This window comes from Flavisphingomonas formosensis (assembly GCF_009755815.1).
GTDB classification, from domain to species: domain Bacteria; phylum Pseudomonadota; class Alphaproteobacteria; order Sphingomonadales; family Sphingomonadaceae; genus Flavisphingomonas; species Flavisphingomonas formosensis.
The window spans coordinates 1-57,671 of record NZ_WRPK01000006.1 but is presented as its reverse complement, the minus strand read 5'-3'; the positions used below and the strand labels follow the sequence as shown (position 1 = coordinate 57,671).

The following is a 57,671-nucleotide window of genomic DNA, read 5'->3' as shown; positions in this document are numbered from 1 at the left end:
GCCGGACGATCGATCCCCCCGGCTCTCGCGACAGATCGATCAAAGTGTCGAACACCACCGGCTCGGTGATCGCGCGGCCCAGCATGCGGCCCACCTGGCGCTCGACCGTCGCTCGAGAAATCTTGATCATCCGCTGGCCGCAATCCTGCGACCAGATCGATCGCACCGGCTCGGTCGGCGACAGGATCGTCGCAAAGCCCGTCTGGTTGCGCACCGTCTTGCCGCAATGATCGAGATCCACCCATCCCGAGACGGGCAATTCCAACATGTAGAAGGTTTCGAAAAGGCCGGGATCGATTTCCACTTCGGCCCCATATTGCAAATAGTTGAGCGATATATTGCCCAGCGAGACGCGGTGATGCCGTGCATCTACCGCTCCGCCGCGTCCCCGCTTGAAAACGCGATGCGTGCAATAGGCCCCCGACAGATAGGAGCTGAAGTCGTCGAGCCGGATCGACTGATAGCTAACCCTGGTAGAGAGGGGTCGCACCAAAGGCACTGCGAACATCGATCTTTCTCCGCGGCCGGGAGCAACAAATCTGTCGCAAATGCGCGATTCCTTCAAGGCTAAACAATAGCCGAAATCCCTTATTCCAAGGCGTAAAATGGCTTGAGTTGCTGATAGGCAACAAGATAGCGCCGGGTGAGCCGATCATAGCGCGCACGCCGGGCGGGATCGGGCACGAAGGTCCGCTCGATCCGCACGAAGGCGCGCGATGCTTCAGCGATGCTCGGGAAAAGACCCGCACCGACCCCCGCCATGATTCCCGCGCCGACGGCGCCGGTATCGAGACAATCCACACGGTGCAGCGGGATGCCGAGCACGTCGGCCCGAATCTGCGCCCAGAGATCCGATCGGTTGCCCTTGCCGCCGAGATAGAGCGCGTCGGGCCTGTGTCCAACCGCCTGCGCGCATCCGGAAAAGATCAGCCCGGCGGAGAGCGCGACGCCTTCGAGCGCGGCGAGGGCGAGCGCGGCGGGCCCGTCCGACGAGCGCAGGCCGAGGAAGCTGCCCCGCGCCCGCGAATCCCAGAACGGCGCGCGCTCGCCCTCCAGATGCGGCAGGAAGAGTATCTCGTCTCCCGCCCCGCTACGATCCGCCGTTGCCGCCAGCGCCAGCACGTCCTGAAAGGGAAGCGACAGCAGCTCCGCCAGCCATCGCAGGGTATCGCCCCCGCTCTGGGTCGGTCCGGCCTGGACGTGCCAGTCGTCCACCGGGACGAAGCTGACAATCCCCGGCGCGCTGCCCGGCCGATCTCCGATCATCGCGATGATCTCGGAAGTGCCGCTGATATAGCTGCCTTCGCCCGGACCGCTCGCGCCGGATCCGAACAGGCAGCCGAGCGCATCCATCGTCCCGTTGACCACCATCGCCCTGCACCCGGGCAGGCGCGGATGGGAAACCCGGCCGATGACGCTGCGATAGGAAGCGAGCGGCGCCAGCCGTGCCGCCGCTCCCGGCACGAGGGCAAGCAGCTCCGGTATGTAGCGGCCCTGCATATCGACCAGATCGAAGGCCGCCGGCGCATCGGCGGTCCACTGGCCGGTCAGGTGCCGCAGCAGGAAATCCTTGGGCGACAGTACCTTGGCCGTGCGGTTCCAGATGCCGGGGTGCACCGCCGCCATCCACGCCATGCGCGGCAGCGTGTGGCTCGCGCTGATCGCCATTCCGGAGGGCCACCAGCGATGCCGCGCGGTATCGTCGACCAAGGCATCGAGGCGCGCGGCCTCACCTTCGCAGCGGCCGTCAAGCCAGGTGATCGCCGGAGCCAGCGCCCGCCCCTCGTCATCGACGAACACGTTGGTATTCACCTGGCTGCAGATGCCGAGCGCAATCAGGCCGGCCGGATCCCGCCCGTCCAGCAGCACATCGACAACTGTCCAGAACGCATCGAGCCAGTCGCCCGGATCCTGCTCGACACGGCCATCGGCATGGCGCGTCGTCGGATAGACGGTCGAGTGATCGGCAATCAGCCGGCCCTGCACATCGAACAGCGAGCCCTTGAGCGACGTGGTGCCGAGATCGACACCGAGCACGAGACCGGCCTCAGGCATCGAGCGCTGCCCGCACGTCACGCAGGAAGCCGCGGATGGCAGCACGTCCTGCCATCGCCTTGCGCATGCACATCGATCCGATCACCACGCCGTCCGCACCGCTGTCAATCGCCTCGCGCGCCTGCTCCGGCGTTCCGATACCGAAACCGGCGAGGATCGGGCGGGTGATGCCCGCTTGCCGCAATCCAGCAATCGCCGTGCCGAGGCCCGCGTCGAGGGCGAGACGCGGCCCCGTAGGCCCGGATGCAGCCTGCATCATCACATAGCCGTCATAGGCCGTGGCAGCACCGGCCTCCGCCGCGGAAAAGCCCAGCGGCACGAGGCCGCACTCGCGCACGTCGTGGACCTCGCACAAGGCCTCGATCATCGCCGCATCGCGGCGCGCCGCGCGACCGATCAACAGCAGGCCGTCCATCACGTCGAGCGTCGCCGGCGCGATCCGCATCATATCGAGATCCTGATAGGCCATGCATACGCCCGCCGGCCGGGCTGAATCGAGCGATAGCCATTCGGCCATCTCCGCCAGCCGCATATAGCTGTCGACCGGACTCGTCAGCGCGCGTGCCATGGCGCCGGCTATGTCCGGCCCATCGAGATGGGGGTGAGGCGTCGGCATGCCGAGTTCGACGATGTCCACGCCCTCGCCGGCATAAATGTCCCGCATATCCCCTTCGAATAGCGGATCGCCCATCGGGAAATAGCAGGCGAGCAGCGGCCGGCCGACCTGGGCTTTCCGATCCAATCGATTCTTGCCCAGGCACATGTGGGCGGCAACGCGCGTCATGTCGGCATCCGTCATGAGATACGGGAGGAAAGGGAATGGCGCGCGGATCAGAAGGACCGCTTCACCGTCAGGTTCCACTCGCGCGGCCGGCCATAGACGCCCTCGACATAACCAAAGCCGTTATATTCGTCGTTGCCGGTGAGCAGATAGGCCTTGTTGCCGATATTCTTCACGCCTACCGACACCTGCCACAGCTTGTCATGCGTATCGAGGATCACATTGGCGTTGAACAGGCTGAAGCCGGGCTGTGCGATACGCTCGCTGTTCGCCGCATCGTTATAGACCTTGGAGCGATAGGACCAGTCGCCGCGCAGGGTGATGTCGCCCAGCGAGCCAGCCGGGATCACATAGGAAATCGCGCCGGCCAGCGACCATTTGGGTGAATTCACGAAGCGGTTGTTCTTGGTGATCCCCTGTGTCGGATCGAAATTCGCGGCGAACTTCGTATAGGCAGTGTTGAGATAGCCCGCCGAAGCGTTGAGAGTCAGCGCCGGGATAGGCTTTGCGGTCAACTCCGCCTCGGCGCCATAGATCCGTCCGCGCGCGGCATTGCCAGTTCCCGGCGCGACGACGTCGATGATCTTGACCTGGATATCCTTGTACTGGGTGTAGAATGCATCGGCATCGAAACGGATCGTGCCGGGGTCGTTCGACCATTTCAGGCCCACTTCATAGACGTTGGCGGTTTCCGGATCGAACGAGCCCGGTTCGCTGCGCGGCGGAAACACGCGCTGGTTGAAACCTCCGGACTTGAAGCCTTGCGAGAAGGAGAAATAGGTCATGAACCGATTGGTCCACTGATAGTCGATCCCTGCCAGTGCCGAGACATTGTCGAACGTGCGGGTGGACTTCACTTCCGGCAGGATGCGCTGCCCGTCGGTGAAGCCCGCGCCACCGAAGAGCGATTGGGTATAATCATAGAAGATCACCTGCTGATCGGGCAGGAAAGTCTTCTTCTCGTTGGTGTAGCGCACGCCGCCGGTGATCCGCAGCTTGTCCGTGGCGTGATAGGTGAGATGCACGAAGCCAGCCGCACTGCGGGTCGACGCCGCGCCGCCGCTCTTGATGAGGATTACCGAGGTGTAGACGTCATTAAGATCGTTGCCGCTTTCCTTGAAATAATATCCGCCGAGCAGATAATCGAGCTTGCCGTCGAGCAGACTGCCATAGAGCTGAAGTTCCTGGCTGAACTGATGATGATGGATATCGTCATAGGTTTCGACGATCGTATAGGGTGAATTGTCCGAATCCCGGCCGAACTGGCTATCAAACTTCCGATAGGCGGTGATCGACTTGATCGTCAGCGCGTCGTCGAGCGCATATTGAATGGTGCCCGACACGCCGAACAGGTTGAGATTGGATATGGCATTGGGGTTGCGACCCTGGAAAGTCTGATAGGGCCCGCCCTCGGTGTAGCGGGAGTCGAACTGCGGATAGCCGAATGCGGGCGCGATCACGCCGTTGAACGGACCGAAGGTCGGCGCACCGGCATTCGGATTGAAATCGAGCAGCTTCATCGCCTGCGCCTGCTCGCGCCGCCGCGTATAATCGCCGTTGATGTCGATCTTAAGCCGATCGACCGGCTCCCAATGAAGCGCGGCGCGCGCCAGCTGAGCATTGGTATTGCCAAGCTTGGGGCCGCCGACATTGTGGACATAGCCGCCCTGGCTGAGCTCACCGCCAGAGACGCGCAGCGCCATATTGTCCGTGATGGGAACGTCAATCACGCCCTTTACGTCGATCCGGTTCCGGCTGCCGGTCGTCACCTGCAGCGATGCGTCCCATTTTCCGCTCGGGGGCGCAGAGGTGATGTTGATCGCGCCGCCGATCGCATTCTTTCCGAACAGCGTGCCCTGCGGGCCGCGCAGCACCTCGACGCGTTGCACGTCGACCAGATCGAGCACGCCGCCGACCGAGCGCGCGATATAGACGCCGTCGAGATAGAGGCCGACGCCCGGATCGGTCACCAGCGTGAAGTCGGTCTGGCCGATGCCGCGGATGAAGATGGAGGCGGCGGTGTTGCTGCCCGAAACGGGCGCGGAGGAATTGAACACCAGGTTCGGGGTCGATCCGGCAATCTGGGAGATATTGTCGACCTGCCGGGACGCGAGATCTTTGGCGGTGAAGGCGGTGATCGAGACGGGCACCTTCTGCAGCGTCTCCTCCCGGCGCCGCGCGGTGACCACGATGTCACCGACGCCGGCATCTGCGGGCCGAGCTTCGGACGGGCTCGCGGAGGGCGTTTCCGTCTGCGCCAGGGCAGGCGTGGCGCCCGCTGTCAAGGCAAGTGCGGCAACGCTCAGCAACAGATGCCGATCGGATGTGCGGACAAGTTTCGTCGTCATGTCTTCCCCCAACTCGGCCGTTATTGAGCCGCTTTCACCGGGAGGATAAGGACCGATAATCGCGTGCTGGTCTATCCGCTGGCGGTGCAGGATATCCAACTTCCGTGGCATAGCTGCCGGCTCCAATGGCTGCGGATACTTTCCCCGAAACCGGATGCCATGCCACAAGCGGGAACGGCGCCGTCATGGAGAGACCCGGCATGTCATTTGCGAAGGCACAGTTACTCCTGCAACTGGCGATGCTCGCAACCCGCAGCCGCGGCGTATCCCTTGCCGAGATCGAAGAGGTCTTCGCCTGTTCGCATCGGACCGCACAGCGGATGTCCGATGCGCTGCAGGCGAGCTTCCCCGCCACCGAGCAACGGTTCGACGAGGATCGCCGCGCCCGCTGGATCCTGCCGGCCCGCGTGATCGCCCCGCTATTGACGCCTTCGGCCGAGGAGCTGGCTGCGCTTTCAACGGCGATCGCTGCGCTCGACGCGCAGGGCATGGCGAGCGAGGCCGACACGGCACGCCAGCTCGAACGCAAGGTCAGGGCACTTATTCCGCCGGGCGCCGGCACGAGGCTTGCCGTGGATGAAGAGGCGCTGCTCGAAGCGCTCGGCCATGCGGTGCGGCCCGGCCCGCGGCCCGCCGCCATATCGACGGTGGACGCCGCGATCTCGGAAGCGCTGAAAGGTCCGCAGCTGCTACGGATCGTCTATCGCAATCGAGCCGAGGACGTGCCCAGCGAGCGGATCGTGGCACCGCACGGTCTTCTGCTCGGCGTCCGCAGATATCTGGTTGCACGCGACACCGCGAAGCCCAATTCGCGGCTGCGTCATTATCGCGTCGAGGAAATCTACGAAGCGGAGCTTATGGAGGAAGGCTTCGAGATCGATCCCGACTTCAGCATCCGCAAACATGCCGCGCTTGCCTTCGGCTCCTATGAGGATAGCCGCCAATATGGCGAGGTCGTCTGGAAGTTCACACGCGATGCGGCAGCGCATGCGAGGCGCTACATCTTTCATCCCACCCAGCAGCTCGAAGAGCTCGAAGACGGAGCATTAATCGTGCGGTTCCGCGCTTCCGGTTATCTCGAAATGTGCTGGCATCTCTATTCCTGGGGAACGGCGGTCGAGGTGCTCGCGCCGGAGGCGCTAAGGGCCATGGCCGAACATTATCGGCGGAGCGACTTTCCTGCCCTGCCCTGATGCGAAGCGGGAAGCGAGGCCAAAGATGTTTTTTGCGGGGCTCAATGCAGGGTGACAGCTTTTGACATGTCCTTAAGCCAATATCCATTCGACGCGATCAAGCGGAGGATGACGATGAAATTCGGATCTCAGAGCATTGGCATGGGCCGCTACGTAGTGGATGTGGACGGGCGCCTCTACACGACCGACAAGCGGACGCTGACGGCAAGCGACGTGATGGCACTCAGCGGATCGCATGCCGCGACCGCTTCGGTGGTCTGGGAAATCTATGGGGAAAGCGTTTTGCTGGGGTCGACCGACCGGGTGGACATGAGCGAAGACCGCGTGGCCTTCTTCCGCATCCGCGAGGGCGCTGGCTTTTTCCGCTCCCCGCACGACGGCGCACGCTTCACAGTGCGGGTGTCTGATTGTGTGTGGACTCTTCCAGGCCATATGCCGATCGCTGCCTGAAGCAGGCAATAGACCAAGCGTTCAGGCCGCGATTCGCAATCTCGCCAGATGACAAGGATAGCGAATCGCGGCGTTGCCCGTTCATCTCATCGGCCATTGGCCGGATGAATATAGCTGCTTCGAAATTGGCCGAGCTGATCAGACCGCCGTACTTGCGACCCTTGCGTGACTGCCCTCTTCGCTGGGCTCGATCTTTCCGCCGAAGAGCATCTTCAACTTGCCAGACAGTGATACATCCGCTTCCCACAGTTCCGCGCTGTCTATGTCGAAACGCAACAGAGCCAGGTTGGGATCGTCCTTGCCGCCCGGAAACCAGGCCTCTGTCTGCTTCGACCAGAGCTTGTCGATCATTGCTCGATTGGTGTCGAGCTGTGCGCGGCCGGCCAGGCAAGCAAAATAATCATGACCCTTCGACACAAACTGCGCCATGGCATCGCCGCCCTTGGCGAGTCGATTATCCCGACCGATGAAGAACCACAGCGTGTCGACCTGATCCTTGTCAAGTTGAACGGTAAGCGGCTCGCTATGCTGGCCGCCGCCGGTCAGCCCGATCATTACGAAGGGGCTTTGAGACATCTTCTTCCACAGGTCACGCTTCAGTTCGGCTTGGTCGGTCATGTCGATCTCCTCTCGCGCGCTCAACGCGGAGGGCTCCCAAAGTCTCCATTCTTTGAATCGCGAATTGTGCGGCCATCGGAGCTATTTTCCTTTTATATTGATGCAGATCAATGATTGCCTGTGAAACGTGCCCTGAATGAGCCGAACGGTGCCTGGAAAGGGCCTGCTCGCCATCATGCCTCATCATCAATTGGCCATTGTATCGCTGCGCCATAGGCGTAAACATCGTGTCAGGAGAGGACAGGCCTGCAATCGGACAGGAGCTGTCAATGCTGCAAAAGAACCGGTCGACCTTCGTCGCAGAACGCGTGGATGTGCGGGCAGCCTGCCGAAAAGTGGGGCATTTCATTGCCAAGGGCGGTTGCTTCGCACTTCGGGACGGCGGCGGGACCGATGCGTGGCTCGAGATCGAGCCAGTGCCTCTCCATCTTCTCGACGAGGAGGTGGAGATTGTCGGGCGCCTTTACGGAAAGGACCTGATCTGGGTGCAGTCGATCGCGCCAACAGGACGGCGTCGCTGACTCTGGGACATATTTCGCGCGATCCGCACCCTGAGCCGCTGATCTGCGACCGCTTACCTCATCAGAGAGGCATCGGCAGCTCGCCTGCACGATGTTTTAAATGGCTTGTCAATAAATTACAAGTTTACCTCATGATCCACTCTTCTGTTGACCTGAAGACACGGAATTTTGTGCATTTGTGAGGCTATCCCTCGGTTCTGTCTGTATGGATTTTTCCAACACTGCTTCAGAGGGAACGGCAATGTATTGGGAACACATCGCACAGGTCGATCAGCTGATCGGGCGCCAGGACGGCGCGTGGGACGGAATTCGCGCCGAGGCGGTGGCCCGCATGCGCCTGCAGAACCGCTTCCGCACGGGGCTCGACATCGCGCGATATACAGCCGCCATCATGCGCCGCGACATGGCCGCCTATGACTCCAACCCGGCCGCCTACACCCAATCGCTCGGTTGCTGGCATGGCTTCATCGGCCAGCAGAAGATGATTTCGATCAAGAAACATTTTGGCTCGACCGAGCGTCGCTACCTTTATCTGTCGGGCTGGATGGTCGCTGCCCTCCGTTCGGAATTCGGCCCGCTACCCGACCAATCGATGCATGAGAAGACGTCGGTGCCCGCGCTGATCGAGGAACTCTACACCTTCCTGCGCCAGGCGGACGCCCGCGAACTGGGCATGATGTTCCGCGAGATCGACGCGGCGCGCGAAGCTGGCGACACGCTGAAGGAAAAGCAGCTGCTCGCAGCGGTCGACAATCACCAGACCCATGTGGTGCCGATCATCGCCGACATCGATGCGGGATTCGGCAACGCCGAGGCGACCTACCTGCTTGCCAAGAAGATGATCGAGGCGGGTGCCTGTGCGCTGCAGATCGAGAATCAGGTTTCGGACGAAAAGCAGTGCGGCCATCAGGACGGCAAGGTCACCGTTCCGCACGAGGACTTCCTCGCGAAGATCCGCGCCTGCCGCTACGCCTTCCTCGAATTGGGCGTTGACGACGGCATCATCGTCGCGCGCACCGACTCGCTCGGCGCCGGCCTTACCAAGCAGATCGCGTTCAGCCGCGAGCCGGGCGATCTGGGAGATCAGTACAACGCCTTCCTCGACTGCGAGGAGATCACCGACCTTTCGACCGTCAACGGCGACGTGATCATCAATCGCAGCGGCAAGCTGATGCGCCCGAAGCGCCTGCCCTCGAACCTCTATCAGTTCCGCGAGGGCACCGGTGCGGATCGCTGCGTGCTGGATTGCATCACCTCGCTGCAGCATGGTGCCGACCTACTGTGGATCGAGACCGAGAAGCCGCATATCGAGCAGATCGCCGGCATGGTGGACCGCATCCGCGAAGTCGTTCCCAACGCCAAGCTGGTCTACAACAATTCGCCGTCGTTCAACTGGACGCTCAACTTCCGCCAGCAGGTCTATGACCGCTGGGCGGCGGAGGGGCGGGACCTCTCCGGCTACGACCGAGCCCGGCTGATGAGCGCGGACTATGACGCGACCGAGTTGGCCGGCGAGGCGGACGAGAAGATCCGGACCTTCCAGAAGGACGCCTCGGCGCGGGCCGGCATCTTCCATCACCTGATCACGCTGCCGACCTATCACACCGCCGCGCTGTCGACCGACAACCTTGCCAAAGACTATTTCGGCGAGGCCGGCATGCTGGGCTATGTGCTCAACGTGCAGCGTCAGGAAATCCGTCAAGGCATCGCCTGCGTGAAACACCAGAACATGTCCGGATCGGACATTGGCGACGACCATAAGGACTATTTCGCTGGCGAGGCCGCGCTAAAGGCCGGCGGCGTCCACAACACGATGAACCAGTTCGCCGCCTGAGGGCGAACGACAGAGCTGTTGCAAGGGGGCGGGGCGCAGCGATGTGCCCCGCTTCCGTTTTTGACTTCGGCGATGCGTAAGACGCCAGTGGATCCGGGCTTGATGTCTATCAACCGTCCGGCGAGCGGGCACTCCTCCGCGGCCGAGCAGCTACAATCTGAAATCCAAACGCAACATTGCCCCTCGAATAGTGGCACAGCCGCCGCCCCGACCCCTGTGGGACGACCGGTCAGGGTCGGCGCTAAGCCCCAAATGTCTCGCCGGCCCGCACCCCTCTTCCATCGCCCTCACCCCGGGCCATCCGCGATCCACGAGGTGGACAATGTGGCCAGCAGCGGCAATGCACGAGGGAGAATGCGCAGGAGGGATGGATGGCCTATTCGACGATCCGCTACGAAATCGATGACGGCATAGTCCGGCTGACATTGAATCGGCCCGAACGGATGAACGCGTTCACGGTCGAAATGTGCGACGAACTCGTCGATGCCTATGCACGGGCGAGCCAGGACGACGGCATCGGTGCGATCGTCGTGACCGGCGAAGGCAAGGCTTTCTGCGCCGGGATGGATCTGTCCGTGGACGGCAATGTCTTCGGCCTCGACGAGACACTCAGTCCGACGATCGAGGATATGCGTGACAAGCTCGACGATCCCGCCATCCATGCCGGTGTGCGCGATACCGGCGGCCGGGTGACGCTGGCCATGTATGATTGCCTGAAGCCCATCGTCGGCGCGGTCAATGGCGTGGCGGTGGGCATCGGATCGACCATGTTGCTGCCGATGGATTTCCGCCTGGCCTCGCACACGGCGCGGTTCGGATTCGTCTTCGGCAAGCTGGGAATCACGCTGGAAGCCTGCTCCTCCTGGTTCCTCCCCCGCATCGTCGGGCTCGAACAGGCGCTCGAGTGGGGATATCGCGCGGACATATTCGATGCCCGGGAGGCGCTGGAAAAGAAACTGGTCCGTTCGCTTCACGCCCCGGACACGCTGATGGAGGACGCCTGTGCCTTTGCCCGATCTCTCGTCAAGGACCGCTCCCCGCAGAGCATTGCGCTGATCCGTCAGATGCTCTGGCGCAACAGCGCCGAGCCGCGGCCGATCGAGGCGCATCGAATCGAATCCCTCGCCGTCTTCTATACGAGCATTGCGGACGGCAAGGAGGGCGTCCGCGCCTTCCGTGAGAAGCGCCCGCCTCGCTTTTCGGCCAAGGCATCCGAGATGCCCGCTTTCTATCCCTGGGACCGTCCCCCGGAGCGCGGCTGAACGGACGGCGCAAACCAGTTTGAAACCGCGCGCTTCGCCGCCTCTCAAAAGGCATTGCAGCCCGGGTAAAGCCCATGGCTGCGCGCGAAAAGACGGGTGAGGCCGGTCAGTAGGTCGAGATTGGGGGTCGCGATACCGAGGCACTCGGCAAGCTCCCGCGGCGCGGAAAGCAGTTGATCGATCTCGATTGGCCTGCCAGCCTCGACATCCTGCAGCATCGACGTCTTGAACGCGCCGAGCTGACGCGTCACCGCCATACGATCCCGCCCATGTTCGGCGATCGGACATCCGATCCGCGCCCCGATTTCCTGCGCCTCGGCCATGACCCCCAGGACGAAATCGGCAACCAGCGGATCATCGAGCAGCCGATCGCAGGTCGCGCCGGTGAATGCCGAGATCGGGTTCATCGTCATATCGCCCCAGAGTTTATACCATATGTCTTTGCGCACATGAGGGCTGCTTTCGATGTCGAAGCCGGCGGCGGTGAATGCGTCAGCCAGCGAGGCGAGGCGCGCAGACGGCGCGCCATCCGGCTCGCCGAGGATCAGCCTGTTGCCCGCCTTGTGCACTGCATGCGCCGGAGCGCAGATGGCCACGGACGCATGTACGACGCTGCCGATCACCGAATCGAAGGGAAGCGCTCGCTCGATCGAGCCATCCGGATCGACCGAATGGAGCGCCATTCCGGCGAGTTCGCCCCCGCCCCCCAGCATGAACCACCAGGGAACGCCGTTCATGGCGGGGCAGATGATCGTATCCGGGCCGATCATCGGCGCAAGCAGCGGCGCGACCGTGCCGAGAGCCGGCCCCTTGAGCGCGAGGACGAGAAGGTCCTGCCGCCCCAGATCCGTCGCCTGAGCGGCAGCCGCGACGGAAGCCACCACCGTTTCGCCGTCGATATCGAGCCGCCACGGTCCCGCGCGAAGCGCATCCAGTGTCGCGCCCCTCGCCAGCACGCTGACCGAGTGTCCGCTCCGGGCGAGCCGCACGCCCAGCCACGTGCCAATTGCACCGGCACCCACGATTCCGACCTTCATCGGCGCTCCTTCACGTGCAGCCACTATCATTAAAAATAGTGGGCAAAGGAGGCCCTTTTTTCTCCGGTCGGGTGCCGGCAACTGGCATCCGGATGCCGTGAAGGCAACATCTCGAACCTGTCGAAATTTTAATTTCCCGGCGTGACGCACCTCACATCGGCAAATCGCGGAGACGTGCAGAGTAACCATGTCGAAGGCGGCAAGGTCTCGCCTCGACATGACCAGAAAGGGCATATCATGATCCGCATCATTTCTGCTGCGGCCGTCGCTGCCGCATTTGTTTGCTCCGCAACCATCGCTCCCGCCATGGCTCAGGACGTTCCGACCCGGACCGTTTCCTTTGCCGACCTCGATCTTTCACAAGCGGGCGGACAGGCCGAGCTTCGTCACCGCATCCATCGCGCAGCGCTCGACATGTGCGGCAACCTCGACGTTCGCGATCTCACGATGACGAGGGAAGTGACGCGCTGCCGCACCGAGGCATCGCGCAGCGCCGATAGCCAGTTCGCCACCATCATCTCCAAGGCCAAGGCACTGGCTCAGGAGAAGCGCGACCGGACGATCGAGGTTGCCGGCCGCTGACACATGTCGGCGCGCCGGTCCTGCCTGTCGGCGGGATGATGCCGATGGACACAGGCCTCTCCCCCCTTCGGGTTGACCGTATCGAAGCCCGCTGTCTCCTTTTCCTGCGGCGATCCGCGCGCGTCGCGGATCGCTGCCGGTGCTTTTGTGAAAGGCGTCAGCGCTGGCGCCGATCGCTGTTGAGGACATGGTTCAGTGAGGGCGGGAACCCGTCGACGATTCAGATATTGCCGGTTTCACATTAGGCAGACTGCTCGTCCATTTCCTTCAGGGTCCGATATCGGTCCGCTGGCTTCTTGCTTCGCGGGATGCCGGCACGGCAAAGCCCAGCTTCGCCGCGATGCGATCGTTCCAACCATAAGGGTCCGCCCGCACCACCGGGGCGCCGGCATTATCGAAAACGACCGTGCGATAGAGGAGCCTCACCGGTATTTCGCGCGGCAATGATACGAAGCGCTGCTTATCGCCCGACCGGGCGGCCTGCCACTGCTCCGACACGCCCTCGTCCCGCGCGATCATGTCGGCAAAGCCGAGCGCATCCTCCACGCGAACGCAGCCATGGCTGCGCTGCCGCTCGCTCTCATGGAAAAGATGCTTGGCCGGTGTGTCGTGCAGATAGATGGCATAGGGGTTTTTCAGCCCGAACTTGACGAGACCGAGCGAGTTTTGCGGTCCGGAAAGCTGCACGATCCGTCCGTTCTTCCACTGCATGTTGTGGCGACGCAGATAGTCGTCGCCCTTTCCCGCCAACTCCCGGCGCTGGATGGATCGCGGGACGGTCCAGGTCGGATTGGCTACCAGCTGGAACAGGGGCGAGCCGAGTTGCGGGGTCTGCGTGTCGGAATCCCCGGTAATCACTCGCCGATTATCGGCCAACATGCCGTCACGCCAATATTCTAGCTCGGCCGTGGCGATGTTCACGTCAATGCGGGTGGCGGGCACGATGCGGTCGAGCCAACGCAGCCGCTCCATCTCCACAGCGATGGCGCGTGCCTTCGCACTGCCCGAAATTGCTGGCACGCGTGCATCGCTGTCGCCCGGGCCGATCGGCTTGCCGGTGACGGGAACGGCCGAACCCGGCGCAGCGGCGAGATAGGCGGCGGAGAGCTTGCGATAATCGTCGCTCTGTGGCGCCAGCCCGTCCAGCCAGACGTCGAGCCGCCCGGCGTCGAGGGCCTGGATGAGCCCGGCGCGCGCATCGATTGCCGGGCGCGGCAGCGTATATTCGGCGAACAGCCTGGCAGGATCGGCTGCACCCCGCGCCAGCGCGTTCGCATAGGCGAGAGCGACGCGAGTCAACGCGGCATCGCCCGCCGTCGTGCCGGCAGCGGCACTGGTATCGAAGGCAAGGCGATCCAGGCCATGGATGGCGCGACCGGCAATCGTCCGGCGAAGCTGGTCCGCCGTCTGCGCCGTCCAATGTGGTTCCTCCAGCTTGACCTCAACGGAGGGCTTGTCGGGACGGGGGTTTCCAAAATCGCAGCCGCTCAGCGGCAAGGCCAGAAGAAGCAATGATCCACCCAGCAACGCCCCGCGCATCCCGCTCTCCTGCTTGCGGAAGGACAACGCCGCGATTGCGACAATGCTCCACCTCGGAATGACAGCGATATTGCCGAAACCGGGGAGGAGCGCGAAGGTACCGACGCGCAGGTACCGTTAAAAAGCTGGCATGGTGCGAAAGGAGGCGGACGATCCGGATCTTACCGGCTTCAGGCTGCCACCCGATTCCGACCGAGCGCCTTCGCGCGATACAGTGACTCATCGGCGCGCCGGAGGCTGGCCTCGAGGCTGGTTTCGCCCGCAGCGATGGTCGCGATGCCGATGCTGATCGTCCAGCCGAGCCTGCTCGCTTGCGCATGCAGTACGATCTGAAGCTGATCCGCGAAGGCACGGGCCTGCTCACCGCTCGCGTGCGGCAGCATGGCGATGAACTCGTCGCCGCCGACCCGCGCAATCTCTCCGCCGAACCGTTCGGCAAGCCCGACCGCCAGCCGTGCGAGCGTGACCAGAGCATCGTCACCCGCCGCATGACCCCGCCGATCGTTGATGAGCTTGAAATGATCGATGTCGATCGCCACGACGGCGCCACCTCGCACGAGCAATCCATGGGCTGCGGCATCGAGACCGGCTCGGTTCCAGGTGCCGGTGAGAGGATCGCGCCGCGCAGCTTCACGCAGGCGGGCCTGCGCACGCTCGGCCGGAATGGCGAGCAGGCCGAGATTGAGCACGCCGAGGAGAAGCTGGTCCGACAGCATGGGAATCAGCGCGACGAGATTGACGGACGGTGAGAAGCCGATCTCGCCGGCAAAGGCGATTGCATATCCCGGCAGATATCCAAGCAGCGCCAGTGCGGTAATCCGCTGACCCGTCCAGCTGCGTCCGCCCGGCCCGAACAGAACGACGCAGCCTGTCATTGCCATGGCGATGGCAAGGCCGGCCGTTTCCCCTGCAGGGAGAACGCTTGCAGGCATGGCCGGGAAGAAGGAGAGGGCGATCACGGGCAGTGCGTGACCGCTCGCCGAAGTCAATATCGGCGCGAGCATCCAGCCTGCGAACGGCCGCCTGCCACTCAGCGCCCTGAGGCCCGAGACGACCAGGACGTTGGTGAGGCCGAACAATCCGTAGAGAAGGCTGAAAAGGGGGCTGTCGGCGGGGACGGCTTCGACGCGAAGCAGCTGGAAACTGATCAGCACCACGGCGTAGAGAAGCGAACTCGCCGACCAGTGCAACAGATAGCGGTCGGCACGGCGCGCGCGCCACAGCCCGGCAAACACAAGCCCGAAGGCTGTGCTGCTCAGCATGCTGCAAAGCAGAAGAGTGGTAAGATCGAGTGTTTGGAACATATCTGGCGCTGGAATGTAAACCTATCCAACGCCTTGTTAAGAAAGGATGAGCAGCGTGCGCCGTGGACGAGGGGCGACCGAGGGTCGCGCCGCGCTAGAAAGCGGCTGGGCGCAGCTCAGGGCTGATACATGCTCGACAGCATGACGAGCCCCATTCCAAACCCGATTGCCACCATGACATAGCGGTCGAACATAATGACGCTCCTGCATCGGCCTCGCATCGGCAGCGCCCTACCCGTGCTCCGGACACGTTCATCCGCAAGAGGAGGCTGGACGCGAGGCTTGGTCCACGATGCCAAAGCGCCGGGGATGGCGAATCGTTGCATGCGCCGGCAGGAAATGTCGCAAAAGATGCGGCGCCGACCGATCACATAACTGTTCGCGCGATCGCAAAGCTTTCCCCGATTGTCAGGACCGGCTGCGGCGGCGACTCAATCGAGCCAGGGAGAAAGAGGATCCGAGGCATGAACATTTCTTTGGAAGGCAAGGTCGCGCTCGTCACGGGCGCCGGTGCCGGCATCGGCCGGGCGATCGCAAAGGCCTATGCCGATCTCGGTGCGGAGATTGCCGTGGCGGAGATCGACCCCGGCAAATGCGCCGAGCTGCGAGCTGTGTTTCCGTCCGCCGAGATCGTCGAGGCCGACGTTCGCCATCGCGCGGCGGTCGAGCGGGTGCGCGATCGAATCGCGGAACGCTTCGGAAGGCTCAACATCCTCGTCAATAATGTCGGCCACCATCTCAACACCTTCAAGACGCTGGATGAGATGGAGGATGCCGAATGGGACGCGCAGCACGACATCAACCTGCGCCACATGTTCCTGGTCACCCGCGCCATGCTGCCGCTGATGCGCGCGGCGGGAAAGGGCGGCAGCATCATCAACCTCTCGTCGATCGAGGGCTTCCGCGGCTGCCCTTACAACGTCGCCTACACCACCTTCAAACATGCGGTGACGGGCTTCACCCGGGCAATGGCGCTGGAGCTCGCGAACGACGAGATCCGCGTCAACCTGATCGCGCCGGAAACCACCGACAGCGAGCAGGTGCCGCTCAAGCACATCATCAAGCCCGGGATGGAGGAGATCGCGAACCGCATGCTGCCCACCAACCGTTATGGCCGGCCGGAGGATCATGCCGGTGCCGCCGTCTATCTCGCCACCGAGCTCTCCTCCTGGGTAACCGGATCGGAGATGTTCGTCGACGGCGGCAGTCACAACCAGAATATCTTCAAGCGCACGCCGCAGGGTCGCTGGACGGTGATGGGCGTCGTCACCGACTCCGCCTCCGCCGCCGACTGACGCCGATCGCCTCGCGGCAAGGCCCCCGACGATGAAAATCCCGATCGACGTGGTGGAGGAGGAGCACCTTCTCCTGCCCGACGCAATGATGATGCGCGAGCGAGGCTGAGGCCGTCGGATCCCTGCAGCCGCTTCCCGCCTCCGCTATTCCCATTCCCGCTCATCATCGCTATGCGGCGGGGATGGAGTGGGGTTTCCCCAATCCATGGATCGCCCCGGTGTCCCGAACGGGACTTAATAGGGAACGCGGTGCGGGCATCTTCCCAAATCCGCGGCTGTCCCTGCAACTGTGAGCGGCGAGCGAGGCGCATGAGGCCCTGCCCCCGAGGGGCGGAGCCGGCCACTGAACGGGCTGCCCGGCAGGGCGCCCCTTTCGGGAAGGCCTTGTGCCGAGCCGTGACCCGCAAGCCAGGAGACCTGCCGGAGCACTGGTCGCTCTAGCCATGACCCAGGGACTGGTCGTGGCTCGGTCATCCCGTTTGGGCGACGATTCCGTGCGGCCGGGGCCGCATCGGCACGCTTGACGGGCGCTTGCACGCCGGCCCGTCGCTGTGCGCCGACCGGACTCGTGCCGGCACGCCCCTGCCAGACTGCGTCGGGCGTGGAGGGCGGGTGTTGAAGGCAGACGCATCACCGCAGGACGGGCCGCACGCGACGCATATCGTCCGCGGCGCCTGCCCGACGACCTGGCACCCGATGGAGGCGGGCGACGGCTGGCTGGTCCGCGTGCGTCCGCCGCAGGGGCGCCTGCGCGCAGCGCAGGCTGCGGCGCTGTGCGAAGCGGCGCAGCGCTTCGGCAACGGCCTGCTGGATCTCACCAACCGCGCCGCGCTCCAGATCCGCGGTGTCGCGGAGGCGAACTGTCCGGCCCTGCGGGATCGGCTGATCGCCGACGGCCTCGCCGAGGCCGATCCCGACCGGGAAGCGCGGCTGAACCTCGTCCTGACACCCGACTGGCACAGCGGCGACGATAGCGATCGGCTGGCGCACGAGCTGCGCCGGCGGATCGGCGAGCTGCCGCCGCTGCCCGCCAAGATCGGCTTCGCGATCGATGCCGGGCCGGCGCCGGCGCTGACAGACTGCCCGGCCGACTTCCGGATCGAGCGAAGCGAGGGGGATATGCTGATCGCCCGTCCGGATGGCCGTTCCCAGGGGCTTCCGGCACGGCCGGAAACCGCGATCGACACGCTGATCGTCCTGGCCCGCTGGTTCGTCAAGACCGGCGGCCGCGACGCCGGCCGGGTGGGCCGGCATACGGCCTCCCTTCCGGCGACCCTGGCCAGGATCGCGCCGCTACCGCCGCGCAGCCGCGCCGAGACGCTCCGCGACGCGCCAGGTCCTTTTGCGGGCGTGCCGTTCGGACGGATCGAGGCAGGTGCGCTCGCCGGGCTGCTCGAACGAAGCGGAGCGACGGCGCTGCGCCTCACGCCCTGGCGGGGCCTGATCGCCGAAGGCGCGACGGCGGACGGGCTCGCCGGCTGGATAGGCGATCCAGCCGATCCGCGGCTGCACGTCGACGCCTGCGCCGGCGCGCCGGCCTGTCCCCAGGCGAGCGTCGAGACGCGCGCGCTCGCGCTGCGGCTCGCGCCTCATGTCGAGGGAAGCCTGCACGTCTCGGGATGCGGCAAGGGCTGCGCGCGTCCCGGACCCGCCGACACGGTGCTGACCGGCCGCGAAGGGCACTTCGATCTCGCCCGGACGGCGCGTGCAGGGGCGCCGCCAGAACGCCGCGGCCTTGCGCCGGCGGACCTTCTGTCCCTCTTCGGAGCCGCCTGAATGCCCCACGCCTACGAAAAGGACGGCGCAGCCATCTATCGGCAGTCCTTTGCCATCATCCGCGCCGAGGCGGACCTCGGCCGCTTCGCCCCCGGCGCGGAAGAACGGGCCGCGGTACGTATGATCCACGCGGCCGGCATGGTCGCGCTCGCAGCGCATATCCGCTTCTCTGAAGATTTCGCCGCTGCGGCCGTCGCTGCGCTGCAGGCAGGCGCACCGATCCTGTGCGACGCGCGCATGGTATCCGAAGGCATCACCCGCGCGCGGCTGCCCGCCGCCAATCCGATCCTCTGCACGCTCGGCGCCGCCGAAGTACCGGCGCTCGCGACCGCGATGGAAACGACCCGCTCGGCCGCGGCGCTTGAGCTCTGGCGGCCCCATCTTTCCGGTGCGATCGTCGCCATCGGCAACGCCCCGACCGCCCTGTTCCACCTGCTGGCGATGCTGGAGGATCCGGCAACGCCCCGCCCTGCCGCGATCATCGGCTGCCCGGTCGGCTTCGTCGGCGCCGCCGAATCGAAGGCCGCGCTGTGGGACACACAGCCCGTACCGTGCTGCGTGGTCGAAGGCCGGCTCGGCGGCAGCGCGATCACCGTCGCCGCGGTCAACGCGCTCGCAAGCGAGGCGGAATGAGCGGGGGCACCATCTATGGCGTCGGGCTCGGTCCCGGCGCGCAGGATCTGATGAGCGTGCGGGCCGATCGCCTGATCCGCGGCGCCCGGCATATCGCCTATTTCCGCAAGGCGGGCCGGCCCGGCCATGCCCGTCGCATCGTCGAGGGCATGCTGCGCCCCGATGTCATCGAATTCGCCATGGAATATCCGGTGACGACGGAGATCGCCGTGGCCGATCCGCGCTACAATGGCTGCCTCGCTACATTCTATGCCGAGTGCACGCGCCATTTGCTGACGATCGCCGCGCAGCGCGAGGACATGGTCGTCCTGTGCGAGGGCGATCCCTTCTTCTACGGATCCTTCATGCATCTCCACAGCCGGCTGGTGCCCACCGCGCCGGTGCGCATCGTGCCGGGCATCTCCGGCATGTCGGGCGCGTGGACGGCGAGCGGCATCCCGATCAGCTGGGGCGACGACGTGCTGACCGTCGCGATGGCGACGCTGCCCGAGGAGGAGCTTGCCCGCCGCATCCGCGATACCGACGCGCTCGTCGTGATGAAGATCGGCCGCAACCTCGCCAAGCTGCGCCGCGCCGTTGCCGCGGCTGGACGGGAGGACAGCGCCTGGCTGGTCGAACATGCCACCATGGCCGAGCAGCGGATCACGCCGCTTCGCGAGGCGGCGAGCGTGACCGCCTATTTCTCCATCCTGCTCATCCATGGCCGGGGGCGGCGGCCATGAGCGGATGGGTGGCCGTGGCAGGGCTCGGCCCCGGCAGCGCCGCGCTGGTGACGCCGGAGGTCAGCGCGGCCCTCACCGAGGCGACGGACGTCGTAGGCTATGCCCCTTATGTCGCACGGGTGCCGGAGCGGCCGGGCCTCATGCTCCACGCCAGCGACAATCGCGAGGAGCTGGCGCGCGCCGCGCATGCGCTCGCCCTGGCGACCGACGGACGCCGCGTCGTCATCGTTTCCTCGGGCGATCCCGGCGTGTTCGCCATGGCGGCCGCGCTGTTCGAAGCGATCGAGACGGGGCCTGCCACGTGGCGCGATCTGGATATCCGCATACTGCCCGGCGTCACGGCGATGCTGGCGGCGGCGGCGCGGGCCGGCGCGCCGCTGGGCCATGATTTCTGCGCGATCAACCTGTCCGACAATCTCAAGCCCTGGGCCCTGATCGAGCGGCGGCTGCGCCTCGCCGCAGAGGCGGATTTCGCCATGGCTTTCTACAATCCCCGCTCACGGGCGCGGCCCGACGGATTCGCCCGTGTGCTCGGCGTGTTGCGCGAAGCGTGCGGCCCGGACCGGCTGCTGCTGTTCGCGCGCGCCATATCATGCCCGGACGAGAGGCTGAGCATCGTCCGGCTGGGCGACGCCGCCCCCGAAATGGCGGACATGCGCACGATCGTGATCGTCGGTTCCAGCGCGACCCGGCTGATCGAGCGGCGCGGCACGCCGATCCTCTATACGCCGCGCTCCTCGGCATGATCGAGCCATGCCAGCACCTGCGCCACGTCATGCGCCACGGCCACGTCCGGCTGGACGGGCCGGTCGATCATCCGCACCGGCAGGCTCAACCGGCGAGCGGCGGCGAGCTTTGCCGCGGCGCCCGATCCACCGGCATTCTTGCACAGCAGCATATCGATCGCGTGCTCCCGCATCAGGCGTGTGTCGCCATCGACCGTGAACGGCCCGCGATCGACGACCAGTGTGTGATGCGGCAGGGCCGGCGGCACCTCCGGCGGATCCACAAAGCGCAGCAGATAATGATGCTGGCCCTGCGCCGCGAAGCGTTCTGCATGCATGCGGCCGACCGCCAGCATGATCCGGCGCGGCGGCCCGGCGAGAGAGGCGATCGCCGCGTCGATATCGGGCACGTGCTCCCAGCGATCTCCCTTCCCGGCCGTCCAGGCCGGACGCGTCAACAGGATGTGGGCCACGCCGGTCTCTTTGGCGGCCGCTGCGGCATGCGCGCGCATCTGCGCCGCGAAGGGGTGGGTCGCATCGATGAGATGGGTAATCCCCTCGGCGCGCAGATAGGCGACGAGCCCCGAGATCCCGCCGAAGCCGCCGATCCGTGTCGGCACCGGCTGCGCCCGCGGCTGGCCGGTGCGGCCGGCATAGCTCAGCGTCGCGGCGAGGTCGCGTCCGGCCAGCGCACGGGCCAGCGCGCTGGCTTCGGTGGTGCCGCCGAGAAGGAGGATGTTCGCAGTGGCTGACACGACCGGCCTCCCCTGGCTCACCATCATCGGCATCGGCGAGGATGGCTGGGACGGCCTGTCCGCCGCGGCGCGGCGCGCGCTCGAAACAGCCGTCTTCGTCACCGGCGCGTCCCGCCATCTCGCCTTGCTGCCGGGCCTTAGGGCGGAATGCCGGCCGTGGCCAGTGCCGTTCGAGGACGGCATCGCGCCGCTGCTGGACCGACGTGGGCAGCCGACCGTGATGCTCGCCTCGGGCGACCCCTTCTGGTTCGGCGCGGGTGCCAACATCACGCGCCACCTGACCAACGGCGAATGGATGGCCTATCCGGGGCCATCCGCATTCGCCCTCGCCGCCGCGCGGCTCGGCTGGCCGCTCCATGAGATCGATTGCCACGGCCTCCATGCACGGCCCTTCGCGCAGCTGCGGCCGGGCATGATCCCCGGGCGGCGGGCGATCGCGCTGCTGCGGGACGGGGCGGCCGCGGCGGCACTGGCTGCGTGGCTCCGCGAAGACGGCTTCGGCGCCTCCGAACTCCATGTGCTGGAAGCGCTCGGCGGCCCCCGCGAGCGCATCCGCCAATGCCCGGCCGAAGGCTTTGCGCTGACCGATGTCGCGCACCCGGTGGCGATCGGCATCGCCTTCGCCGGTGAAGGCGCGACGCTGCCCTGCGCGCCGGGCCGGCCGGACGACTGGTTCGCGCATGACGGCCAGATCAGCAAGCATCCGATACGCGCGCTGACGCTCGGCGCGCTGGCGCCGCGTCCGGGCGAGACATTGTGGGACATCGGTACCGGATCTGGTTCGGTCGCCATCGAATGGTTGCTCTGCCATCCCGCTATGACGGCGCTCGCCTTCGAAGCCGATCCGGCCCGCGCCGCCCGGGCACGCACCAATGCGGCGCGGATCGGGGTGGATCGACTGGTCGTGATCGACGGAGCGGCGCCCGATTGCCTCGCGGGCCGCACGCGGCCGGACGCGATCTTCATCGGCGGCGGACTGAGCGCCGCCGTGCTCGAGACGATCTGGGCGCTGCCCGGCGGCAAAACGCGCCTCGTCGCCAATGCCGTGACCATCGAATCCGAGGCTCTGCTCGCCGACTGGCACAGGCGCAAGGGCGGCACGCTGCTGCGCTTCGAGCTGGCGCAGGCGATGCCGCTGGGCAGACGCACGGCCTGGCGACCGGCCTACCCGATCGTACAATGGAGCGTCACGCTGTGATCGTCGCGGGTTTCGGATTTCGCGTCGGCACGCGGATCGAATCGTTGCGTTCGGCCCTGCTCGCCGCATCGGCGGACGAGGCCGTCGATGCGCTCGCGACGCTGACCGACAAGGCTCCGGGCCTCGCCCCGCTCGCCGCCGCGCTGCGGCTGCCCCTCATCGCGATCGATCCTGCCGCGCTCGAAGGGATCATGACGCGCACCCGATCGCCGGCCAGCCTATCTGCCCGCGGCGTCGGCAGCGTTGCCGAGGCGGTCGCGCTCGCCGCCGCCGGGCCGGACGCCCGGCTGCTCGGTGCCCGCCATGTCTCGCCCGATCGCCGCGCCACCTGCGCCCTTGCCCGAGGAGCCTCCCAATGACCGTCCATTTCATCGGCGCCGGCCCCGGCGCGCCCGATCTGCTGACCCTGCGTGGCCGCGACCTGATCGCCCGATCGCCGGTCTGCCTCTATGCCGGCTCGCTCGTCCCCGCCGCGATCCTCGATCATTGCCCGCCGGGCGCGGCGATCGTGAACACCGCGCCGATGGCGCTGGACGAGATCGTCGAGACGATGCGCAGCGCCGACGCTGCCGGACAGGATGTCGCGCGGCTGCATTCGGGCGACCTCTCGATCTGGTCCGCCATGGGCGAGCAGATCCGGCGGCTGAAGGCGCTCGGCATCGCCTTCACGATCACGCCCGGCGTGCCCGCCTTCGCCGCGGCGGCGGCAGCGTTGGAGGCGGAACTCACCCTGCCGGAGCTCGGCCAGTCCCTCGTCCTCACCCGCACGCCGGGCCGCGCGAGCAGCATGCCGGGCGGCGAGACGCTGGCCGCGTTCGCCGCGACGGGGGCGACCCTCGCCATTCACCTGTCGATCCACAATCTGGCGCAGGTGGTATGCGATCTCCTGCCCCGCTATGGCGCGGACTGCCCGGTTGCGATCGTCTGGCGGGCGAGCTGGCCGGACCAGCGCATCGTCCGTGCGACGCTCGGCACGATCGAGGCGGTGGCCGAAGGCGGGCCGGAGCGGACCGCGCTCATCCTCGTCGGAATCGTGCTCCACGCGGCGGGATTTGCGGAAAGCCGCCTCTATGCCGCCGACTATGATCGGCGATTCCGGCCTGGCTCGGCGCAATCCCGCTTCGCCGGCCTGTTCGAATGACGCCTGGCCTGGTGATCGCCGCGCCCCGATCCAGATCGGGCAAGACGACGATCACGCTCGGCCTGCTGCGCGCCTTCGCCCGCCAGGGCGTGCGGGTGCAGCCCTTCAAGGCCGGCCCCGATTATATCGACACCGCCTTTCAGAGCCGGGCGAGCGGACGCACGGCGCTCAATCTCGACAGCTGGTCGATGCCGGAACCCCTGCTCGATCGGATCGCGGCCTATGCCGACGATGCCGATCTGGCGCTGGCCGAAGGGGCGATGGGCCTGTTCGACGGGGCGCCTGCAATGGGCGAAAGCGGCACCGGCGCCAGCGCCGATATCGCCGCGCGGAGAGGCTGGCCGGTGCTGCTGGTGCTGGACGTCTCGGGCCAGAGCCAGTCGGCCGCGGCGGTGGCGGACGGCTTCCGCCGGATGCGCCCCGATGTCACGATCGCCGGCGTGATCCTCAACAAGGTCGCCAGCGACCGGCATGGCCGGCTCGTCCGCGACGCGCTCGAACGGATCGCCATGCCGGTGCTCGGCGCCCTGCCCCGATCCGCCTCGCTCACCTTGCCCGAGCGGCATCTCGGACTGGTGCAGGCCAGCGAGCATCCCGACATCGATGGCGCGATCGACCGGATCGCGGACAGCGTCGCCGCCCACGTCGACCTGCCGGCGGTGCGCGCCATCGCCGCCTCCGCCAGAAACCCGGCGCGGAATGCCCCGCCGCTCGCTCCCCCAGGGCAGCGGATCGCGCTGGCATCGGATGCCGCCTTCGCCTTTTGCTACGGGCATCTCGCCACTCTCTGGCATGCGGCGGGCGCGCAGATCCTGCCTTTCTCGCCGCTTGCGGACGAAGCGCCAGCGGCCGACGCGGATATCGTCTGGCTGCCCGGCGGCTATCCTGAGCTCCATGCCGGAAAGCTCGCCGCCGCGGGCCATTTTTTGGAGGGGCTGCGGCACCATGCGCGGGACCGTGCGATCCATGGCGAATGCGGCGGCTATATGGTGCTGGGCGAGGCAATCGTGGATGCGAACGGCTGCGCCCATGCCATGGCCGGCCTGCTCGGGCTCGTCACGAGCTTCGCCGCGCGGCGCCTGCATCTCGGCTATCGATCGGCGCGCCTGCTTGCGCCGGTCGGCAACTATCCGGCCGGAATGCGGCTGCGCGGTCATGAATTCCATTATTCGACGATCGTCGCGCAGCCCGATCCGCCGCTGGCTGATATCCACGACGCGGAAGGCCGCCGCCTGGACCAGTCCGGCTCCCGCCGCGGTCGGGTGACGGGCAGCTATTTCCATCTTGTCGCGCCAGCCACGGGCAGACATGGCGAGGCCGCCGCGTGATCACGCTCATCCTCATCGGCATCGGCACGGGCAATCCCGACCATCTGACGCGTGGCGCGATCAAAGCACTGAACGAAGCCGACCTGATCCTGCTGCCGCGCAAGGGTGCCGCCAAATCGGATCTCGTCGACCTGCGCCGCTCGATCTGCGCGGAGATGCTGTCCACCCCGGTGCCGATCGCCGAGTTCGACATGCCCGAGCGGAGCAGCGAAGGCCGCTATCTGGACGCCGTGCGGGACTGGCACGACGCGATCGCAAGATTGTGGATGGAGAGCGTCGCCGCACACCTGCCGGGCGGAGGGTCCGTCGCCCTGCTCGTCTGGGGCGACCCCTCGCTCTACGACAGCAGCCTGCGCATCGCCGAGCGCCTGGCCCCGCTCGGCATGCCGGTAAGGACCCATGTCGTTCCCGGCATCACCAGCATCCAGGCGCTCACCGCGGCACACGGCATCTGTCTCAACCGTCTTGCCGAACCGGTGCTCATCACCACTGGTCGACGGCTGCGGGAGGACGGCTGGCCGACCGGCACGGACAGCGTCGTCGTGATGCTCGACGGCGGCTGCGCCTTCCAGACATTGCCGCCCGAGCCGTTCGACATATGGTGGGGTGCCTATCTCGGCCTGCCTCAGCAAGCGTTGGTCCACGGCCCGCTGGAGGCGATGGGTTCACGGATCGTCCGGCTGAGGGCGGATCTGAGCAGCCGGCACGGCTGGATCATGGATATCTATATCCTGCGCCAACGCCGCCATGCACGGATCGGCGAGCCGGAACGGGCCGAGCCGGAGCAGACGAGGTGATACGGGCGGGGGCCGACGCCCGATAGACGAATTGGCTCGGCGCTTCGTCGCCTTCAGCCTTGCGCCGGGCGACGAAATCTGTAGGCGACGCCGGCCCATGCCCCAGCCCTCACCTCCCGCCGTCATTGGCGTCGATTTCGGCACCACCAACTCCGTCGCAGCGATCGCGCGCGGTGGCCGATCGGATCTGATCGCGCTCGACGGACCGGACGGCGCCGATCCGGTCTTCCGTTCAGCGCTTTGCTTCTGGGAGGATGAGGGACGCATCGAGAGCGAGGCGGGCCCTTGGGCAATCGCGGAATATCTCGAATATCCGGAAGGCAGCCGCTTCATCCAGTCGTTCAAGTCGGTGGCCGCGATGGCCAGCTTCGAACATGCCACCGTCTTCGAACGTCGCTATCGCTTCGAGGAACTCGGCCGGCTCTTCCTCGACAGAATGGCAGCGCGCGCACGGGGACAGCTGCGCATGCAAGGCGCGCGGCTGATCGTCGGCCGTCCCGTCGAATATGCCGGGCATCGCCCCGATCCGGCCTTGGCCCGCCAGCGTTACGATGCGATGTTCGCGGGCCTCGGGGCCGAAGTTCATTATGTCTATGAACCGCTTGGTGCGGCTTTCAGCTACGCTTCGCGCATCACCGAGCCGGCCACGATCCTGGTCGCCGACTTCGGCGGCGGCACGAGCGACTTTTCGGTCGTCCGGATCGAGGCGCCGGGCGCGAGCCAACGCTGCCGGCCGCTCGGCCATGCCGGTGTCGGTATTGCAGGCGACCGTTTCGATTATCGCATCGTCGACAATCTCGTCCTGCCCTTGCTCGGCAAGGGTGGGTCATATCGTTCGTTTGACAAGCTGCTCGAGATTCCGCGCGGCTATTTCGCCGATTTTGCCGATTGGTCGCGGCTGGCGCTGATGCGCAACCGGCGCACCCTGGCCGAGCTCGACAAGCTGCGCCGCACGGCATTGGATCCGGATGCGATCGGCCGGATGATCGCGGTGATCCAGCAGGAGCTCGGCTACCGCCTCTATGACGCGGTAGGCAGGGTAAAGCGCGATCTCTCCTCCGCACGGAGCGCACGTTTCTGCTTTGCCGGCGGCGGCCTTTCCATCGAGGCCGAGGTTACCCGCGATCAGTTCGAAGGCTGGATCGCGCCCGATATTGCCAGGATCGACGGCGCCATAGGCCACGCCCTGACCACTGCGGGCATCGAGCCGCATGCCATTGATCGCATCTTCCTGACCGGCGGCACGTCTCTCATCCCGCGCATCCGCAACCTCTTCGCCGAGCGCTTCGGCGAGGAGCGCATCGCGACCGGCGGCGAGCTCACCTCGATCGCGCATGGTCTCGCCCTGCTCGGCGAGCAGGAGGATCTCGCCAGTTGGGCCGCCTGAGACCGCTGCACCGCTTTGGTGCCGGCCGACATGATCCGGGCGAGACGCGCTTTGATCGTCGCCCCGATTCCAGGTCGAAGGACGATCTCGCTGGCCGGATCTTCTGATGCGAACCGTAGCACCTTCGTGTGACGCGGCGAAAAGCTGGCGCGCGGTAGACGGAGGTCACTGTCGCACACCAGCGACCGCGCTGCGGCATGTTCGCCGGGCAGCAGAGGAAAAACGCCGCCCCCTTTTGGGGAGCGGCGAAAGTTTTGCCAAATCTGTTATGGAAAGCCCTTGCGAGGGGGCATCGCCCTTATCCATGACGTTATACCGATAGTCAATCGGATTAGATCCGAAGATCTAATTTGCTCTATTCCAATAAATCCTACCGGAGATAATTAAAAATGGACCGGCGAATTTCTCCGCCGGTCCAGTCGTTCGCAGGAGGAACACTAGGGGGAGGCCATCTTGTTGGGATGACCTCCGAACTTTCAGATATTGTAGGCGCGCTCGCCATGCTCGCCGAGATCGAGGCCTTCCTGCTCGATCGTGCTGGTGACACGGAGGCCGGTCAGCGCCTTGGCGATGAACATTGCAATCACGGTGCCGATGACGGCCCAGACCACCGTCGTGGCCACCGCTTCGACCTGCACGATCAGCTGATGGGCCATGTCATAGTCGGGCTTGCCAGGGCCGCCGAGCGACGGAGCGTAGACGATGCCCGTACCGATGGCGCCGATGATGCCGCCGACACCATGGATCCCGAAAGCATCGAGCGCATCGTCATAACCGAGCTTCGGCTTGAGGATGGTCACCGCGTAGAAGCAAATGATCGAGGCCACCGCGCCGAGCACGACGGCGCCGAAGGGACCGGAATTGCCCGCAGCCGGGGTGATCGCGACGAGGCCGGCAATGATCCCCGAGCAGAAGCCGAGGGCCGAGCCCTTGTGCCCGTTGAGCCGCTCCGCGAGCATCCAGAACAGGGCCGCGGAGGCCGTTGCTACGAAGGTATTGATCATCGCCAGACCCGCAGCGCCGTTGGCGGCGAGCGCGGAACCCGCGTTGAAGCCGAACCAGCCGACCCAGAGCAGGCCCGTGCCCACCACGGTCAGCGTCATCGAATGGGGCGGCATCGGCTCCTTGGGGTACCCCAGGCGCTTGCCGACGATCAGCGACGCGACGAGCGCGGAGATGCCGGCATTGATGTGCACCACGGTGCCGCCTGCGAAATCGAGCGCGCCTGCTTTGAAAAAGAGACCGTCGCTTGCCCAGACCATATGGGCGATCGGGAAATAGACCAGGGTCAGCCAGATGGCGGCGAAGATCATCGCAGCAGAGAATTTGAGCCGCTCGACGGTGGCACCGAGGACAAGGGCGACGGTGATCGCCGCAAAGGTCATCTGGAAGCAGGCGAAGACATATTCCGGAATGGAGCCGGAGATGCTGTCGGGTGTGATGCCTTTCATGAACAGCTTCGAAAAGCCGCCAAGGAAGGCGCTACCGCCTTCGCCGAAGGCCATCGTATATCCCCACATGATCCAGATCAGCATGCCCAGGCAGGCCACTGCGCCGATCTGGGTCATGGTGGAGAGCATGTTCTTCGCGCGCGTGAGACCGCCGTAGAACAGCGCGAGGCCGGGAACGATCATCGCGAGCACGAGAACGGCGGAGGTCATCATCCATGCGGCGTCGCCGCTGTTGACCGTTGGCGGCGCATCCTGGGCGAAGGCGGGCATGGAGGCGAGGGCGGCGATGCCCAGTGCCCCTATGCCAGCCGCTATCTTGCTAGAAAGCTTCATGTTTCCCCCTTTCCTTAGAGCGCCGTCTCATCGGTCTCGCCGGTGCGGATCCGCACCGCCTGACCAATGTCGAGCACGAAGATCTTGCCGTCGCCGATCGCGCCGGTGTTCGCAGACTGCTGGATCGCTTCCACGACACGTCCCGCCAGATCAGACGTCGTCGCTACCTCGATCTTGATCTTCGGCACCATGTTCGTGCTGTACTCGGCCCCCCGGTATATCTCCGTCTGGCCCTTCTGCCGCCCAAAGCCCTTCACTTCGGTCACGGTCATGCCCTGCACGCCAAGGCTGGACAGTGCTTCGCGCACCTCATCCAGCTTGAACGGCTTGATTATGGCTATGACGAGTTTCATTTCGCCTCCCTCGTTACGAGCCTCTCACAGAGCAAAAGGCGTGCCAGACGGAAATCAGGAGCCGAGCCAGCATCGGCGGCAGAACGCGCGGCACCGGGCGTTGCACGCGGCCTAAAGATTGGGCAGGCAGATGCCTGCACGCCCAAACATTAATCATAATTCATTTTACGGACACTTATTTGACATATGGTCCGAATGCTTGGCCAGCGAATCGGGGGCATTGGCAGCCGTTACTCCCTGCACGTCAGGGCCGAGCCCACGAATATGTCCCGTGCCACGGCGGGGTGTTCACTTAGCCCGTTTCCTAATCGACATTACGGCACCCCGCATCACCATGCTGTCGATGAAGGCCGTCGCGCGCGGCCGGTGTGACGATGCCGCCGAACTCACAATGGCCGGTGCTCAGGGTCAGGACCCATTGATGTGAGTAGCGCGACGTGATTCAGACTCCTTGGGGAGACTGATTTGAGTGACTGTATTAGCTGACGGACGAGCAGATGGCGCGGCTTGAGCCCTATTTTCCGAAGAGCCACGGGAAGCCCCGTGTCGATGATCGGCGAGTGTCGAGCGGGATCAGCTTCGTCAACGATAGCTCGTAACAGGATAACAGCTTGCTTTCGCTCAGGTGGAAAGTGCAGCTCGAACAGCGTCCGGGGTTATCGGCAGATGCCGCAGACGAACTCCGACAGCTGCGAAGATCGCATTGCCAATGGCCGGCGCGACCACGGTAACCGCCGGCTCGCCGAGTCCGACCGGAACCTCGGTGCTGTCCATGAAACTCACATCGAGATCGGGAACGTCCGCGATCCGAAGCGGCATGTACGTGTCGAGGTTGACGTCCTTCACCTGCCCTTGTGCGAACTGGGTCCCCTCGTGCAGCGCCATGCTGAGCCCCCAGAGCGCCGCGCCCTGGGTCTGCGCGAGTGCGCCATCGGGGTCGACGATGGTGCCTGCGTCCGTCACGAGCGTCAGTTTCTCTACCGTCACCACGCCGGTCGCGCGATCGACCCGCACGCGCGCCGCGCACGCCACCCATGTAGGCATGTCACGCTCCTGGCCGAAGCTCGTGGCGAGCCCAAGGCCGGTGTCGGCCGGCAGCTTCGTGCCCCACCCGGCTTTCTCGGCCGCGCGCCGCACCACGGCGGCTTGCCGCAGCGCACCGCCGACCGCGTTCGGAGCGCTGCCCGCATTGCGACCACTGGCGTTCAACAGCTTCAGCCGGAACGCCACCGGATCGACCTTCAGATGGTGGGCTGCCTCGTCCATGAAGCTTTCGACTGCCCAGTTGGTCCAACCTGGGCCGACCGAGCGCAGCCAGCCCGGCCGGAAGACCGAATTGGCGAGATCATTGGAGATCGCCCGTACGCGCTGCTGCCCGACATCGTACCAGTGGTCCGCGCCGGAGATCGCAAAGGGGTCGTATTTCCCGTTCTTGCCTGGAGCAAGGAAGCCTGGTGCCATCACCTGCGTCGGCCAGCCGGCGCAGGCATGATGCTCCATTCCCGTGACGCCGCCGCCCTTGTCGAAGGCCATGCGCAGTCGCTGGACGGAGGCGGAGCGCACGGAATCGAACCGGCTGTCATCCTCGCGGGTGAGCACCAGCTTGACCGGCCGCTTGAGCGCGCGCGCAGCGAGCGCCGCAGGGACTGTATAGTCACCGTTGAGCCGGCGCCCGAAACCACCGCCCAGCATGTAGGAGCGAAGGATGATCTTCTCTTCAGGGAGGTCCAGCGCCTTGGACAGCGTCGGCAGAATCAGCGACTGCCACTGGTTGCCCGTGTGGATCTCCATCACCCCGTCATGTTCGAACGCGAGCGCGTTGACCGGCTCGAGTTGGAAGTGAAGCACCGTCGAAGTGGTATATTCCTGCTCGATGCTGCTCGACGCCGAACGGAACGCGCCGGCTGTGTCGCCCGGCCCCACGTCGAGATCGACACCACCGTCCGCCTTAGCGATCAGCTCGCGGGCATGCTCCTGGATGTCGCCTTCGGAGGTCGAGAGACCGTCGCCCCCGGACCATTGCACCGCGACCATGTCCGTTGCCCTGATCGCGGCGTGATAGCTTTCGGCAACGACCGCGACCCAGCCCGAGACAGTGCCGGTGGGATCGTCGATCGCGACGCTCTTCAAATAGCCCTTCACCTTGCGCGCGGCGCTGTCGTCGATCGAAACGACTTTTGCGCCATTGCGCGTCGGCGGCAATTTAGGCCGAGCATAGACCATGCCGGGCAGCTTGGCGTCGATGCCATAGCGCGCTGTTCCGTCGGTCTTGGTTGCGATGTCGAGCGCCTTGACCGGCCGACCGATCAGACGGCGCTGTGAAGGGGGCTTGACCGGCAGCTTGGCGAGTTCGTCGGCCGTGAACCGCCGTACGGTCGCGCCCCGGCGGGCGATATCGCCATAGGAGATCGAGCGACCACCGGCGACGACCTTACCCGCCACCGCCCGGCAGGAGGCTGGCGCCACGCCCATCAGCTTCGCGCCAGCCTCGATCAGTGCGATGCGACCGGCAGCGCCGGCCTGGCTGAACACCGGGAAGGTCTGCCACACCGACCAGCTGCCGCCCGTGACCATCAGGCCCCATTTCGGATCGCTGTCGACATGGACGATACGGACCTTGTCCCAGTCCGCCTCCAGTTCGTCCGCGAGAATGCGGGCGAGCGCCGTGCCGACATGCTGCCCCATCTCGGCGCGGATGATGTTGACCGTTACGATACCGTCAGCGTCGATCGCGAACCACAGGCTCGGGTCGAGCTGCGGCGGAACGGGAGGAGCGATTACACCCTCGGCCGTAGCCGGATCCATCGCGGCCTCGGCAAGCCGCGCGAAACCAAAGGCAAGGCCGGCGGAGCCCGCGGCGACCAGAAAGCCCCGCCGGGTCAGCGGGTGTGCCGTTTCCTCCCGTGGGATCAGCCGGCTCATGCCTTGGCCTTCGCAGTTGGCACGACACCTGCCGCCATCTCTCCGGCGGCCTGACGCACGGCGGCGCGGATACGCACATAGGTCATGCACCGGCAAAGGTTGCCGGTCATCACCGCATCGATGTCGGCATCGGTCGGGTTGGGGAAATCCACCAGCATCGCAGCCGCCTGCATGATCTGGCCCGACTGACAATAACCACATTGCGGAACCTGGATTTCCCGCCATGCCTTTTGGACCGGGTGATTGGACGCCGGATCGAGGCCCTCGATGGTCGTCACCTCGGCACCATCGACCGAGGCGATCGGTGTTATGCAAGACCGCGTCGCCCGTCCACCGACATGCACGGTGCAGGCACCGCACATGCCGATGCCGCAGCCGAACTTTGTGCCGGTCAGACCGATCTCATCGCGGATCACCCAGAGCAGCGGCGTCTCATCGTCCAGGTCGACGCGCACCGCCCGCCCATTGATCGTGAAGCTGGTGATGGTCATCGCCTCATTTCCTTTCCGAACCCTGGGCGCGGATCGCGGCGACCTTCTTCTCCACATCGGGCCAGGGGGCCTTGCCGGTCCGTGTTGCCCGCAACCAGTTGGCGATCCGCGCCACGTCGGCATCGCTGAAGCGCGAGAAAGCCGGCATCACCACGCCCGGAGCGCCGTCTTTCGCACCGACGCCGTGCAGGATCACCTGAATGAGGTTGGTCGGATCATCGAGATTGAGCGCATTGTTGAGCGCGAGCTGCGGCCGCAGCGGATTGGCCCTGTCCGCGCCGTTGAAATGGCACGATGCGCAGGCTGCGGCGTAGAGACGCGCGGCGGGGTCGTAAGTCAGGCCAGTCCCGATGCGATCGGTTGCCAGTGCTTCGGCAACGATGGGCGCCGGATCGACATTCTTGCCTACCGTACCGTTGAGCGTGGCGAAGTAGGTGGCGATCGCGTCCACATCTGCCGGCGGTAGTTGGGCCAGTCCATGGACCACCGGCGCCATCGGTCCGGCGACAGTGCCGTGATAGCGTGTTACCCCGGTCCCAAGATAGGCGGAGAGCTCCGCCTGGTCCCATGGCACCGGCGCAGGATTGCTCTTGTCGAGCGGCGGCGCGATCCAGTTGTCGATGGGAGCACCCGCGAAGGCTTTGCTCCGCTTCTCGGCCCCCAGAGCGTTGCGCGGTGTGTGGCAGGCTCCGCAATGGCTGAGGCCTTCAGCCAGATACGCGCCGCGATTCCAGGCGGCGCTCCGGACCGGATCGGGCTTGAAGGGCTCGGGGTGGAAGAAGAGCAGCTTCCATCCCGCTTGCAGCGCCCGGATGCTCAGCGGGAAGGGAACCGTGTTCTTGTACTCAGGCGAGCTCACCGCCGGCCGGGTCATGACGTAGGCATAGAGAGCGCCGGTGTCCGCATCGGTCAGCTTGTTGAAATGATCGTAGGGAAAGGCGGGGAACAGATGGCTGCCATCCCGAGCAACGCCCTCGCGCATCGCCCGCTTGAACGCGGCCTCCGACCAGTTGCCAATGCCTGAGGCGACATCGGGGGAAATATTCGTGGAATAGATCGTCCCGAACTGGGTGGGCATCGCATAGCCGCCCGCAAACGGCTGCCCGCCTCGTACCGTATGACAGGATGCACAATAGCCCGCCGCGGCGAGCTTCTCTCCGCGCGCGACAAGAGCCGCCGGAAAGCTGGATGGGTTCGGCCGCGTGATCGGGGCAATGGACGGCCGCCAGGCAATTACCCCAAAGGCAATCAAGCCAGCCACAACGACCACCGCCACTGCTGCGAGAATGCGTCTCATCGGGACTTCAGCACCATCATCGTCCCCCATAATAGCCAGGCCACCACGTCTCGCAACGAGAGCCATTGGACCGCACGAGAGGGAACGCATCAGCGACTCGCAGACAGTCTCAGCTTCGCACTCGGGCAGTGCCACAGCAGCAGCGACTCCAGCACCATACGCCGAGTCCGCTCGCGCACAATCTCAATGTGCCGCAGTTTGGAAAGGGGCTGCGTCACCCGTCGCGCGCGCTGTATTCCGGAGACATCCTTCGAGGAAGACTGCCGGCCTGCTCCCAGCGCCCCTCCATCCCTGCGGTTATCTCAGTACGCAGCGCACCCTGTTCGTCGACTTGCGGAATTTCACCGACAGGAGAAGCTTTCCCCATAGGCGCTAGATTAACGCGCTTGCCCACCGATGGCGCGGGTTGCTGTCACAGCTTCTGGCCAGCAGTCGACCAAAGCCGGTCATCCATATCAGCTACCGGCGAAAGCCTGATCCTGATGAAAGCTGCCAATCAGCCTGCGCGAAACGGCCGGTCGGCACCGCGCCCTAAAATCGATTATTCACCGCCGCCAAGCCGCGCGGACCGCAGGTGCCGCTTCAGGTCTTCGATGATCGCCTGCGGAACGGCTAAATCGCCGACGTGGCGGCCGAAAGGGTGGTAATGCCCGTCTAGGCAAGCGCCCCGGTCGAGATTGCGTCCAGCGTCGCGACCGTCAGACCTTCTGCCAATCCGCGGAGCGCGAGGCGGCGTGATGGAGACTGGAGGTCATCGATTGTAGGCAGTGGGCCGGAAACAGAGGGACGTGATCGGCTCTCCTCTCTTGAAAGCCCTTAGAATCAGCGATGGATGCTGATGTCTACACTCACTCGCGTCCAGATCTCCTAGAAAGGCGATGTCGAATCGAGCCGGCGGACTACCGTTGAAGCAAAGCGGAAAGCGTATCGCCCCCCCCTTTCGATCCGCCGGCTATTTGAGCCACGCAGAAGTTTTGACGGTCCCCCGGTTTCTCATCCGGGCGTGATGCGAGTTTCCGGCCTGCATCCGCCGGGATTAATCCCGGCGGATGCAGCATATTCGGCTGGCGTCAGCCAGCCAAGAGCCGTGTGAGGACGGCTCTCATTATAGTCCCGTCGCCAAGCCTCGATCTTGGTCCGAGCATCCGCCAGCGACAGGAACCAATGCGCATTCAAGCATTCGTCGCGCAGTCGGCCGTTGAACGATTCCACGAACGCATTGTCGGCCGGTTTCCCCGGCCGGCTGAAGTCAAGCGTGACGCCATTCTCGTACGCCCAGCGATCGAGCGCCTTCGAGATGAACTCGGGGCCATTGTCCACCCGGATCGTCCTGGGCGCACCGCGCAACGACGAGATACGCGCCATCGCCGCTACCACCTGCTCGCCCTTGATGCCCTGGTCGACGTCGATCGCCAGTGCCTCGCGGGTGAACGCATCGACCACCGTCAGCGCCCGCAAGCGACGACCATCGAACAGCGCATCCGAGACGAAGTCCATCGACCACATCTCGTTCGGTGCCGACGCTGCCGGCTGCCGCTCGCGGTTGGCAGCGCTGACGTTGCGACGAGGGCGCCTGAGCCGCAGGCTCAATCCATCCTCCCGATAGAGCCGGTAGACCCGCTTGTGGTTCACCAGCCATCCTTCCCGGCGTAGCAGGATGTAGATCCGGAAATAGCCGTAGCGCATCCGCGCTGCCGCCAGATCATGAATCCGCAGCCTGAGCGGCGCCTGATCCGGCTTGTGCGACAGGTACCGCACCGACGAGCGATCGACGCCGAGCGCGAGGCAGCTGCGCCGCTCGCTCACCCCATGGGACGCCTGGACGTGCGCGACGATCTCGCGCCGCCGCCCAGGCGTCAGAGCTTTTTTGCCAGAACATCCTGCAGGATGTGCTTGTCGAGACTGAGGTCGGCGACCAACTGCTTGAGCTTGCGGTTCTCGTCCTCGAGTTGCTTCACCCGCCGCAACTCGCCAACGCCGAGCCCGCCATACACCTTCTTCCAGCGATAGAAGGTCTGCTCCGAAACACCCATCCGGCGGATGACCTCGGCGACAGGCGTACCCGTCTCCGCCTGCTTCAGCGCGAACGCAATCTGCTCTTCCGTGTAGCGCGTCTTCTTCATGTCCCAGCTCCTTGCTCACAGGCATCAAAGGGCCGGAAAACTCTCACTCAGCATGGATGAAAAAACAGGGAGGACGTCAAGCTGTCGATTACCCCCGTCGATACCCCCAAAACAATGGGATGCGACGAAACTACATTGGACTGCGGCCATCAGATCCATGGCCGCACCACCTGCTCGAACCACCAGTATCCCTCGCTTTGACTGTCGGGATTGAGACCGCCACGGGGAATTGGATCTGAGGTGCGTGAAACCATGCCTGCTCCCTTACTCGCCTCGTCCGGTTTGAACGGCTTCTTCAAGCGCTACCTTCAGGCGATCGCTCGCATCCACACTGATTTGCCGGACGGAGCGCTCCCCGGTTTCAGGATCCGTCTGGTGGAATTGAAAGCTCGGCCCTTGAGCGGGCCGGCGATGAGATCAGCCAGCATCACCTCACGGTGCTTATTCTGCGCATTGGCGAACGGCGCGATCAGATCAACGAGCCAGATCCGATCTGCGGACCGCCATTGTTCGAGCGAGAGACGGTTGGCCGGCTCGATCATACCGCGATCGAGCTTCGCTTCCGCTTCGCATCGCACTTGGCCCAGAGCGCGAGCTCGACGGCCGGTCGCCATCCCGAAACACATAGAATTGCTCGTGGATGAGCGCCGCATGATCAGCCATTCGAGATCGCCGATCGACAGCGCACGATGCAGCGGAGATTGGGTGAGCAGCCAGGTCATCTCGCCCAGCATGTGACTGACGGTGGGTGCGCCTACCGGCGCACCCGTCTTGTTCATTTCCGTGGTCATGACAGTTCCAATGCCGCCGACGCAGCCAGATAGGCAAGCACACTGGGCAGAGGCTGGTCGCGCATGGCGAGCGCTCCCTCCCCAGCCGATGCGCCAGAGCTGCCCATCGCCTGGATCATCTGCGCGACGCGTCCATCGCCGAGACTCTCCTTCATGAACGATGCCCCGGGAACGGCGGCGGACGAAGCTGCGCCATCGCCGCTCAGCAGGCTTGGCGCACCCCATCCAACCGTTCATCACCCAACAGCCGATCTGCCCACATCTCCGCAAGGTTCGACGTCCGAGGCGATTGTGCCGAGCTTGGATTGAATGCCAATGCGACGTGGCCAACCGTACCCATGGCGCCGGCAGAGCGCGTGTAAGTCGCTGCAATCGGGAAACGCTTGAAGGCTCAGGGGAACCGGCTCCGGGTACGTAGTGCCCGTCGCCCAACATTATCGGTGTTCGCCGATCCCAGGCCCTGGTGGGCTTAATTACAGACTGACGACCCAAGCATGGCGATCATCGATCTGCGCGCGTTCGACTTGGCGATTGTTTATTATGACCTCTCGCTCGTCGCCTTTGGGAAGAAGTACAATCAGGCGATTGTCGCCGAAACTACCCGGCCCTTGGCATTCTACCGTGAGTCGCACTTCGCCTACAGTGCAGGCACACTCACCGGCCCATATATCATGCGGTCCGTGCTCGCCTTGGTCCTCATAGAAGCTCCACGCGAAGCGGCCTTCGCCTCTCGGCGGGAACAGCCAAAGCCCGCGGCGGAATGGCCCCGGGCGGAACCCACCCGACGCAAGGTCGATCGGAATCGCCGAACCGATGCGCGCGAGGAGCGGTGGAGGACCATCGGGCACCGCGTCGAGCTCGACCGTCTCGCCACCCGGACAGTGCCGGCCCGTCCAGAGGTCTATCCAGTCAGCGCCCGCCGGCGGCCGGACCATGCGCGTCGTGGCGCCCGGTTCGCAGACGAGTGGAACCAGCAGATCGCGGCCAAGCAGGTGCTCGTCGCCATCGATCCAGGCCCGTGGATCGTCGGGAAAGTCGAGCCAGAGCGGGCGGACCACCGGCTCGTAATCGTGGTGATAGCGCCAGAGCAGGTCGTACAGGTAAGGCGTCAGCGTCTGGCGCAGCGCCATCAGCCTGCGGATGGCGGGCAGCAGCTCGGGATACATCCACGGCTCGTTGACGCTGCGGTCGTCATTCCAGCTGTGGATGCTGAAGCGCGGCATCAGTATGCCTGCCTGCACCCAACGCAGGAACAGCTCCGGCTCGGGCTTGCGACCGGCGAAGCCGCCGACGTCGTGGCCGCTGTTGGAAACGCCCGAAAGGGCGAGGCCCAGGCCCATCTTGGCATTGTAGCGGATCGTCTTCCAATCGGTGCGATTGTCGCCGCTCCACGTCTGCGCATAGCGATGCGATCCCGCCATCGCCGATCGCGTCACGACATACGGACGGCGCTCGGGATCGTGCGCAATCTGCGCGGCACGCGAGGCGCGGCTCATCAGCAGCGGCATCAGCGGCCGGGCCTCGGCGGCGGGGCGCGGATCGCCCCAGAACGCGAAGCGGGCGTGCCTGTCCCACACGCCATATTCATTGTTGTCGTTCCAGGTGGCGCGGATGCCGTGATCGAGCAGCGCGCTCTTCACCTGCCCGCGCCACCATGTGGCGGCATCCGGATTGGTGAAATCGACGAAGCCGCCGAGCTCGTCCCAGAACTGCCCCTCGACGGTGCGCCCGTCATCGTCCGCGACGAACAGCCCCTGTTCGTCCAGCGTCGCATATTGCGGATGATCGCGGAGCAGAGCGGGCTTGATGTTGGGGACGAGCTCGATGCCGGCGTCCGCATAGCTTTTGATGAAGGCCGCGGGGTCCGGAAACTTGTCCCGGTTCCAGTTGAACACATAGCGCTTGCCGCCGATCGAGGTGTAGCCCGAAGAGAGATGGAAGCTGGAGCAGCCGATGTCATGCTCTTCCAGCTTGGCAATGAATGTCGCCATCTGCGCCTGCGCGTCGGGCGCGTCGGTATAGGTCATCGTCGAACCCGAATAGCCGATCGCATAACGCGGCATCAACGCGGGACGGCCGGTCATCCAGGTGAAGCGCTTGGTGACGGAGAGCGCATCGGGGCCTGCGATCATCGTCAGGTCGAGATCGCCGCTCTCCGCCACCATGTGGCGATAGGGACCGTGATAATTGTCATGCTCGCGGCCGAAATCGAACGCGACGTCGGCCATCGTGTCGTAGAACTCGCCGTGGGCGCGGTTGTCGCCGTCCACGGCGAGGACATATGGGATGCTCTTGTAGAGCGGGTCCGAAGTCTCGGCGTCGTATCCCATCGGATCGAGGTTGGTGAGGCGGAAGCTGTTTCCCGCGCGATTCATCGGCCCGGCGCGCTCGCCGAGCCCATAGAAGCGCTCGCCGGGATGGCGCGCGAGATAGTGATGCACCCGTCCGTCGAACCAACCGAAGTCATAGGCTTGCGTCGGGCGGTCCTCGGCCATCCGCACCCACTCCCCACCGGCGCGCTGTAGCCACCGACAATGGAGGCCGTGCAAGCGTATCTCGAGGCGGATCCGTTTGGTTTCGATCGTCAGCGTCCCCCGGTCCTCCTCCACGGCAAAATCCGGGCAGGCGAAGCCTTCGACGCTCATCCGATCGCGGCCGGGTTCCTCGATATCCTCGGCGCCGGGCGCGATCGCCCAGCTCGGCGGCCCCTTCACCTTCCCGTCCGGCAGCATGAGCAATCGGACGATATCCTCTTCGAGCACGAAGACATGCGCCACCGCGCCGGTGTCCGCCACCAGCGTGATGCGCCCCCTGCCCCGCTCGTGCACGGCGAAGAGCGGCGGATCGGAAAGCGTGGCGCGGCGCATCTTGGTTCCTCAGGCTCTGGCTGCGGCGGGCTTGAGCCGGCCGATCATGGCGATCAGCACGAGGGCGCCGATCAGGTCGAACAGGGACAGGCAGGCGAAGAGTGGGGCGTAGCCGATGCTGTCGGCCAGTTGCCCGATCGCCAGGCTGAAGATCAGGCCGCCCAGCCAGCCCGCCTGACCGACGAAGCCGTTCGCGGTGCCGACTTCCTCCGGCGCGAAGACGTCGGCCGAAAGGGTGTTGATCAGGACGGAGATCATCTGGTGCGCGAAACCCCCGATGCAGAACAGGCCGATGGCCAGATAGGGGCTGCCGGCAAGCCCGATGCAGCCCGGCGCGATCATCAGCATCGCGCCGACGCAGATGCCGGCGATACGCGAAGGGATCAGCCGCACGCCCCGCTTCATCAGCGCCGGCGACAAATAGCCACCCGCAACGCCGCCGAGATCCGCTGCCAGGAACGGCAGCCAGGCGAAGAGCGCGATCTGCTTGAGATCCATGTGCCGTTCGGTGGCGAGATAGAGCGGAATCCAGAAGCTGAACGTCTGCCATGCCGGCTCGGCCAGGAAGCGCGGAATGGCGATCGCCCAGAAACGGCCGCTGCGCAGGATATCACGTGCGCGCGCCCGCTGAGTCGGTACGTCGCGGCGATCGGCGACGATAAAGGTCCGTTCCTCCGCCGTGATCGCCGGATGCTTGTCCGGTGTGCGGTAGAAGGCATACCAGGCCACGGCCCAGATCAGGCCGATGCCGCCGGTGACGACGAACGCCATCCGCCATCCCGCCGCCACGGAGATCGCGATCACCAACGGCGGAGCGATGAGCGCGCCCATCGACGTGCCGATGTTGAACCAGCCGACCGCCACCGATCGCTCGCGTGCCGGAAACCATTCGGCGATCGCCTTCATGCCGCTCGGTATCGCCGCCGCCTCGCTCAACCCCAACAGGCCGCGGAAGAATGCGAGTCCGATCCAACCACCCGCGAGCGCGTGCGCGACGTTGGTCAGGGACCAGGCAAGGGCGAACAGCGCGAAGCCCAGTTGCAGCCCGATCCGATCGATGATGAACCCGCACACCGGTTGCGCGACCGTGTAGGCCGCCTGGAAGGCGCCGACGATATAGCTGTATTGCTGGGTGGAGATGTGCAGTTCGGTCTTGAGCTCCGGCGCCAGCACGCCCAGCGAATTGCGCGCCAGATAATTGATGATCGTGCCGACGCTGATCAGCCCAACGATCCACCATCGCAAATGGCGCACCCGGGTCAAGCCCGTGCGTCCGGCTGGATATGGATCACCGCGTCGCGCGTGGGAATCGCGCCCCGATGCCGCACCGTTTCGCCGGCGAGACGGTGGCCGAAGCGCGCGGCCGCGGCCGGGCCGTAATCGGCCAGACGCGCGGCGAGATAGCCCGCATCGAAAGCGTCCCCAGCCCCACTGGTGTCGACCGGCATCACCGGCGTCGTCGGCACCAGTTCGCGCACGCCATCGGCCGATACGAACGCACCTTCCGCGCCGAGCTTGACGATCACCTCGGCGACGCCTTGCGCGTGCCAGCGATCGGCGATGCCTTCGGGCGTCTCCTGGTGACCGTGCATCAACGCCTCGTCCTCGGCGGTGGGCAGCGCGATCGTCGCACGGGCGGCGAAATCGAGGAAGGCGCGTTCCGCCTCGTCCGGGCTGCCCCATCCACGCGGGCGAAAATTGCCGTCGAAGGCGACGATGCCGCCATGCCGCCGCACGCGATCGGCGAGGTCGGCGATCCGGCGGCGGCCCGCGCCGTCGAACAGCGACAGCGTGATGCCCGACAGGAACAGGAGATCGGCGGCGGCAGCCTGTTCCATCAACGCCGCGCTCTGCGGCAGCGCGAAGAAATCGCGCGCAGCCGAACGATCGCGCCAATAGGTGAAGCTGCGTTCGCCCTTTTCGTCGACGCGGATCGCATAGAGCCCCGGTACGCGCAACGGATGCCGCGCGATCAGCGCGCAATCCACGCCCTCGGCGGTCCACCGATCGAGCAACTCCTGCGACCAGGCGTCGCCGCCCAGCGCGGTCATGAACGCGGGGCGATGGCCGAGCCGGGCCAACGCCACCGTCATGTTCAGCACGTCACCACCATAAGTGATCGGGCCGGACGCGCCGATGTGGCCGGAGATCTCGATCATCCCTTCGCCGAAGGTGACGATCCGCATCGGCCTCACCAGTTCCACATCGTTCCGTCTTCCAGCCGGGCGATCGGCAGCTGACGGGGATCATAGGGATATTTCGCCGCCAGCCCCTCGTCGATATCGACGCCGTGGCCGGGCGTTTCGCCGCAATATAGGAGGCCGTCCTTGAAGCTATAATCGTGCGGAAAGACCTCGTCGGTCTCCGGCGTATGGCGCATATATTCCTGAATACCGAAATTGGGCACCCAGGTATCGAAATGCAGCGCCGTCCCCATCGTCACCGGCGACAGATCGGTCGCGCCATGGCAGCCGGTACGGATCTGGTAGAGGCTCGCAAGATCGGCGATGCGGCGCAGATGCGTCACGCCGCCTGCGCCGACGATCGTCGCGCGGATATAGTCGACCAGCTGGTTCTGGATCAGATCCTTGCAGTCCCAGATCGTGTTGAAGATCTCGCCCACCGCCAGCGGCGTGACGGTGTGCTGGCGGATCAGCTTGAACGCCTCCTGATTTTCGGCAGGCGTCACGTCCTCCAGCCAGAAGAGCTGATAGGGCTCGAGCATCTTGCCCAGGTTCGCAGCCTCCTGCGGCGTATAGCGATGGTGGCCGTCGTGCAGCAGGTGGCGATCGAAGCCGTAGGTGGCGCGCAGCGTTTCGAACAATTTTGGTACGTAGTTGAGCGCCTTGCGCGTGTCCCAGCCGGTGACGCTGGCGAGCGCGGCATCGGCGGGCTCGTAGAAGAGCTTGCCGCGGCCGACGCCATAGGCGTCCTTGATCCCGGGAACGCCGGTCTGCGCGCGGATCGCCTTGTAGCCGAGATCGATATACTGGCCGACCGCATCGACGGTCTCCGCGATGTCGCCGCCATTGGCATGGCCGTAGCACAGGATGCCGTCGCGGCTGCGACCGCCGAGCAACTGATAGAGCGGCATGCCGGCCGTCTTGGCCTTGATGTCCCACAGCGCCACGTCGACCGCCGCGATGGCGCGCATCGTCACCGGGCCGCGCCGCCAATAGGCGCCACGATAGAGCAGCTGCCAGATATCCTCGATCTGACGCGCGTCGCGGCCGATCAACAGCGGGCAGACATGATCCTCGAGATAGGCGACCACCGATTTCTCGCGGCCGTTGAGGGTGGCGTCGCCGATTCCGTGGATGCCCTCGTCGGTGACGATCTTGAGCGTGACGAAGTTGCGTCCCGGCGACGTGATGATCACCCGCGCTTCCCTGATTCTCACGCCATCCTCCCGAGCTGTTTCATGAACGGTAGACGTGGTATGGATGTTTGTCCATATTGGTCAGGCCAGATTGGAGAGGTTGTTTGACGTGAGCGCCCCGTTGCATCTGCACCCCGATCGGCTGTTCCCCGCCGAACCCGCGACGCGATCGATCGCGCGACGGCTCTATGACGAGGTCGCGGGACTGCCGATCATCAGCCCACACGGTCATACCGATCCGTCCTGGTTCGCCGGCGACGAACCCTTTCCGGATCCGGCCAATCTGCTGATCGTACCCGATCATTATGTCTTCCGTATGCTTCATTCGCAGGGCGTGCCGCTGGAGACGCTAGGCATCGCGCGGCGCGACGGCGGCCGGGTCGAGCGTGATCCGCGCACGATCTGGCGGCTTTTCGCCGCCCATTACCATCTCTTCCGTGGCACCCCGTCCCGGATCTGGCTCGATTGGGTGTTCGCCGAGCTGTTCGGTTTCGAGGAGCGGCTCTCCCCCGAGACCGCCGATCTTTATTACGACCGTATCGACGAGGCGCTGGCGACCCCGGCCTTCCGGCCCCGCGCGCTGATGGATCGCCTCAACATCGAGGTGCTCACCACCACCGAGAACCCGCTGGATTCGCTGCAGCACCATCAGGCGATCCGCGACAGCGGCTGGCCGGGCCGCGTGCTCACGGCCTATCGTCCCGATCCAGTGATCGATCCCGAGTTCGAAGGCTTTCAGGACAATCTCGACGGGCTCGGTGCGTTGACCGGCAAGGATACGCGCACCTGGGCCGGCTATCTCGACGCGCATCGCGATCGCCGTGCCTTCTTCAAGGATTTGGGAGCGACATCCACCGACCACGGCCATCCGACCGCGCGCACCGCCGATCTTTCGACAGCCGAAGCGGAGGCTCTGTTCACCCGCGTCGCGGGCGGCACCGCCTCCTCCGCGGACGCCGAACTGTTCCGCGCTCAGATGCTGACAGAAATGGCTCGGATGAGCGTCGACGACGGCCTCGTCATGCAGCTTCATCCGGGCAGCTTCCGCAATCACCACGCCCGGACATTCGCCGATTTCGGCCGGGACAAAGGCGCCGATATCCCGATGCAGACCGGCTATGTGGAGGGCCTCAAGCCGCTGCTCGACCGTTTCGGCGACGCCCAAGGCTTTACGTTCATCCTCTTCACGCTCGACGAGACGGCCTATTCGCGCGAGCTCGCGCCGCTGGCGGGCTTCTACCCTTGTCTGCGCCTCGGCCCGGCCTGGTGGTTCCACGACAGCCCGGAAGGGATGATGCGCTTCCGCGAGCAGACCACCGAGACCGCCGGTTTCTACAACATGGTCGGCTTCAACGACGATACCCGCGCATTCCTCTCTATCCCGGCGCGGCATGATGTGGCGCGACGGATCGATTGCGCCTTCCTCGCACGCCTGGTCGCCGAGCATCGCCTCGACGAGGACGAGGCGACGGAACTGGCCCATGACCTCACCTATCGGCTCGTGAAGGAGGCCTATCGCCTGTGAGCGCGCTGCTGTCCGATGCGACCTTCGTTTCGCGGTACGACCGTCATGCCGTCAAGGCCGGCGTCGTCCACCTCGGCCTCGGCGCCTTCCACCGCGCACACCAGGCGCCGGCTTTCGATGCGCTGATCGCCGCAGGAGATCCGCGCTGGGGGATAACCGGCGTGGCGATGCGCTCGCCCGACGTGGTCGCGGCGCTGGCGGCGCAGGACGGGCTCTACAGCCTGTCCCAACGTGGCAGCGGCGAAGACCGGCCTCAGGTGATTGCCGCGCTCGCGGCCTTCCATGTCGCCGCGCAGGCGCCCGAGGCGGTGGTCGCCGCGCTCGCGCACGTCGATACGCACCTCGTGACGCTCACCATCACCGAGAAGGGCTATCTGGATCATGGCGCCTTGAGTGCCGCTGGCCTGATCGCGCGTGCGCTTGGCCGGCGGCACGCAGCCGGCCTTGCACCGCTCACGATCCTGTCCTGCGACAATCGCTCGCACAATGGCACGGTGGCGCGCGAAGCCGTGCTCGCTGCGGCGCAGGCCGCAGGCATCGACAATGCCGCGCTCCATTGGATCGCCGATCAGGTCGCCTTTCCCGCATCGATGGTCGATCGGATCACGCCCGCCGCCACGCCGGAGATGGCCGCCGGGAGCAGCGACGCACTCGGCCTGCTCGATCGGGCGGCAGTCTGGACCGAACCTTTCTGGCAATGGGTCGTGGAGGATCGCTTTGCTGCGGTCCGGCCCGATCTGGCTGAGGTCGGCGTGCAGCTGGTCGCCGATGTCGCGCCTTGGGAGACCGCAAAGCTGCGCCTGCTCAACGGCGCCCACTCGGCCCTGGCCTATCGCGGGCTGCTGCGCGGTCATCGCTTCGTCCACGAGGCCATCGCTGATCCGGCGCTCGGCGCGCTCGTCGATCGGCTATGGGACGAGGCGGCGGAGACGATCGACCAATCGGTGGTCGATGTCCCCGTATATCGGGCCGCGCTCCGCAAGCGCTTCGCCAATCCGGCGCTGCCGCATGCGCTGATCCAGATCGCCGCCGACGGATCGCAGAAGCTGCCGCCACGCCTCCTCGGCCCGATCGGGGATCGCGATGCCAAAGGCTTGACCAGCCCGGCGCTGGCCGAAGCGGTCGCCGGGTGGATCGTGGGGCTGTCCCGGATCGACGGCCTCGTCGATCCCATGCTCGCCGACCTTCAGCCGCTCGCCCGAAAAAACGCGCCCGCCGAGGTACTCCTCGCCCGCATTGCCCCGGATTTCCACCAATCCGAGGAAATCGACCAGGCAATCGCGCAATTGCGCGAGACGGCTTGAAATGCGACCGCGACCGCCACAGGCTGACACCATGTCGATGACACCATCCCGCGCCGAGGGCCGCCTTTACGAGCGGATCGCCAACGAAATCCGCCTAGCGCTCGGCACCGGCCGCTACGCGGTCGGCGATCGGCTTCCGTCGGAGCGCGATCTTGCCCAACAATATGGCGTTTCGCGCCCCACGATCCGTGAGGCGATCATCGCGCTGGAGCTTGACGGTCTGGTCGAGGTCCGCACCAATTCGGGCGTCTATGTCGCTTCGCTCCAGCCGCAGGGCGGCAAGCCGACAGAGGCCGATGTCGGTCCGTTCGAACTGCTGGAGGCGCGGCGCATCTTCGAGGCGGAGATATGCGGGCTCGCCGCGCAGATGATCACCGACGAGCAGATCGCGCGACTGCGCGAACTGACCGGCGAGATGGAGAGCGAAGATCTGCTCCGCGCCGAGGAAGCCGATCGCGAATTCCACCTCGAAATCGCCCGGATCACGCAGAACAGCGCGATGGAGAAGACCGTCTCGATGCTGTGGGAGGCTCGTGTGAACTCACCGCAATATGCGCTGCTGACCGAAAAGGTCCGCGCCGCCGGGGTGGCGCCGCGCGTCTCCGAGCACCGCCGCATCGTCGCCGCGCTCGCCAGCCGCAGTGCGGAGGCGGCGCGGGAGACGATGCGCGATCATCTCGGCCGCGTCATCGATCATCTGCTCGAGGCGACGGAAGTCGAAGCGATCGAGAAGGCGCGGGCGGAGATCAACGCCAAGCGCCGCCGCTATCGCGCGGCGGGTTAGACGCGCTTCTTTGCCAGATAGGCATCGATCCGGGCGGCGGCACCCTCCGGCACATGCAGGCCGAGCTTGCTGCGCCGATAGAGGATATCCTCGGCGGTGCGCGCCCATTCGGTTCGGACCAGATAATCGATCTCGGCATGATACAGGCCGGCGCCGAAATCCTCCCCGAGATCGTCGGTCTTCTCGGCACGGTCCAGCACAACCGGCGCACGTGTGCCGTAGGCGCGTGCCAGCCGGCGAACCAGCGGCATCGGGAGACCGCGATACTGCGCCTGCAATCGATCCACGAAACGATCGAAATCGCCACCTTCGATATCGCCGCCCGGAAGGACCACGCCGGCGGTCCAGCTCTCGCCCGGCATGGGCAGGAACGGCGCAAGCTTCTCCAACGCATGTTCGGCGAGCTTGCGATAGGTGGTGATCTTGCCGCCGAAGATGTTGAGCATCGCCGGCCGACCATCTCCGCCTTCGACTTCGAGGACATAATCGCGGGTCACCGCCGAGGCAGTGGCCGCGTGATCGTCGTAGAGCGGACGAATGCCGGCATATGTCCAGACCACGTCCTGTTCGCTCAGCGTGCGCGCGAAATAAGCGTTGGCAGCCTCGATCAGATAGCGCGTCTCCTCTGGTGAGATGGTCGCTGGGCCGGGCGCCTGATCCCAAGGCAGGTCGGTCGTGCCGATCAGGGTGAATTCACCCTCATAAGGAATGGCGAAGATCACGCGGCGATCGGGGTTCTGCAGCAGAAACGCGTGATCACCCTCATAGAGCCGGGGCACGATGATGTGGCTGCCCTTGACCAGCCGCACACCGCGGTCGTTGCGCGCATTGCCGGTCCTGCCGATCACGTCGGCTACCCAGGGACCGGCCGCATTGACCAGAACCCGCGCGCGGACCTTTTGCGCGCCGCTCTCGTCCTCGATCGCCGCATGCCAAAGGTCGTCGACCCGTTCCGCCGAGACGAGCCTGGTACGGGTGCGGATCGCCGCGCCCCGCGTTGCTGCGTCGAGCGCGTTGAGAGCGACGAGCCGGCTGTCTTCGACCCAGCAATCCGAATAGACGAAAGCACGCCCCATGTTGGGCCTAAGCCCATTGCCCCTGGCGTCCTCGTCGAGACGGATCGTCCGCGTGGCGGGTAGCTTTTTGCGGCCACCGAGATGATCGTAGAGAAACAGGCCGAGCCGCACCATCCAGGAAGGGCGAGGAGAGTTCTTCTGAGGGAGAACGAATTCCAGCGGCCAGATGATGTGAGGAGCGATCGCGAGCAGGCGTTCGCGCTCGATCAACGCTTCGCGGACCAGCCGGAACTCGTAATATTCAAGATAGCGCAGGCCGCCGTGGATCAGCTTGGTGCTGGCAGCCGAAGTATGGCTGGCGAGATCATCCTGTTCGACGAGCAGAACCTTGAGGCCGCGTCCCGCCGCATCGCGCGCGATACCGGCGCCGTTGATGCCTCCCCCGACGATCAGCATGTCATAGACAATGGGTTCGTTCATGAAGGCAAAGTCCGGGCAGTGAAGAACGCAATGGATGGGTGCGGCTTGCTTGACCGCAACTCTGGGATTAGTAGTGAACTGGCCTGACCAATTCAATCATAATGTGCCTGGAGAGCAACGTTGCCCGCAGCCCATCACATCCTCGCCATCGATCAGGGCACGACCTCCACGCGTTGCATCGTTTTCGACAATGCGGGCGCCCCCGTCGCGACGGCACAGCGCGAATTCCAGCAGCATTATCCGGCACCCGGCTGGGTGGAGCATGATCCCGAGGATATCTGGCGCGACACGCTCGCCACCGCGCGCGAAGCGATCGAAGCCAGCGGTGTCGGCGCGGAGCGGATCGCGGGCATCGGCATCACCAACCAGCGCGAGACGGTGGTGGTGTGGGATCGCGAGACAGGCGCGCCGATCCACAACGCGATCGTCTGGCAGGATCGCCGCACCGCCGAAACCTGCGCCGCGCTCAAGGAGCAAGGCCACGAGGACATGGTTCGCGCCAGGACCGGGCTGCTGCTCGATCCCTATTTCTCTGGCACGAAGCTCGCCTGGATCCTGGACAATGTCGAGGGCGCGCGGGCGCGGGCGGAAAAGGGCGAACTCGCGTTCGGGACGATCGATTGCTTCCTGCTGTGGCGCCTGACCGGCGGCAAGGTCCATGCCACCGACGCCACCAACGCCGGCCGCACCTTGCTGTTCGACATCCACGCGCAGCGCTGGGACGAGGATCTCTGCAAGCTGATCGAAGTGCCCATGGCGTTGCTGCCCGAGGTTCACGACAACAGCTATCGCTTCGGCGAGACCACGCCCGACCTCCTGGGCGCGTCAATACCTATCGCGGGCATGGCAGGTGATCAGCAGGCGGCCTTGTTCGGGCAGGCCTGTTTCGAGCCGGGCATGGCGAAATCCACCTACGGCACCGGCTGCTTCATGCTGCTGAACACGGGCGAAGAGGCGGTCACCTCGGAAAACCGGCTGCTGACCACGCCCGCTTATCGCTTCGACGGCAGAACGACCTATGCGCTCGAAGGGTCGATATTCGTCGCGGGGGCGGCGATCAAATGGTTGCGAGACGGCATCGGCGTGATCACCCATGCCCATGACACCGACAGCCTCGCCACCCGCGTGCCCGACAGCCACGGGGTCTACATGGTGCCGGCCTTCGTTGGCCTGGGCGCGCCCCACTGGGATCCGGATGCGCGCGGCGCGATCTTCGGGCTGACGCTGGGCGCCACCGCGGCGCATCTGGCCCGCGCCGCGCTTGAGGCAGTTGTCTACCAGACGCGCGATCTGTTGACTGCGATGGTCGAGGATGGCGGGGCCAGGCCGACGGTGATGCGCGTCGACGGCGGAATGGCCGCGAACGACTGGCTCTGCCAGTTCCTTGCCGATCTGCTGGAGATCGAGGTGGAGCGGCCGGAACATCTCGAGGTCACGGCGCTCGGGGCCGCGTTCCTCGCTGGGTTGTGCGTGGGCGTGTGGAAGGATCTGGATGCGCTGGCGACCACGCATGCGCAGGGACGCCGCTTCAAGCCGGCGATGGATGCGGCGCTTCGCCAGCAATTGCTTGCCGGCTGGGAGGACGCATTGGCGCGGACGCTCCGGCATCCATGACGCGTCGCCCGGGCGCGGCCCGGTGACGGGGGTCATCTGGCCGCGGCCGCCTTGTCCTTCGCCTGATAATAATCCGACAGCACATAGAAGGCCATCTTGCGCACTCCGGTCTCGGAGATCAGGCCCTTGCGGTTCCAGCCCATTTGGAAATCCGGATTCTGCCGCCGCGGGGATCGGAAGTCTTTGAGGATCCAGGGGGACATGCCGCGCAGCGTGGGAAGCTTGTCCGCCATTGCGAGCGTGGCACGGTAATAATCGGCCTGGTAATCCTCGGAAAATTTCTGCGGCTTGTGGAAGCCGGCCAGCGCATCCGCACCGAATTCCGAAAACACCAGCGGCTTGTCCGTCGGCACGTTCCACCGGGTGGCGGGCAAATCGCTCAGCCGATCGGCGGTGTACCAGCCGTTATATGTGTTGAGCGCGAGCACATCGACCGCTTCTGCGAGCGGATCGGCGAGCGTCATCACCGGTGCGCCCGGTCCCTTGCCGTGATCGACGAGCAATGCGGCGCTGATCAGCCGCGTGTCGTCCAGCCTGCGAGCATCGGCGACGAGCGTGCGCAGGAAGCTATTGCGCGCATCGGTGACGGGCGTTTCGTTGGCGACGCTCCAGATCGCAATCGACGCCCGGTTGCGATCGCGCAGGATATTCTCGGCGAGCATGTTGCGCGCGGTCGCCAGTGTAGCGGGGTTGTCCCAGGCGATCATCCAGTAGACCGGCACCTCGCTCCACACGAGCAGGCCGAGCTCGTCGGCGGTCCGCGTCATCAGTTCGCTGTGCGGGTAATGCGCGAGGCGGACGTAGTTGCCGTGCAGCCCGTCCTTGATTTCGCCGAGCAGCGCGCGGGCGGACGCGGGGGTGATGGCGCGGGTAGGCGCGGCGCCGATCTCTTCCTCGTGCAGCGAGATGCCGCGCAGGAAGATCGGCTTGCCGTTGAGCAGGATGTCGGTGCCGCGCACCTCGATCGTCCTGAAGCCGATGCGATCCTTCCAATGATCCTCGCCCGCGTCGACCGCAACGTCATAGAGCTTGGGCCGGTCGGGCGACCATCTCACGAGCGCGGCGGGCGCGGCGATGGCGCCATGCCAATTGCCCTGCGCATCGGTCGTGCCGGGTATGTCGACGCCCAGTTCCCCGATGCGCAGGCGGACGGTCTTCTTCGCGGCAGCGGGGCCGTTCAAATGCACGTCGGCCGCGATCTGCCCATCGCGGGTCAGGCGCACCCAGGCGTCGTCGACGAACGTGTCGGGCGTCTCGACCAGCCGAACCTGGCGGGTGAGGCCTCCGTAATTTTCCCAGTCAGTCACCGGCGGCGGCACGGTGGCAGGCGTCGCCTGGCTATCGACGCCAACGGTGATCTGGTTGTCGCCGTCGCGTAGCAGGCCGGTCACCTCGAAAGCGAAGGGTGTGAAGCCCCCTTCGTGCCGGCCGACAGGCTTGCCGTTGAGGAACACATAAGCCGAATAATTCGCCGCGCCGAACCGCAGGAAGAGGCGGCCGTGGCGGCTGGCCGGCACGTCGAAATGCCGCTGATACCAGACCAGCCCCTGATAATGGCGCATCTCGGGCGCCGCGGTCAGCCAGGAGGAGGGCAGCACCGTGAGGGGCGCATGATCGAGATTGAATTCGTACATCGCCCGGTTGTCGCTCGCCATTTCCTTGGCGACGTCGATGTCGAGGTAGCGCCGCTGACCCAGATCGGGCGTCTCGCCATGAAAGCCAGCGAGGCCCGCGCGGAACGGGTCGATCGAATAATGCCAAGGGCCGGAGAGATCGATGCCGCCGCGCATGTCGGCCGAGACGAGCAGCGGCGAATTCTGCGCCGTGGCGAGTGGCAGCGCGGTAACCACAGTCGAAGGGGGTTCTACCGCCGCCGAGACAACGGAGGCCATCAGCGCGGCCGCGACAATCCCGCCCAAGCCCCGTGCCATCGCGCGCATCCTTCTCTCCTCGATAGAGCCGGGATTAATTCGCCGGCTTGAACTCCAACGACAGCCCTGCAGTGCGGCTCGGCTGGAAGCCCTTCCAGATCGTCGAGGTCGGCGCGCCGGGGCTGAAGCCGGCATAGCGGCCGCCGGGCGCGTCGGCCCATTTGCCGGCGCTTGCGTCGGGAACGAGGCCGTCGATATAGGCCGCCTTCGCGGTATCGCCCTTGACGTAGCGATCGAGGAAGGCGGTGATGAAATGCTGCTGGATCGGCAGCAGCCGATCCTTGCGCCAGACCGGATCCTCGAACCAGTCCTCGTTCCAGAAATTGCCGCGCATCTCGGGCGGCGCGCCGATCAGCGCAATGCTGTGCCCGGCTTCGCGGAAGGTCAGCAAATAGCGCGGTGCGTGGGTCTCGGTCTCGAAGAGCGTGCGGACGCCGGGATCGTAGCCGACGGTGTGATCCTGGCTGCCGACGATGAAGAAGGTGGGCACATGGATCGCGCCGACGCCCGGCGCAGCCCAGGTCTTGATGCCGCGGACGTCGCTGGGCGGTGAGATCGCAACCACCGCCTTGAGATCGGCGATCCGGATCTCGCCTTGCCGATCGCCGCCCGCGACATAGGGCGTGAGCGCACCGCGGGTGGTCTGGGCCAGGCCGGGATCGAGCGGGGCGCCGGCGGCGGTGAGCACGCCGTAACCGCCCATCGAATAGCCGATCAGCGCGGTGCGCGTGGGATCGGCGTCGGCGAAAGGCCCCTGCCCCGCACGCGCACGGCGCTGCGCCTCGGCGGTGATAAAGACGATATCGAGCGGGCGCCGCGCGATCGGACCGGACATCGCCTGCGTCGTACGGATGTTGATCGGCGGATCGCGGAACGAGGGCGCGACGACCACATAGCCCTTGGTGGCGAGGTTCTCGCCGAGCCAGGACAGAGCCTCGGGCACATTGCCATAACCGTGCGCCAGGATGATCAGCGGGAAGGAACCCTTGGCGGCAGGCGCGGCGGGCGTGGCGATGCCGGGCACGGTGAAAGGCACGTCTGCCCCCGCCTCGCCGGTCATGGCGGCATGATACACGGTTCCGCGCCCCGCCTTCCCCGCCGGGTACCAGACCTTCATCGTCACGTGGCGATCGGCAAGCTCAGGCCGATCCCTGCCATTCGCCGGATCCATCTGCTCTAGCTGAACGAACTCGACATCGGCGACGCCGATCGGAAGCGGCCCCAGCGCGGCGAGCGCCGGCGCATCCACAGGCGGCTTCGCCGGCGCGTCCTGCGCGAACACCGCGAGGGGCCTGACCGTGACCAGCGCAAACAAGGCGACGAGGGCGCGACGGCGGAATCGGGGCACTATGCAACTCTCCTCGAGGCCGAAGGCGGCGGGGCGCCCGGCCCCGCCCCAGGGATCAGAAGTTGAAGCCGAAGCGGACACCTCCGTAGCGGTGGAAATCGCGCGGCAGCACCGCCTGAGTGGCGATCTGGTTGCCGAAATTGCCGGCGGTGTTCACCAGCGACCCATAATATTGCTTGTCGAACAGGTTGTTGACGAAGCCGATCAGTTCCCAGCGGTGATTGGCGGCACGCACGCCGACGCCGACATTGACGATGCTGTAGGCCGATTGAAAAGTCTCCGGATCATGTGCCTGGAAGAACATGCTGCTCTGATACTGCCAGTCCGCCTGCAGCACGCCGTTCAGCGTATCCGTAATCGCGGGCGAATAGTCGCCGCCGATCTCGAATTTCCATTTCGGCGCCTGCACCGCGCGCGTCCCGGTGAGGTTCTGGGAACTCGGCGAGGTGGTGGTATCGCAACCCGTCGCAGGGGTCTGCAGCGGATAGCATTGGGCGACCGGATAGGAGCTGTACTTGGCGTCGAGATAGGTGACCGAACCACGCAGGTTCATATCGTTCAGAATGCGCGCAGTGCCTTCGAACTCGATTCCCTTGGTCGTCAGCCCGCCGACGTTGGTGAGCCGGTAATTGGAGGTGCCGTCGGCCAGCGTCTCGATCGTCTGCGCCTGCAGGTTCTGATAATGCGTGTCGAATAACGTCAAGTTTGCGGTCAACCGGCGATCGGACGACTGCCAGCGGATGCCGAGTTCCTTGTCGCGCGATTTCTCGGGCTTGATCGGGCCGGCGGCAGCCCGGTTCGCATTGAAGCCGGTGGTGAGATCGTAGGTCTGGCCCTTGTAGCCGGTCGCATAGGTGAAGAAGGCCATCAGATTTTCAGTAGCCTGATAGCGCAGGCTCGCCTTCCAGGTTGGAGCCGTATCCTTGGCGCTACCGCTGAAGAGCGAGGGTGCGGGCGCCACCGCCAGATTGTCCTTGAAGGTGTATTGCACCTTCTCGTTCTGCACGCGCACACCACCGGTCAGCGTGAACTTGGTCAGGAACGTGTAGTCGGCCTGCGCAAAGCCCGCGATCTGGCGGGATTCGCTTGTGGCATACCAGTTGGCGAGCGAGAAATACGGCCCGCGCACGAACGGACGCGCGAAGTGCACATTGGCATAATAAAGACCCAGCGTGTAGCGGAACGGCTTCTCGGCGGCCGATTGCAGGCGCACTTCCTGCGTGACCTGATGCTCCCGGAACTGGCCGATCTGGTTGTTATTGCCGAGATTGCCAGCATAGGACGTGTCGTCCTGATCAAGATAATCCCACAGATGGAAGTGATCGTAGGAGGTGATCGAGGTCAGCGTCATGGTACCGAGGCCGATCTCACCGCGCAGATAGCCGCCGTAACCGACATAGCGGGTGCGGGAATCGAAGTTGTTGCTTATGTCCGTATTGTCCGGGCCGACGGTGACGCCGGGCATCACGACCGGCTGGGTCAGGCCGGCGGTGCCGCGGAACAGCGCGGTCGGCGACATGTGCGTGAAGGGGCGGCCGACGGTGGTGTTGCCCTTGAGATAATTGCCGGAGACGGTGATTTTGACGTTGCTGCCGGGCTCCCAGCGTAGCTTGCCGCGGGTAGTGAATGCTTCGCGACCGTTGGCGTCCTTCCCGTTGAACAGGTTCTTCACGTTCCCGTCCCAGCTCGAATAGCTGGCCGACAGGACATAGCCGAGATTCGCGTTGATCGGGCCCGATGCACTGAAATTGCCGCCGCGCTCGGAATCGCTGGTGACCAGCGCATTGGCTGTGAGGTGGAAGCTCGAGGTCGGCTCGCGCGTGATGATGTTGATCAGGCCGGCCGATGCGGACTTGCCGTACAGCGTGCTCTGCGGACCGCGCAGCACCTCGATCCGCTGGACGTCGGGCAGATCGGTGAAGGCGCGCGCCGAGAAGGCGAGCGGCACCTCGTCGACCAGTACGGCGACCGAGGATTCGACGCCTATGCCGAACGCGAAAGTGCCAACGCCACGTAGCGACACGTTGGAGTTGACCGGCTGCTCGGCGGTGCGGATCACCAGCGAGGGCGAGACGCGACCGAGATCAGAGAATTGGGTGACGCCGGCGGACTTGAGCTGCGTCGGTGCCAGCACAGACACGGCGAGCGGCACGCGCTGCACATTCTCGGCGCGCTTGTTGGCAGTGACGATGATCTCGCCTGAGCTGGCGGCGTCGGACACGGCCGGCCCAACGTTCGGCGTCGGTGATGGCGCGGCAGGCGCCGTGGTGTCGTCGCCCGGTGCCGCCTGGGCCACTGCTGCGGAAGCGGCGGTGGTCCACAATGCGGTGCCGATCGCAAGAGCCGAGGATCCGATTCGAATGAAATGCAGCGCCATGGCCACGCTCCTCCCTGGAATTGCCTGATAGACGTCAGGACTATGTTGCCAAGGTTACGATGTGGTCAGGCCAAATGCAAGAGGGTGGTTGGTGCAGATTTGAAATCAGCCTTTAGATGGCCCTTGCATAGCGAAGCCGCCCTTCCCAAGGCAGATATCCGGATCATGTGGCTTGACCAATTTATAATTTTGTTCGAGCGTTCGGGACAAGCTGTCGCGCGAGCCGGCCGTCACGACGAAAAGGAGAGAGGGAGATGGCAGCGGGCGCAGCCGAAGAACCGGAGATATCGCGCGCCAAGCCGCGGGGCCATGTCCGCTGGATCGTCTGTGCTTTTCTCTTCCTGGCGGTGGTGCTGAGCTATGTCGATCGGCTCGTCCTCCCCGTGCTGAAACCCGATCTGCAGAGGCGCTACGGCTGGAGCGAGACGGGCTATGCCGATCTCGCGATCTGGTTCCAGGCGGTCTACGGCCTATCGTACGTCATATTCGGGCGGCTAGTCGATCGGATCGGTGCCAAAGCCGGTTATGCCGTCGCGGTGGTGCTGTGGACGATCGGCCATGTTGCGCACATCGCCTTCACGTCGACCCGCGGCATGTTGATCGCGCGCATTCCGCTGGCGATGGGTGAGGCAGGCACCTTCCCTGCCGCACTCGCCGCCGCCAACGAATGGTTCCCTGCGCGCGAGCGGGCGCTGGCTATCGGTATCTTCAATGCGGGGTCGAATATCGGCGCGCTGCTGACGCCGCTGATCGTGCCGTTCATCGCCGTCGCGTTCGGCTGGCGGATGGCCTTCATCGCCACCGGCATGCTCACGATCGTGTGGCTGGCCGGATGGCTCCTCTTCTATCGCAGCCCGCGTGACCACAAAGCCGTCGGCGCTGCGGAGCTGTCGTGGATCGAATCGGATCCGGCAAGCACCACCGCGCCTATCCGCATCTCGCTATCCCACCTCCTGCGGATGCGGCAGACCTGGGCCTATGTCCTCGGCCGCTTCATGATCGATCCGGTGTGGTGGACATTCCTGTTCTGGCTGCCTGACTTCTTCAGTCGCCGCTATCATCTGAAGATCACCGAGTTCGGGCCGCCCCTCGTGCTGATCTATCTCTGCGCGGACATCGGCTCGATCTCGGGCGGCTGGATGTCCTCCCGCCTGCTCGGCAACGGCTGGCGCCTGGGCAACGCACGCAAGGCGGCTATGCTGGCGGCCGCACTTTGCGCGGTACCGATCGCATTTGCGGCCTCGGCACCGGGCATCTGGACGGCGGTGGCATTGATCGGTCTTGCTTGCGCCGGTCACCAGGCCTTTTCCGCCAACCTTTACGCACTGCCCGGCGACCTGTTTCCGCGCCATGTTGCCGGCTCCGTGATCGGGCTCGGCGGGCTGGGTGGCGCACTGGGCGGCATGATCATGGCCGAGTTCGCTGGCACGATATTGGAGCACCTGGGAAGCTATCGACCTATCTTCGTCGTCGCCGCCTTTGCCTATCTGGCCGCGCTCGCAATGCTACACCTGCTCCTGCCGCGCTACGCCGTCACCGAGCTCAACAATGTCCGATAGGCAGCTCATATGACGGAATGGTGCGCGGCGATGAACACGGGTCAGGTCCCGTGTGGCTATCTTCCGCGCCGCCAGCCCCTCCTATCGCGCCGCGCATGCCGGGCATCTGAGTCTGCACCAGCTCAAGATCATGTCGGCGATCGAACATTGTCGCACCGCCGCCCTTGACGGCCACGTCGAGGCCTGCACCGACTGCGGGCATTGGCGGATCGGTTACAACAGCTGTCGCAACCGGCATATGTGGACGGCTCCCTCTTGCAAGAGGCTGAGAGGATAATTTGATCGGATCGCTTGCGATCATATGTCCGGCCTTTTGTTGCGATCACTAGTACTACAGTTGCGTATTAACCCGTTTTCTTCGATGACAACAGGCGGCGACAGACTGGTGTATTCGCCGCCATCGTGACCATGCCCAGATGAAGACGGGATGGTTATGAGCAGCGCA

Annotated in this window: 47 protein-coding genes, 2 pseudogenes and 1 riboswitch (1 of these 50 running past the window's edge); of the genes and pseudogenes, 24 read left to right on the top strand and 25 right to left on the bottom strand. The window is 65.2% G+C overall.

Translation table 11 applies throughout. The features are described from left to right. From GQY20_RS17050 to GQY20_RS17035, 4 genes are all read right to left on the bottom strand, one after another. A protein-coding gene (locus GQY20_RS17050; RefSeq protein ID WP_157218338.1) for an AraC family transcriptional regulator crosses the window boundary here: on the bottom strand, window positions 1-508 show its 5' portion. 476 nt of this gene lie to the left of the window's left edge; the window shows 508 of its 984 coding nt (coding positions 1-508); its start codon is at window positions 506-508; its stop codon lies off the left edge, out of view. 80 nt (window positions 509-588) lie between these two features. Then, window positions 589-2,055 (bottom strand): xylulokinase, encoded by a 1,467-nt coding sequence (locus tag GQY20_RS17045; protein WP_157218337.1) that lies wholly within the window; start codon window positions 2,053-2,055, stop codon window positions 589-591. After that, window positions 2,048-2,839 (bottom strand): tryptophan synthase subunit alpha, encoded by a 792-nt coding sequence (locus GQY20_RS17040; protein ID WP_157218336.1) that lies wholly within the window; start codon window positions 2,837-2,839, stop codon window positions 2,048-2,050. Before GQY20_RS17040 ends, GQY20_RS17045 begins: the two co-directional genes overlap by 8 nt. 47 nt (window positions 2,840-2,886) lie before the next feature. After that, the gene (locus GQY20_RS17035; protein ID WP_198351028.1) at window positions 2,887-5,184 is read right to left on the bottom strand and encodes a TonB-dependent receptor; all 2,298 of its coding nucleotides are present in this window, start codon (window positions 5,182-5,184) and stop codon (window positions 2,887-2,889) included. 200 nt (window positions 5,185-5,384) lie between these two features. On the opposite strand from GQY20_RS17035, the gene GQY20_RS17030 reads away from it, so the two are divergent. Both GQY20_RS17030 and GQY20_RS17025 read left to right on the top strand, forming a co-directional pair. Continuing rightward, window positions 5,385-6,377, top strand: a complete 993-nt coding sequence (locus GQY20_RS17030; protein ID WP_157218334.1) for a helix-turn-helix transcriptional regulator — start codon at window positions 5,385-5,387, stop codon at window positions 6,375-6,377. Between the two features lie 114 nt (window positions 6,378-6,491). Continuing rightward, window positions 6,492-6,827 (top strand): multiubiquitin domain-containing protein, encoded by a 336-nt coding sequence (locus GQY20_RS17025; RefSeq protein ID WP_157218333.1) that lies wholly within the window; start codon window positions 6,492-6,494, stop codon window positions 6,825-6,827. 138 nt (window positions 6,828-6,965) lie between these two features. Here the strand turns inward: GQY20_RS17025 and GQY20_RS17020 are convergent, their stop codons facing one another. Then, entirely contained in the window at window positions 6,966-7,445 is a 480-nt protein-coding gene (locus GQY20_RS17020) for a pyridoxamine 5'-phosphate oxidase family protein (RefSeq protein ID WP_157218332.1), read from the bottom strand. Window positions 7,446-7,714: 269 nt separating this feature from the next. On the opposite strand from GQY20_RS17020, the gene GQY20_RS17015 reads away from it, so the two are divergent. The 3 genes from GQY20_RS17015 to GQY20_RS17005 all read left to right on the top strand — a co-directional run bounded on the left by GQY20_RS17015 (window position 7,715) and on the right by GQY20_RS17005 (window position 11,062). Next, entirely contained in the window at window positions 7,715-7,966 is a 252-nt protein-coding gene (locus GQY20_RS17015; RefSeq protein ID WP_157218331.1) for a DUF5818 domain-containing protein, read from the top strand. 241 nt (window positions 7,967-8,207) lie between these two features. Further along, window positions 8,208-9,800, top strand: a complete 1,593-nt coding sequence (locus GQY20_RS17010) for an isocitrate lyase (protein ID WP_157218330.1) — start codon at window positions 8,208-8,210, stop codon at window positions 9,798-9,800. 371 nt (window positions 9,801-10,171) lie between these two features. Continuing rightward, the gene (locus tag GQY20_RS17005; RefSeq protein WP_157218329.1) at window positions 10,172-11,062 is read left to right on the top strand and encodes a crotonase/enoyl-CoA hydratase family protein; all 891 of its coding nucleotides are present in this window, start codon (window positions 10,172-10,174) and stop codon (window positions 11,060-11,062) included. 44 nt (window positions 11,063-11,106) lie between these two features. On the opposite strand, the gene GQY20_RS17000 is transcribed toward GQY20_RS17005, so the two are convergent. Next, the gene (locus GQY20_RS17000) at window positions 11,107-12,099 is read right to left on the bottom strand and encodes a 2-dehydropantoate 2-reductase (protein ID WP_157218328.1); all 993 of its coding nucleotides are present in this window, start codon (window positions 12,097-12,099) and stop codon (window positions 11,107-11,109) included. 237 nt (window positions 12,100-12,336) lie between these two features. On the opposite strand from GQY20_RS17000, the gene GQY20_RS16995 reads away from it, so the two are divergent. Continuing rightward, window positions 12,337-12,681 carry a UrcA family protein gene (locus GQY20_RS16995; RefSeq protein WP_157218327.1) on the top strand — a complete coding sequence of 115 codons (345 nt, stop codon included), beginning with the start codon at window positions 12,337-12,339 and terminating at the stop codon, window positions 12,679-12,681. 267 nt (window positions 12,682-12,948) lie between these two features. Here GQY20_RS16995 and GQY20_RS16990 read toward each other — a convergent pair whose 3' ends face one another. Next, on the bottom strand, window positions 12,949-14,220 hold the full coding sequence (locus GQY20_RS16990; RefSeq protein ID WP_157218326.1) for a L,D-transpeptidase family protein: 1,272 nt from the start codon (window positions 14,218-14,220) through the stop codon (window positions 12,949-12,951). Between the two features lie 170 nt (window positions 14,221-14,390). Then, window positions 14,391-15,482, bottom strand: coding sequence for a GGDEF domain-containing protein (locus GQY20_RS16985; protein ID WP_232476113.1), 1,092 nt, complete (start codon window positions 15,480-15,482; stop codon window positions 14,391-14,393). Window positions 15,483-15,988: 506 nt separating this feature from the next. On the opposite strand from GQY20_RS16985, the gene GQY20_RS16980 reads away from it, so the two are divergent. The 5 genes from GQY20_RS16980 to cobJ all read left to right on the top strand — a co-directional run bounded on the left by GQY20_RS16980 (window position 15,989) and on the right by cobJ (window position 20,696). Continuing rightward, entirely contained in the window at window positions 15,989-16,819 is an 831-nt protein-coding gene (locus GQY20_RS16980; RefSeq protein ID WP_157218324.1) for an SDR family NAD(P)-dependent oxidoreductase, read from the top strand. A 199-nt stretch (window positions 16,820-17,018) separates the two neighbouring features. Next, window positions 17,019-17,258, top strand: a riboswitch (cobalamin riboswitch). A 257-nt stretch (window positions 17,259-17,515) separates the two neighbouring features. Beyond that, entirely contained in the window at window positions 17,516-18,595 is a 1,080-nt protein-coding gene (locus GQY20_RS16975; protein ID WP_157218621.1) for a cobalamin biosynthesis protein CobG, read from the top strand. Continuing rightward, on the top strand, window positions 18,596-19,228 hold the full coding sequence (locus GQY20_RS16970; protein WP_157218323.1) for a precorrin-8X methylmutase: 633 nt from the start codon (window positions 18,596-18,598) through the stop codon (window positions 19,226-19,228). Then, window positions 19,225-19,950 (top strand): precorrin-2 C(20)-methyltransferase, encoded by a 726-nt coding sequence (gene cobI / locus GQY20_RS16965; protein WP_157218322.1) that lies wholly within the window; start codon window positions 19,225-19,227, stop codon window positions 19,948-19,950. Before GQY20_RS16970 ends, cobI begins: the two co-directional genes overlap by 4 nt. Continuing rightward, a complete protein-coding gene (gene cobJ, locus GQY20_RS16960; protein WP_157218321.1) occupies window positions 19,947-20,696 on the top strand; it encodes a precorrin-3B C(17)-methyltransferase in 750 nt (249 codons plus the stop codon). The genes cobI and cobJ overlap by 4 nt, the downstream gene beginning before the upstream one ends. Here cobJ and GQY20_RS16955 read toward each other — a convergent pair. Further along, entirely contained in the window at window positions 20,672-21,463 is a 792-nt protein-coding gene (locus tag GQY20_RS16955; RefSeq protein WP_408641122.1) for a cobalt-precorrin-6A reductase, read from the bottom strand. The genes cobJ and GQY20_RS16955 overlap by 25 nt on opposite strands. Between GQY20_RS16955 and cbiE the strand changes: the two genes are divergently transcribed. From cbiE to GQY20_RS16925, 6 genes are all read left to right on the top strand, one after another. Next, a complete protein-coding gene (cbiE, locus tag GQY20_RS16950; RefSeq protein WP_157218320.1) occupies window positions 21,420-22,628 on the top strand; it encodes a precorrin-6y C5,15-methyltransferase (decarboxylating) subunit CbiE in 1,209 nt (402 codons plus the stop codon). The genes GQY20_RS16955 and cbiE overlap by 44 nt on opposite strands. Beyond that, complete coding sequence (locus GQY20_RS16945; protein ID WP_232476111.1) at window positions 22,610-22,987, top strand: cobalamin biosynthesis protein; 378 nt, start codon at window positions 22,610-22,612, stop codon at window positions 22,985-22,987. Before cbiE ends, GQY20_RS16945 begins: the two co-directional genes overlap by 19 nt. Then, window positions 22,984-23,769 (top strand): precorrin-4 C(11)-methyltransferase, encoded by a 786-nt coding sequence (cobM, locus tag GQY20_RS16940; protein WP_157218319.1) that lies wholly within the window; start codon window positions 22,984-22,986, stop codon window positions 23,767-23,769. Before GQY20_RS16945 ends, cobM begins: the two co-directional genes overlap by 4 nt. Further along, on the top strand, window positions 23,766-25,097 hold the full coding sequence (locus GQY20_RS16935) for a cobyrinate a,c-diamide synthase (protein WP_157218318.1): 1,332 nt from the start codon (window positions 23,766-23,768) through the stop codon (window positions 25,095-25,097). Before cobM ends, GQY20_RS16935 begins: the two co-directional genes overlap by 4 nt. Further along, window positions 25,094-25,894 (top strand): precorrin-6A synthase (deacetylating), encoded by an 801-nt coding sequence (cobF, locus tag GQY20_RS16930; RefSeq protein ID WP_157218317.1) that lies wholly within the window; start codon window positions 25,094-25,096, stop codon window positions 25,892-25,894. The genes GQY20_RS16935 and cobF overlap by 4 nt, the downstream gene beginning before the upstream one ends. A 97-nt stretch (window positions 25,895-25,991) precedes the next feature. Then, window positions 25,992-27,281 (top strand): Hsp70 family protein, encoded by a 1,290-nt coding sequence (locus tag GQY20_RS16925; protein ID WP_157218316.1) that lies wholly within the window; start codon window positions 25,992-25,994, stop codon window positions 27,279-27,281. A 476-nt stretch (window positions 27,282-27,757) separates the two neighbouring features. Here GQY20_RS16925 and GQY20_RS16920 read toward each other — a convergent pair whose 3' ends face one another. After that, window positions 27,758-29,065 (bottom strand): ammonium transporter, encoded by a 1,308-nt coding sequence (locus GQY20_RS16920; RefSeq protein WP_157218315.1) that lies wholly within the window; start codon window positions 29,063-29,065, stop codon window positions 27,758-27,760. Window positions 29,066-29,079: 14 nt separating this feature from the next. After that, entirely contained in the window at window positions 29,080-29,418 is a 339-nt protein-coding gene (locus GQY20_RS16915) for a P-II family nitrogen regulator (RefSeq protein WP_157215775.1), read from the bottom strand. A gap of 497 nt (window positions 29,419-29,915) precedes the next feature. Here GQY20_RS16915 and GQY20_RS16910 point away from each other — a divergent pair. After that, window positions 29,916-30,005, top strand: a pseudogene (locus tag GQY20_RS16910) (IS5/IS1182 family transposase); the annotation flags it as partial. Between the two features lie 34 nt (window positions 30,006-30,039). On the opposite strand, the gene GQY20_RS16905 reads toward GQY20_RS16910, so the two are convergent. The 10 genes from GQY20_RS16905 to manD form a co-directional block, all read right to left on the bottom strand. Next, a complete protein-coding gene (locus GQY20_RS16905) occupies window positions 30,040-32,340 on the bottom strand; it encodes a xanthine dehydrogenase family protein molybdopterin-binding subunit (protein WP_157218314.1) in 2,301 nt (766 codons plus the stop codon). Continuing rightward, window positions 32,337-32,825: a (2Fe-2S)-binding protein gene (locus GQY20_RS16900; protein ID WP_157218618.1), complete on the bottom strand. Its 489-nt coding sequence runs from the start codon at window positions 32,823-32,825 to the stop codon at window positions 32,337-32,339. The genes GQY20_RS16905 and GQY20_RS16900 overlap by 4 nt, the downstream gene beginning before the upstream one ends. A 10-nt stretch (window positions 32,826-32,835) precedes the next feature. Beyond that, entirely contained in the window at window positions 32,836-34,194 is a 1,359-nt protein-coding gene (locus tag GQY20_RS16895; protein ID WP_232476110.1) for a cytochrome c, read from the bottom strand. Window positions 34,195-35,121: 927 nt separating this feature from the next. Beyond that, window positions 35,122-36,251, bottom strand: a protein-coding gene (locus GQY20_RS16890; RefSeq protein ID WP_408641121.1) for an IS3 family transposase whose coding sequence is annotated in 2 segments (ribosomal slippage) — window positions 35,122-35,996 and window positions 35,996-36,251 — 1,131 coding nt in all. Because the reading frame shifts where the segments join, the coding sequence is not laid out codon by codon here. 308 nt (window positions 36,252-36,559) lie between these two features. Further along, a complete protein-coding gene (locus GQY20_RS16885) occupies window positions 36,560-37,042 on the bottom strand; it encodes a toxin-activating lysine-acyltransferase (protein WP_157218312.1) in 483 nt (160 codons plus the stop codon). Then, complete coding sequence (locus tag GQY20_RS16880) at window positions 37,039-37,197, bottom strand: hypothetical protein (protein ID WP_157218311.1); 159 nt, start codon at window positions 37,195-37,197, stop codon at window positions 37,039-37,041. The genes GQY20_RS16885 and GQY20_RS16880 overlap by 4 nt, the downstream gene beginning before the upstream one ends. A 318-nt stretch (window positions 37,198-37,515) precedes the next feature. Beyond that, entirely contained in the window at window positions 37,516-39,909 is a 2,394-nt protein-coding gene (locus tag GQY20_RS16875) for a glycoside hydrolase family 31 protein (RefSeq protein ID WP_157218310.1), read from the bottom strand. 9 nt (window positions 39,910-39,918) lie between these two features. After that, a complete protein-coding gene (locus GQY20_RS16870; protein ID WP_157218309.1) occupies window positions 39,919-41,172 on the bottom strand; it encodes an MFS transporter in 1,254 nt (417 codons plus the stop codon). Beyond that, entirely contained in the window at window positions 41,169-42,095 is a 927-nt protein-coding gene (locus tag GQY20_RS16865) for a sugar kinase (RefSeq protein WP_232476109.1), read from the bottom strand. Before GQY20_RS16865 ends, GQY20_RS16870 begins: the two co-directional genes overlap by 4 nt. Before the next feature lie 5 nt (window positions 42,096-42,100). Beyond that, the gene (gene manD / locus GQY20_RS16860; RefSeq protein WP_157218308.1) at window positions 42,101-43,309 is read right to left on the bottom strand and encodes a D-mannonate dehydratase ManD; all 1,209 of its coding nucleotides are present in this window, start codon (window positions 43,307-43,309) and stop codon (window positions 42,101-42,103) included. Window positions 43,310-43,397: 88 nt separating this feature from the next. Between manD and uxaC the strand changes: the two genes are divergently transcribed. The 3 genes from uxaC to GQY20_RS16845 are packed head-to-tail and all read left to right on the top strand — an operon-like array spanning window position 43,398 to window position 46,901. Then, window positions 43,398-44,813: a glucuronate isomerase gene (gene uxaC, locus GQY20_RS16855; protein WP_232476108.1), complete on the top strand. Its 1,416-nt coding sequence runs from the start codon at window positions 43,398-43,400 to the stop codon at window positions 44,811-44,813. Beyond that, window positions 44,810-46,117, top strand: coding sequence for a mannitol dehydrogenase family protein (locus GQY20_RS16850; RefSeq protein WP_157218306.1), 1,308 nt, complete (start codon window positions 44,810-44,812; stop codon window positions 46,115-46,117). The genes uxaC and GQY20_RS16850 overlap by 4 nt, the downstream gene beginning before the upstream one ends. 31 nt (window positions 46,118-46,148) lie before the next feature. After that, window positions 46,149-46,901, top strand: coding sequence for a FadR/GntR family transcriptional regulator (locus GQY20_RS16845; RefSeq protein WP_157218305.1), 753 nt, complete (start codon window positions 46,149-46,151; stop codon window positions 46,899-46,901). On the opposite strand, the gene GQY20_RS16840 is transcribed toward GQY20_RS16845, so the two are convergent. Beyond that, the gene (locus GQY20_RS16840) at window positions 46,898-48,397 is read right to left on the bottom strand and encodes a glycerol-3-phosphate dehydrogenase (RefSeq protein ID WP_157218304.1); all 1,500 of its coding nucleotides are present in this window, start codon (window positions 48,395-48,397) and stop codon (window positions 46,898-46,900) included. The two genes, GQY20_RS16845 and GQY20_RS16840, sit on opposite strands and share 4 nt — an antisense overlap. 120 nt (window positions 48,398-48,517) lie before the next feature. Here GQY20_RS16840 and glpK point away from each other — a divergent pair, with 120 nt between their 5' ends. After that, window positions 48,518-50,011: a glycerol kinase GlpK gene (glpK, locus tag GQY20_RS16835; protein WP_157218303.1), complete on the top strand. Its 1,494-nt coding sequence runs from the start codon at window positions 48,518-48,520 to the stop codon at window positions 50,009-50,011. Window positions 50,012-50,043: 32 nt separating this feature from the next. Here the strand turns inward: glpK and GQY20_RS16830 are convergent, their stop codons facing one another. Genes GQY20_RS16830 through GQY20_RS16820 form a run of 3 tightly spaced genes read right to left on the bottom strand, consistent with a single transcriptional unit; the run spans window position 50,044 to window position 55,667 of the window. Continuing rightward, window positions 50,044-51,942, bottom strand: a complete 1,899-nt coding sequence (locus GQY20_RS16830) for a glycoside hydrolase family 2 protein (RefSeq protein ID WP_232476107.1) — start codon at window positions 51,940-51,942, stop codon at window positions 50,044-50,046. A 34-nt stretch (window positions 51,943-51,976) separates the two neighbouring features. Next, entirely contained in the window at window positions 51,977-53,290 is a 1,314-nt protein-coding gene (locus GQY20_RS16825; protein ID WP_232476106.1) for an alpha/beta hydrolase family protein, read from the bottom strand. Window positions 53,291-53,345: 55 nt separating this feature from the next. Then, the gene (locus GQY20_RS16820; protein ID WP_157218302.1) at window positions 53,346-55,667 is read right to left on the bottom strand and encodes a TonB-dependent receptor; all 2,322 of its coding nucleotides are present in this window, start codon (window positions 55,665-55,667) and stop codon (window positions 53,346-53,348) included. A gap of 254 nt (window positions 55,668-55,921) precedes the next feature. Between GQY20_RS16820 and GQY20_RS16815 the strand changes: the two genes are divergently transcribed. Together GQY20_RS16815 and GQY20_RS16810 are read left to right on the top strand one after the other, a co-directional pair. After that, window positions 55,922-57,226, top strand: a complete 1,305-nt coding sequence (locus GQY20_RS16815) for an MFS transporter (RefSeq protein ID WP_198351026.1) — start codon at window positions 55,922-55,924, stop codon at window positions 57,224-57,226. Window positions 57,227-57,278: 52 nt separating this feature from the next. Beyond that, window positions 57,279-57,488, top strand: a pseudogene (locus GQY20_RS16810) (transposase zinc-binding domain-containing protein); the annotation flags it as partial. Between the last annotated feature and the right edge of the window lie 183 nt (window positions 57,489-57,671).

What these genes read in the sequence shown, in the direction of transcription:
- GQY20_RS17045 (WP_157218337.1), bottom strand. Translation starts at nt 2,055, where the DNA reads ATGCCTGAGGCCGGTCTCGTGCTCGGTGTCGATCTCGGCACCACGTCG.
- GQY20_RS17040 (WP_157218336.1), bottom strand. Translation starts at nt 2,839, where the DNA reads ATGACGCGCGTTGCCGCCCACATGTGCCTGGGCAAGAATCGATTGGAT.
- GQY20_RS17035 (WP_198351028.1), bottom strand. Translation starts at nt 5,184, where the DNA reads ATGACGACGAAACTTGTCCGCACATCCGATCGGCATCTGTTGCTGAGC.
- GQY20_RS17030 (WP_157218334.1), top strand. Translation starts at nt 5,385, where the DNA reads ATGTCATTTGCGAAGGCACAGTTACTCCTGCAACTGGCGATGCTCGCA.
- GQY20_RS17025 (WP_157218333.1), top strand. Translation starts at nt 6,492, where the DNA reads ATGAAATTCGGATCTCAGAGCATTGGCATGGGCCGCTACGTAGTGGAT.
- GQY20_RS17020 (WP_157218332.1), bottom strand. Translation starts at nt 7,445, where the DNA reads ATGACCGACCAAGCCGAACTGAAGCGTGACCTGTGGAAGAAGATGTCT.
- GQY20_RS17015 (WP_157218331.1), top strand. Translation starts at nt 7,715, where the DNA reads ATGCTGCAAAAGAACCGGTCGACCTTCGTCGCAGAACGCGTGGATGTG.
- GQY20_RS17010 (WP_157218330.1), top strand. Translation starts at nt 8,208, where the DNA reads ATGTATTGGGAACACATCGCACAGGTCGATCAGCTGATCGGGCGCCAG.
- GQY20_RS17005 (WP_157218329.1), top strand. Translation starts at nt 10,172, where the DNA reads ATGGCCTATTCGACGATCCGCTACGAAATCGATGACGGCATAGTCCGG.
- GQY20_RS17000 (WP_157218328.1), bottom strand. Translation starts at nt 12,099, where the DNA reads ATGAAGGTCGGAATCGTGGGTGCCGGTGCAATTGGCACGTGGCTGGGC.
- GQY20_RS16995 (WP_157218327.1), top strand. Translation starts at nt 12,337, where the DNA reads ATGATCCGCATCATTTCTGCTGCGGCCGTCGCTGCCGCATTTGTTTGC.
- GQY20_RS16990 (WP_157218326.1), bottom strand. Translation starts at nt 14,220, where the DNA reads ATGCGCGGGGCGTTGCTGGGTGGATCATTGCTTCTTCTGGCCTTGCCG.
- GQY20_RS16985 (WP_232476113.1), bottom strand. Translation starts at nt 15,482, where the DNA reads ATGCTGAGCAGCACAGCCTTCGGGCTTGTGTTTGCCGGGCTGTGGCGC.
- GQY20_RS16980 (WP_157218324.1), top strand. Translation starts at nt 15,989, where the DNA reads ATGAACATTTCTTTGGAAGGCAAGGTCGCGCTCGTCACGGGCGCCGGT.
- GQY20_RS16975 (WP_157218621.1), top strand. Translation starts at nt 17,516, where the DNA reads ATGGAGGCGGGCGACGGCTGGCTGGTCCGCGTGCGTCCGCCGCAGGGG.
- GQY20_RS16970 (WP_157218323.1), top strand. Translation starts at nt 18,596, where the DNA reads ATGCCCCACGCCTACGAAAAGGACGGCGCAGCCATCTATCGGCAGTCC.
- cobI (WP_157218322.1), top strand. Translation starts at nt 19,225, where the DNA reads ATGAGCGGGGGCACCATCTATGGCGTCGGGCTCGGTCCCGGCGCGCAG.
- cobJ (WP_157218321.1), top strand. Translation starts at nt 19,947, where the DNA reads ATGAGCGGATGGGTGGCCGTGGCAGGGCTCGGCCCCGGCAGCGCCGCG.
- GQY20_RS16955 (WP_408641122.1), bottom strand. Translation starts at nt 21,463, where the DNA reads ATGCCGATGATGGTGAGCCAGGGGAGGCCGGTCGTGTCAGCCACTGCG.
- GQY20_RS16945 (WP_232476111.1), top strand. Translation starts at nt 22,610, where the DNA reads ATGGAGCGTCACGCTGTGATCGTCGCGGGTTTCGGATTTCGCGTCGGC.
- cobM (WP_157218319.1), top strand. Translation starts at nt 22,984, where the DNA reads ATGACCGTCCATTTCATCGGCGCCGGCCCCGGCGCGCCCGATCTGCTG.
- GQY20_RS16935 (WP_157218318.1), top strand. Translation starts at nt 23,766, where the DNA reads ATGACGCCTGGCCTGGTGATCGCCGCGCCCCGATCCAGATCGGGCAAG.
- GQY20_RS16925 (WP_157218316.1), top strand. Translation starts at nt 25,992, where the DNA reads ATGCCCCAGCCCTCACCTCCCGCCGTCATTGGCGTCGATTTCGGCACC.
- GQY20_RS16920 (WP_157218315.1), bottom strand. Translation starts at nt 29,065, where the DNA reads ATGAAGCTTTCTAGCAAGATAGCGGCTGGCATAGGGGCACTGGGCATC.
- GQY20_RS16915 (WP_157215775.1), bottom strand. Translation starts at nt 29,418, where the DNA reads ATGAAACTCGTCATAGCCATAATCAAGCCGTTCAAGCTGGATGAGGTG.
- GQY20_RS16905 (WP_157218314.1), bottom strand. Translation starts at nt 32,340, where the DNA reads ATGAGCCGGCTGATCCCACGGGAGGAAACGGCACACCCGCTGACCCGG.
- GQY20_RS16895 (WP_232476110.1), bottom strand. Translation starts at nt 34,194, where the DNA reads ATGGCTCTCGTTGCGAGACGTGGTGGCCTGGCTATTATGGGGGACGAT.
- GQY20_RS16885 (WP_157218312.1), bottom strand. Translation starts at nt 37,042, where the DNA reads ATGACCACGGAAATGAACAAGACGGGTGCGCCGGTAGGCGCACCCACC.
- GQY20_RS16880 (WP_157218311.1), bottom strand. Translation starts at nt 37,197, where the DNA reads ATGAAGGAGAGTCTCGGCGATGGACGCGTCGCGCAGATGATCCAGGCG.
- GQY20_RS16875 (WP_157218310.1), bottom strand. Translation starts at nt 39,909, where the DNA reads ATGCGCCGCGCCACGCTTTCCGATCCGCCGCTCTTCGCCGTGCACGAG.
- GQY20_RS16865 (WP_232476109.1), bottom strand. Translation starts at nt 42,095, where the DNA reads ATGCGGATCGTCACCTTCGGCGAAGGGATGATCGAGATCTCCGGCCAC.
- GQY20_RS16845 (WP_157218305.1), top strand. Translation starts at nt 46,149, where the DNA reads ATGTCGATGACACCATCCCGCGCCGAGGGCCGCCTTTACGAGCGGATC.
- GQY20_RS16840 (WP_157218304.1), bottom strand. Translation starts at nt 48,397, where the DNA reads ATGAACGAACCCATTGTCTATGACATGCTGATCGTCGGGGGAGGCATC.
- GQY20_RS16830 (WP_232476107.1), bottom strand. Translation starts at nt 51,942, where the DNA reads ATGGCACGGGGCTTGGGCGGGATTGTCGCGGCCGCGCTGATGGCCTCC.
- GQY20_RS16820 (WP_157218302.1), bottom strand. Translation starts at nt 55,667, where the DNA reads ATGGCGCTGCATTTCATTCGAATCGGATCCTCGGCTCTTGCGATCGGC.
- GQY20_RS16815 (WP_198351026.1), top strand. Translation starts at nt 55,922, where the DNA reads ATGGCAGCGGGCGCAGCCGAAGAACCGGAGATATCGCGCGCCAAGCCG.